General features: G+C 40.7%; 51 protein-coding genes and 1 tRNA gene (2 of these 52 only partly in view). 45 read left to right on the top strand and 7 right to left on the bottom strand.

The window, feature by feature from the left end:
- Positions 1–354 carry the end of a DMT family transporter gene (locus tag ACOYVE_RS07785; RefSeq protein ID WP_014855027.1) on the top strand. Its footprint begins 522 nt before the window's first position, so the window shows 354 of its 876 coding nt (coding positions 523–876); its start codon lies off the left edge, out of view; its stop codon occupies positions 352–354.
- On the opposite strand, the gene ACOYVE_RS07780 is transcribed toward ACOYVE_RS07785, so the two are convergent.
- Entirely contained in the window at positions 340–861 is a 522-nt protein-coding gene (locus tag ACOYVE_RS07780) for an O-acetyl-ADP-ribose deacetylase (protein ID WP_014855026.1), read from the bottom strand. The two genes, ACOYVE_RS07785 and ACOYVE_RS07780, sit on opposite strands and share 15 nt — an antisense overlap.
- Before the next feature lie 220 nt (positions 862–1,081).
- On the opposite strand from ACOYVE_RS07780, the gene sufB reads away from it, so the two are divergent.
- From sufB to ACOYVE_RS07705, 15 genes are all read left to right on the top strand, one after another.
- Positions 1,082–2,515 (top strand): Fe-S cluster assembly protein SufB, encoded by a 1,434-nt coding sequence (gene sufB / locus ACOYVE_RS07775; RefSeq protein WP_408606240.1) that lies wholly within the window; start codon positions 1,082–1,084, stop codon positions 2,513–2,515.
- Positions 2,516–2,554: 39 nt separating this feature from the next.
- The gene (gene sufC, locus ACOYVE_RS07770) at positions 2,555–3,319 is read left to right on the top strand and encodes a Fe-S cluster assembly ATPase SufC (protein ID WP_014855024.1); all 765 of its coding nucleotides are present in this window, start codon (positions 2,555–2,557) and stop codon (positions 3,317–3,319) included.
- 19 nt (positions 3,320–3,338) lie between these two features.
- Positions 3,339–4,682: a Fe-S cluster assembly protein SufD gene (gene sufD, locus ACOYVE_RS07765; protein ID WP_422881459.1), complete on the top strand. Its 1,344-nt coding sequence runs from the start codon at positions 3,339–3,341 to the stop codon at positions 4,680–4,682.
- A gap of 27 nt (positions 4,683–4,709) precedes the next feature.
- The gene (locus ACOYVE_RS07760; protein ID WP_014855022.1) at positions 4,710–5,960 is read left to right on the top strand and encodes an aminotransferase class V-fold PLP-dependent enzyme; all 1,251 of its coding nucleotides are present in this window, start codon (positions 4,710–4,712) and stop codon (positions 5,958–5,960) included.
- A 3-nt stretch (positions 5,961–5,963) separates the two neighbouring features.
- On the top strand, positions 5,964–6,278 hold the full coding sequence (locus tag ACOYVE_RS07755; protein WP_422881457.1) for an SUF system Fe-S cluster assembly protein: 315 nt from the start codon (positions 5,964–5,966) through the stop codon (positions 6,276–6,278).
- Positions 6,279–6,298: 20 nt separating this feature from the next.
- The gene (locus ACOYVE_RS07750; RefSeq protein ID WP_422881456.1) at positions 6,299–6,829 is read left to right on the top strand and encodes a BrxA/BrxB family bacilliredoxin; all 531 of its coding nucleotides are present in this window, start codon (positions 6,299–6,301) and stop codon (positions 6,827–6,829) included.
- 11 nt (positions 6,830–6,840) lie between these two features.
- Entirely contained in the window at positions 6,841–7,296 is a 456-nt protein-coding gene (locus ACOYVE_RS07745) for an Rrf2 family transcriptional regulator (protein WP_014855019.1), read from the top strand.
- Between the two features lie 170 nt (positions 7,297–7,466).
- Entirely contained in the window at positions 7,467–8,018 is a 552-nt protein-coding gene (pyrR, locus tag ACOYVE_RS07740) for a bifunctional pyr operon transcriptional regulator/uracil phosphoribosyltransferase PyrR (RefSeq protein WP_014855018.1), read from the top strand.
- 7 nt (positions 8,019–8,025) lie between these two features.
- A complete protein-coding gene (locus ACOYVE_RS07735; RefSeq protein WP_014855017.1) occupies positions 8,026–8,946 on the top strand; it encodes an aspartate carbamoyltransferase catalytic subunit in 921 nt (306 codons plus the stop codon).
- 12 nt (positions 8,947–8,958) lie between these two features.
- Entirely contained in the window at positions 8,959–10,248 is a 1,290-nt protein-coding gene (locus tag ACOYVE_RS07730; protein WP_014855016.1) for a dihydroorotase, read from the top strand.
- A 133-nt stretch (positions 10,249–10,381) separates the two neighbouring features.
- The gene (locus ACOYVE_RS07725; RefSeq protein ID WP_422881453.1) at positions 10,382–11,200 is read left to right on the top strand and encodes a hypothetical protein; all 819 of its coding nucleotides are present in this window, start codon (positions 10,382–10,384) and stop codon (positions 11,198–11,200) included.
- Positions 11,201–11,338: 138 nt separating this feature from the next.
- A complete protein-coding gene (locus ACOYVE_RS07720) occupies positions 11,339–11,749 on the top strand; it encodes a DUF4783 domain-containing protein (protein WP_422881452.1) in 411 nt (136 codons plus the stop codon).
- 5 nt (positions 11,750–11,754) lie between these two features.
- Positions 11,755–15,483 (top strand): ATP-binding protein, encoded by a 3,729-nt coding sequence (locus ACOYVE_RS07715; protein ID WP_422881451.1) that lies wholly within the window; start codon positions 11,755–11,757, stop codon positions 15,481–15,483.
- On the top strand, positions 15,480–19,004 hold the full coding sequence (locus ACOYVE_RS07710; RefSeq protein ID WP_422881450.1) for a UvrD-helicase domain-containing protein: 3,525 nt from the start codon (positions 15,480–15,482) through the stop codon (positions 19,002–19,004). The genes ACOYVE_RS07715 and ACOYVE_RS07710 overlap by 4 nt, the downstream gene beginning before the upstream one ends.
- Positions 18,977–20,035 (top strand): N-acetylmuramoyl-L-alanine amidase family protein, encoded by a 1,059-nt coding sequence (locus ACOYVE_RS07705; protein WP_014855010.1) that lies wholly within the window; start codon positions 18,977–18,979, stop codon positions 20,033–20,035. The genes ACOYVE_RS07710 and ACOYVE_RS07705 overlap by 28 nt, the downstream gene beginning before the upstream one ends.
- Here the strand turns inward: ACOYVE_RS07705 and ACOYVE_RS07700 are convergent.
- From ACOYVE_RS07700 to ACOYVE_RS07680, 5 genes are all read right to left on the bottom strand, one after another.
- Positions 20,025–21,380: an MFS transporter gene (locus ACOYVE_RS07700; RefSeq protein ID WP_014855009.1), complete on the bottom strand. Its 1,356-nt coding sequence runs from the start codon at positions 21,378–21,380 to the stop codon at positions 20,025–20,027. The two genes, ACOYVE_RS07705 and ACOYVE_RS07700, sit on opposite strands and share 11 nt — an antisense overlap.
- A 101-nt stretch (positions 21,381–21,481) precedes the next feature.
- Positions 21,482–23,692, bottom strand: a complete 2,211-nt coding sequence (locus ACOYVE_RS07695) for a heavy metal translocating P-type ATPase (protein ID WP_014855008.1) — start codon at positions 23,690–23,692, stop codon at positions 21,482–21,484.
- Between the two features lie 2 nt (positions 23,693–23,694).
- Positions 23,695–23,898: a heavy-metal-associated domain-containing protein gene (locus tag ACOYVE_RS07690; RefSeq protein WP_041356182.1), complete on the bottom strand. Its 204-nt coding sequence runs from the start codon at positions 23,896–23,898 to the stop codon at positions 23,695–23,697.
- A gap of 90 nt (positions 23,899–23,988) precedes the next feature.
- Entirely contained in the window at positions 23,989–24,288 is a 300-nt protein-coding gene (locus tag ACOYVE_RS07685) for a hypothetical protein (protein ID WP_157867281.1), read from the bottom strand.
- Between the two features lie 51 nt (positions 24,289–24,339).
- Positions 24,340–24,714, bottom strand: coding sequence for a hypothetical protein (locus ACOYVE_RS07680; RefSeq protein WP_041355710.1), 375 nt, complete (start codon positions 24,712–24,714; stop codon positions 24,340–24,342).
- Between the two features lie 241 nt (positions 24,715–24,955).
- Here ACOYVE_RS07680 and ACOYVE_RS07675 point away from each other — a divergent pair, with 241 nt between their 5' ends.
- The 24 genes from ACOYVE_RS07675 (at position 24,956) to ACOYVE_RS07560 (ending at position 51,045) form a co-directional block, all read left to right on the top strand.
- Positions 24,956–25,270 carry an HU family DNA-binding protein gene (locus ACOYVE_RS07675; protein ID WP_014855005.1) on the top strand — a complete coding sequence of 105 codons (315 nt, stop codon included), beginning with the start codon at positions 24,956–24,958 and terminating at the stop codon, positions 25,268–25,270.
- Positions 25,260–25,952: a tetratricopeptide repeat protein gene (locus ACOYVE_RS07670; protein WP_422881446.1), complete on the top strand. Its 693-nt coding sequence runs from the start codon at positions 25,260–25,262 to the stop codon at positions 25,950–25,952. Before ACOYVE_RS07675 ends, ACOYVE_RS07670 begins: the two co-directional genes overlap by 11 nt.
- 130 nt (positions 25,953–26,082) lie before the next feature.
- Positions 26,083–26,155, top strand: a tRNA-Thr gene (locus ACOYVE_RS07665).
- 178 nt (positions 26,156–26,333) lie between these two features.
- Positions 26,334–26,783, top strand: a complete 450-nt coding sequence (gene mraZ, locus ACOYVE_RS07660) for a division/cell wall cluster transcriptional repressor MraZ (RefSeq protein ID WP_081489431.1) — start codon at positions 26,334–26,336, stop codon at positions 26,781–26,783.
- Positions 26,780–27,700 (top strand): 16S rRNA (cytosine(1402)-N(4))-methyltransferase RsmH, encoded by a 921-nt coding sequence (gene rsmH, locus ACOYVE_RS07655; protein WP_041355707.1) that lies wholly within the window; start codon positions 26,780–26,782, stop codon positions 27,698–27,700. The genes mraZ and rsmH overlap by 4 nt, the downstream gene beginning before the upstream one ends.
- 1 nt (position 27,701) lies before the next feature.
- Complete coding sequence (locus tag ACOYVE_RS07650; protein WP_014855001.1) at positions 27,702–28,022, top strand: septum formation initiator family protein; 321 nt, start codon at positions 27,702–27,704, stop codon at positions 28,020–28,022.
- Positions 28,015–30,036 carry a penicillin-binding protein gene (locus ACOYVE_RS07645; RefSeq protein WP_014855000.1) on the top strand — a complete coding sequence of 674 codons (2,022 nt, stop codon included), beginning with the start codon at positions 28,015–28,017 and terminating at the stop codon, positions 30,034–30,036. The genes ACOYVE_RS07650 and ACOYVE_RS07645 overlap by 8 nt, the downstream gene beginning before the upstream one ends.
- A gap of 1 nt (position 30,037) precedes the next feature.
- Positions 30,038–31,507 (top strand): UDP-N-acetylmuramoyl-L-alanyl-D-glutamate--2,6-diaminopimelate ligase, encoded by a 1,470-nt coding sequence (locus ACOYVE_RS07640; RefSeq protein ID WP_014854999.1) that lies wholly within the window; start codon positions 30,038–30,040, stop codon positions 31,505–31,507.
- Entirely contained in the window at positions 31,504–32,913 is a 1,410-nt protein-coding gene (locus ACOYVE_RS07635) for a UDP-N-acetylmuramoyl-tripeptide--D-alanyl-D-alanine ligase (protein ID WP_014854998.1), read from the top strand. The genes ACOYVE_RS07640 and ACOYVE_RS07635 overlap by 4 nt, the downstream gene beginning before the upstream one ends.
- Positions 32,913–34,022, top strand: a complete 1,110-nt coding sequence (gene mraY, locus ACOYVE_RS07630) for a phospho-N-acetylmuramoyl-pentapeptide-transferase (protein ID WP_014854997.1) — start codon at positions 32,913–32,915, stop codon at positions 34,020–34,022. The genes ACOYVE_RS07635 and mraY overlap by 1 nt, the downstream gene beginning before the upstream one ends.
- Complete coding sequence (gene murD / locus ACOYVE_RS07625; protein ID WP_422881443.1) at positions 34,022–35,368, top strand: UDP-N-acetylmuramoyl-L-alanine--D-glutamate ligase; 1,347 nt, start codon at positions 34,022–34,024, stop codon at positions 35,366–35,368. Before mraY ends, murD begins: the two co-directional genes overlap by 1 nt.
- Positions 35,369–36,481 carry an FtsW/RodA/SpoVE family cell cycle protein gene (locus tag ACOYVE_RS07620; RefSeq protein ID WP_014854995.1) on the top strand — a complete coding sequence of 371 codons (1,113 nt, stop codon included), beginning with the start codon at positions 35,369–35,371 and terminating at the stop codon, positions 36,479–36,481.
- Positions 36,478–37,581: an undecaprenyldiphospho-muramoylpentapeptide beta-N-acetylglucosaminyltransferase gene (gene murG, locus ACOYVE_RS07615; RefSeq protein WP_422881442.1), complete on the top strand. Its 1,104-nt coding sequence runs from the start codon at positions 36,478–36,480 to the stop codon at positions 37,579–37,581. Before ACOYVE_RS07620 ends, murG begins: the two co-directional genes overlap by 4 nt.
- Before the next feature lie 16 nt (positions 37,582–37,597).
- Positions 37,598–38,977, top strand: a complete 1,380-nt coding sequence (gene murC, locus ACOYVE_RS07610; RefSeq protein ID WP_041356180.1) for a UDP-N-acetylmuramate--L-alanine ligase — start codon at positions 37,598–37,600, stop codon at positions 38,975–38,977.
- Positions 38,974–39,747 (top strand): cell division protein FtsQ/DivIB, encoded by a 774-nt coding sequence (locus tag ACOYVE_RS07605; RefSeq protein WP_014854992.1) that lies wholly within the window; start codon positions 38,974–38,976, stop codon positions 39,745–39,747. The genes murC and ACOYVE_RS07605 overlap by 4 nt, the downstream gene beginning before the upstream one ends.
- Positions 39,744–40,985: a cell division protein FtsA gene (gene ftsA, locus ACOYVE_RS07600; protein ID WP_014854991.1), complete on the top strand. Its 1,242-nt coding sequence runs from the start codon at positions 39,744–39,746 to the stop codon at positions 40,983–40,985. The genes ACOYVE_RS07605 and ftsA overlap by 4 nt, the downstream gene beginning before the upstream one ends.
- 23 nt (positions 40,986–41,008) lie before the next feature.
- Positions 41,009–42,316 carry a cell division protein FtsZ gene (ftsZ, locus tag ACOYVE_RS07595; protein ID WP_014854990.1) on the top strand — a complete coding sequence of 436 codons (1,308 nt, stop codon included), beginning with the start codon at positions 41,009–41,011 and terminating at the stop codon, positions 42,314–42,316.
- A gap of 240 nt (positions 42,317–42,556) precedes the next feature.
- Positions 42,557–43,285, top strand: coding sequence for a hypothetical protein (locus ACOYVE_RS07590; protein WP_014854989.1), 729 nt, complete (start codon positions 42,557–42,559; stop codon positions 43,283–43,285).
- A 12-nt stretch (positions 43,286–43,297) separates the two neighbouring features.
- Complete coding sequence (gene rfbB / locus ACOYVE_RS07585; RefSeq protein ID WP_014854988.1) at positions 43,298–44,317, top strand: dTDP-glucose 4,6-dehydratase; 1,020 nt, start codon at positions 43,298–43,300, stop codon at positions 44,315–44,317.
- A 60-nt stretch (positions 44,318–44,377) separates the two neighbouring features.
- Entirely contained in the window at positions 44,378–45,532 is a 1,155-nt protein-coding gene (locus tag ACOYVE_RS07580) for a glycosyltransferase family 4 protein (protein WP_162098588.1), read from the top strand.
- Between the two features lie 87 nt (positions 45,533–45,619).
- Positions 45,620–47,083, top strand: coding sequence for an SLBB domain-containing protein (locus ACOYVE_RS07575; protein WP_014854986.1), 1,464 nt, complete (start codon positions 45,620–45,622; stop codon positions 47,081–47,083).
- A 14-nt stretch (positions 47,084–47,097) separates the two neighbouring features.
- Positions 47,098–48,354, top strand: coding sequence for a GumC family protein (locus ACOYVE_RS07570; protein ID WP_014854985.1), 1,257 nt, complete (start codon positions 47,098–47,100; stop codon positions 48,352–48,354).
- Entirely contained in the window at positions 48,347–49,777 is a 1,431-nt protein-coding gene (locus ACOYVE_RS07565) for a flippase (RefSeq protein WP_014854984.1), read from the top strand. Before ACOYVE_RS07570 ends, ACOYVE_RS07565 begins: the two co-directional genes overlap by 8 nt.
- A gap of 11 nt (positions 49,778–49,788) precedes the next feature.
- Entirely contained in the window at positions 49,789–51,045 is a 1,257-nt protein-coding gene (locus tag ACOYVE_RS07560) for an O-antigen polymerase (protein WP_014854983.1), read from the top strand.
- Here the strand turns inward: ACOYVE_RS07560 and ACOYVE_RS07555 are convergent.
- On the bottom strand, positions 51,034–52,257 hold the full coding sequence (locus ACOYVE_RS07555) for a glycosyltransferase (protein WP_422881438.1): 1,224 nt from the start codon (positions 52,255–52,257) through the stop codon (positions 51,034–51,036). The two genes, ACOYVE_RS07560 and ACOYVE_RS07555, sit on opposite strands and share 12 nt — an antisense overlap.
- Before the next feature lie 92 nt (positions 52,258–52,349).
- Between ACOYVE_RS07555 and ACOYVE_RS07550 the strand changes: the two genes are divergently transcribed.
- The 5 genes in view from ACOYVE_RS07550 to ACOYVE_RS07530 are tightly spaced (at most 42 nt apart) and all read left to right on the top strand, a layout consistent with a single transcriptional unit that may run on beyond the window.
- The gene (locus tag ACOYVE_RS07550) at positions 52,350–53,567 is read left to right on the top strand and encodes a glycosyltransferase (protein WP_014854981.1); all 1,218 of its coding nucleotides are present in this window, start codon (positions 52,350–52,352) and stop codon (positions 53,565–53,567) included.
- Positions 53,564–54,742: a glycosyltransferase gene (locus ACOYVE_RS07545; protein ID WP_014854980.1), complete on the top strand. Its 1,179-nt coding sequence runs from the start codon at positions 53,564–53,566 to the stop codon at positions 54,740–54,742. The genes ACOYVE_RS07550 and ACOYVE_RS07545 overlap by 4 nt, the downstream gene beginning before the upstream one ends.
- 42 nt (positions 54,743–54,784) lie before the next feature.
- Entirely contained in the window at positions 54,785–55,972 is a 1,188-nt protein-coding gene (lhgO, locus tag ACOYVE_RS07540; RefSeq protein WP_014854979.1) for an L-2-hydroxyglutarate oxidase, read from the top strand.
- Positions 55,973–55,990: 18 nt separating this feature from the next.
- A complete protein-coding gene (locus ACOYVE_RS07535; protein WP_014854978.1) occupies positions 55,991–57,394 on the top strand; it encodes a sugar transferase in 1,404 nt (467 codons plus the stop codon).
- 16 nt (positions 57,395–57,410) lie between these two features.
- Positions 57,411–57,671, top strand: the beginning of a protein-coding gene (locus ACOYVE_RS07530; RefSeq protein ID WP_014854977.1) for a polyprenol monophosphomannose synthase. It continues 456 nt past the right edge of the window; the window shows 261 of its 717 coding nt (coding positions 1–261); its start codon is at positions 57,411–57,413; its stop codon lies off the right edge, out of view.

Raw genomic sequence — 57,671 nt, 5'->3', positions numbered from 1 at the left:
GACGTCAACGGTTTTGTGGCTGCTTCCGTGCGTATTGCCGTTTCGATTGTTTTTATCTATCCGGTGTTCGTTATAGTCAACAGGAACCCCAATCCGTTTTATAAATTTGCCGGCGATAAAAAGGCTCTGCTTTATATGCTTACAGGTTCTGTAATCGGTCCTTATCTCGGAATTACGTTCAGTTTGATTGCAATTTCGTATACTCAGGTCGGAATCGCTTCCACACTGATGGCAACTCCTCCGATTATTATGCTGCCGATGGTTAGGTACTATTATAAAGAACGGATACCGCCTCTCTCGACGCTCGGAGCGTTTATTGCCGTATCCGGAGTCGCTCTTTTATTCCTTGTATAATTCGTCGAATATTTTCAAATATGTATCGTAAGCCTCTCTGCCGAAACAGCAAAATATCACTTTTTCCGGCATCGGATTTTTACTCAAAAAATCGAGCGTCGTTTGAACGGCTATTCTTGCGGCTCTTTCGAACGGAAATCGGTACGCGCCTGTGCTGATCGACGGGAATGCAATTGTCCGTACTTTATTTTCCGCCGCCAGTTTTAAAGAATTCCGATAACAGTCGCTCAGGAGTTTGTCTTCGTTTCGATTGCCGCCCGACCAAACCGGTCCGACTGTGTGAATTACGAATTTAGCCGGCAGATTGTAGCCCTTAGTAATCTTGGCTTGTCCGGTTTCGCATCCGCCCAGGGTTTTGCATTCTTCCAGCAGTCCGGGACCGGCGGCGCGGTGAATTGCGCCGTCGACTCCTCCGCCTCCCAGTAAACTCCTGTTTGCCGCGTTTACTATGGCGTCTACCCGGAGTTTTGTTATATCGCCTTCGATAATTTCGATTCGCTCCCTCATTTTAACACCATTTTTTTCGATTAAAAATTCATCCGCTAAAAATAAATCTTTTCGGGCAAATTTATGAACTTGTATAAGGGTAGGGATGTTCTTATAGTTGAATCTTGACAATTTTATCAAGATTCAATAAGTTTGGAATAATTTTTTAATAATAAAGGCAAAATTTATGAGCAATGAGGAAAAAAAGAATCTCGAATCGGGTGAAGAATTGTCGGAAGATATGAAGATAATCGAAGATCTTACTAATGAAGAATATAAGTGGGGATTTGTATCCGAAATAGAATCGGAAGTCGCTCCGAAAGGTCTGAACGAGGATGTAATTCGGATGATTTCCGAAAAAAAGGGCGAGCCCGAATGGATGACCGAATGGCGCCTCAAAGCGTATCGTTACTGGCTTAAAATGGAAGAACCGAAATGGGCAAACGTCAAATACGAGCCAGTTGACTTTCAGGATATAAGCTATTACGCGGCGCCCAAGAAAAAACCGCAATTAAACAGTCTGGACGAAGTCGACCCTGAACTGATCAAGACATTCGAAAAACTCGGAATTCCGCTCGAAGAGCAAAAGGCGCTTGCAGGCGTGGCCGTCGATGCGGTTTTCGACTCGGTTTCGGTAGCCACTACTTTCAAAGAAACCCTGAAAGAAAAAGGAATAATTTTTTGCTCAATTTCGGAAGCCATCAGAGAGCATCCCGACCTGGTAAAAAAATATCTCGGCTCGGTGGTTCCTTATACGGACAATTTTTATGCGGCGCTTAACTCGGCTGTTTTCAGCGACGGTTCGTTTGTCTATATTCCGAAAGGCGTGCGCTGTCCTATGGAATTGTCGACTTATTTCAGAATCAACGCTCAGGAGACGGGTCAGTTCGAACGCACTTTGATAATAGCGGACGAAGATTCGTACGTAAGTTACCTCGAAGGATGCACGGCTCCTATCAGGGACGACAATCAATTACACGCCGCAGTCGTAGAGCTGGTCGCGCTCGACAATGCAGAAATCAAATACTCGACGGTTCAAAACTGGTATCCCGGCGATAAACAAGGCAAGGGCGGCATCTACAATTTCGTTACAAAGCGGGGAGCCTGCCGCGGCGTAAACTCGAAAATTTCGTGGACTCAGGTTGAAACCGGTTCTGCTATTACGTGGAAATATCCCGGATGTATTCTCCAGGGCGACAACTCGATAGGCGAATTTTATTCTGTCGCCGTAACGAATAATTTTCAACAGGCGGACACCGGCACCAAGATGATTCATCTTGGTAAAAATACGCGCAGCACTATCATTTCGAAAGGTATATCGGCAGGAAGAAGCAACAACTCTTACAGAGGTTTGGTGAAAGTAGGAAAGAAAGCGACCAATGCCCGCAATTTTACGCAATGCGATTCGATGCTGATGGGCGACAGGTGCGGCGCGCATACATTCCCGTATATCGAAGTTGAAAACGACACGGCGCGCGTAGAACACGAAGCCACGACTTCCAAAGTGGGCGAAGACCAGATTTTTTATCTCAATCAGAGAGGTATTCCAACCGAAGACGCAATCAATATGATTGTAAACGGTTTCTGTAAAGAAGTGTTTAACGAGTTGCCGATGGAATTTGCCGTCGAAGCTCAAAAACTGCTCGCCATTTCATTGGAAGGCAGCGTAGGATAAAATCAGTATTTAACGTAAACAGGAAACAAAGGATATAAAATGCTAACAATTAAAAACTTACACGCTACAGTTGAAGGAAAAGAAATTCTGAGAGGAATCGATCTCGAAATCAAAGCCGGCGAAGTTCATGCGATAATGGGACCAAACGGCTCGGGTAAAAGCACGCTTGCCAATATTCTGGCCGGCAATCCCAATTACGAGGTAACGGAAGGCGAGATAATTTTCGAAGGCAAAAACCTGCTCGAAATGGAACCCGACGAAAGAGCCAAAGAAGGCGTATTTCTCGCTTTTCAATACCCAATTGAAATTCCGGGCGTTTCGAACGCAACATTTCTCAAAACGGCAATCAATGAAAAAAGAAAGCATATGGGATTGCCCGAACTTACGCCTAAGGAATTTCTCGATTTGATGAAAGAGAAATCGAAAATACTCGGTATGGACGAAAATTTAATCGGTCGTTCGGTAAATGTCGGATTTTCCGGCGGCGAAAAAAAACGCAACGAAATATTTCAGCTCCTGATGCTCGATCCCAAACTTGCCGTTCTCGACGAAACCGATTCCGGGCTCGACATCGACGCTCTTAAAATTGTTTCGAACGGCGTAAATGTTTTTCATAACGACAAAAACGCCGTAATTGTGGTTACTCACTATCAAAGGCTTCTTGACTATATCGTTCCGGACTACGTGCACGTTCTTTATAAAGGGAAGATTATTAAGTCGGGCGGAAAAGAACTCGCCCTGTTGCTCGAAGAAAAAGGCTACGACTGGATCAAACCCGAAGAAGTCGAACTCGAATCCAATTAATCGAAGGAGTTGAATTTTAATGAAAGAATTAACAAAAAACGAAAATATAAAAGACTGGTACCTGAAGAACTTCGAATTGTTTGAAAAGCAGATGAACGGTCATAACCACGAATTGCTGAAAAAAATGCGCGAGACGTCTTTGGCTAAATTTTCCGAGTTCGATTTTCCCACCAACAAGAATGAGGAATGGAAATATACCGACGTTTCGTTTGCCAGAAAAAATAAATTCAATCCGTTGCCGTCGGAAAGAAAAACCGGCTATACAAAAGACGAAATCAAAAAGTTAGTCTTCGGCGGATTCGATTATAATCTTATAACGTTTGTAAACGGCAGATACTCGGCGGAATTGTCCGATATTTCCGAAGACGGCGATAAAATTATAATCGGCAACCTGAACGGTTTTATCGAATCGCACGGGGAAATTGCCGGGAATTATCTCGGAAAAATTTCTTCCGAAGATAATCTTTTTAACGCGCTCAACGGCGTTTACATGCAGGACGGCGTGGTTGTCGTTCTGAAAGAAAACAGCGAATTGAGCAAGCCTTTGCAGGCGCTTTTTATCAACGGCGATCCGGAAGAAAATCTTTTGATCGCTCCAAGGAATTTGATCGTAGCGGGCAAAAACTCGCGCGCGTCTGTTATATTCAATTACTACGGCGGTTCGAAAGAGTCTTACTTTACCGACGGAATTACCGAAATAATGCTCGAAGAAGACAGTTTGATAGACGTTTATAAAATTCAGAGAGAGAATCCGTCGTCTTATCATATCGAGAAGCTGCAGGCAATTCAAAAAGACGGGAGCGTATTGAATCATTACAATCTGAATTTCGGCGGAAGACTTATACGCAATGACATCAACTCGAAACTCGACGGCGAAAATATCGAAACGCATTATTACGGGTTTTATCTGGGAAAAGAAAATCAGCATATCGACAACCATACGTTCGTAGACCACGCAAAACCGAATTCGATGAGCAACGAGTTGTATAAAGGAATTCTCGACGACAGTGCGCGAGGCGTTTTCAACGGCAAGATAATCGTCAGACAGGACGCTCAGAAAACAAACGCTTATCAGCAGAATAAAACCGTTCTGCTCTCGGCAGACGCTCGTGTGGACGCCAAACCGCAACTGGAAATATTTGCAGACGACGTTAAATGTACTCACGGCGCCACGGTGGGACATTTGGACGAGGAAGCCGAATTTTATATCCGTTCGAGAGGAGTCCCCTCAGATCTCGCAAAGTCGATTCTTATAAGAGCTTTTGCCGCCGACGTAATCGACGAAATTAAAATAGTCGAACTCAAAGAACAAATAAACCATTTGATTTTCGAGGAGTTGCACAGACAGGAAGTCTCTTTTTAACAATATTCTAATTTAATCGGGTGTACAGTGCAAAAAACAGATAAGCTCGTTAAAAAAAAGTTTGACGTCGACGAAGTCCGGAATGATTTTCCGATATTGAAAAGACTCGTTAACGACAAGCCTCTTGTCTATCTCGACAACGCGGCTACTACTCAAAAACCTCAAAGCGTTATCGACGCTCTTACGAATTATTACACTTACGACAACGCCAATATACACAGGGGTCTTTATTTTCTGAGCGAGCTAGCGACCGAGCAATACGAGAACGCGCGTCTGAAGGTCAAGGAATTTATAAACGCAATTAGCGCCTCGGAAATAATTTTCGTAAGGGGCACTACCGAAGCTATAAATTTGGTGGCTTCGAGTCTTTGCCGTTCGAAATATTTTTCCGAAGGGGACGAAGTTATTGTCTCCAATATGGAACACCATTCGAACATTGTTCCGTGGCAGTTAATAAGAGACCGCAAGAAAATAAATTTGAAAGTCATTCCGATTAATGACGCGGGCGAGTTAGACCTGGAAGCGTTCGAAAGCATGATATCCGATAAAACGCGCTTGGTCTCCGTGGTTCACATTTCAAATACGCTCGGCACGATAAACCCGATAAAAAAAATCGTAGAGATTGCGCATTCGAAAAACATTCCCGTACTGGTCGACGGCGCTCAGGCAATGTCGCATTTGAAAGTGGACGTCCAGGAACTCGACGCCGATTTTTATGCCTTCTCGGGTCATAAAGTTTTCGGACCTACGGGCATCGGAGTTCTCTACGGCAAGGCTGAATTTCTTGAAATGATGCCTCCGTATCAGGGCGGCGGCGATATGATCAGAACGGTGACGTTCGAAAAAACCACATTCGAGGATATTCCCAAAAAATTCGAAGCGGGCACTCCCAATATTGCAGGCGGTATCGGACTCGGCGCGGCAATCGATTATGTCAATCAATTCGACCGTGCGGAACTGTCGGACTACGAGGATATGCTTTTGAAATATGCCACCGAACGCCTTTCGGAAATCGACGGTCTGAAGATAATCGGCAATGCAGGCGAAAAAGCTTCGGTAATTTCGTTCGTCATCGACGGAATTCATCCTTACGATATCGGTACGATTATCGACACCGACGGAATTGCAATCAGAACGGGACATCACTGCACTCAGCCGATAATGAAACGGTTCGGCGTGCCGGCTACGGCGCGGGCTTCGTTCTCGTTTTACAATACTAAAGAAGAAATCGATAAACTTTACGAAGGTTTATTGAAAGTCAAAAAAATATTCGAGTAAACTATGACAGACAAAGGAAAATTGGAGCAGGAAATTATTGCCGTTCTTAAGACATGTTACGACCCGGAAATTCCGGTAGATATCTGGGAGCTGGGTTTGATTTACGATTTGCGCGTTGACGACGAAGGCAACACTTATATCAAGATGACGCTCACTTCGCCGAATTGCCCTGTGGCGGAAAGTCTTCCGATCGAAGTAAAAGAAAAAGTAAAGAAAGTCAAAGGCGTCAAAGACGTTTATCTCGATCTGGTTTGGGAGCCGCCGTGGAGTATGGATAAAATGAGCGAGGAAGCCAAACTAGAACTCGGATTTCTATAATCAAAAAAGAAAGGAAAGTTATGTTTAATATAAATCAAAAGCCGCCTATTTACGATCCCGAAGCGGTTCAACCGATGAGGGACGAACTTACTTACGTCGGCTTCGAAGAACTGCTTACTCCGGAAAAAGCGAAAGAGGTTTTCTCCGGAAATCAGGATAAAACGATTTTTCTGGTAATAAATTCCGTTTGCGGATGCGCCGCCGGCAGCGCGCGCCCTGCGGCTACTCTGGCGCTTCAGCATTCGGTAATCCCCGATAAATTTGTAACAGCATTTGCGGGGCAGGACAGAGACGCAGTCGATTTTATCCGGGAAAATATTTTGGGCGATTATCCGCCTTCTTCTCCTTCGATGGCTTTGATTAAAAACGGCAAAGTAATTTACTTCCTGCCGCGCCATCGTATCGAAGGCAGATATGCCGAGGAAATTGCCGAAGAATTGACTAAAGTTTTCGAGCAGCATTGCTCGAACAATGGTCCTTCGATACCGAAAGAAAAATACGATAAACTTGTAAACGCCAAATCATGCGGCTCTAAAATACCTCTTGCATAAGGAGGGATGATTTGAAATTCAGTTCACAAGAAGAATACGGTCTCAGGTTATTGCTCCGAATTGCAAAATTTTACCGCGCCGGTAAATCTTTGACTATTCCCGAAATAGCGGGCGCCGAAAAGATTTCACATCACAACGTCGGTAAAATTTTGCGTTTGTTGCGACTCGGAGGGTTTCTTGTTGCCGAACGGGGACAGACGGGCGGATATACATTGGCTCGTCCCCCGGAAGAAATTAAGGTTAAAGAAGTGCTCGAATCTTTGGGCGGACGGCTCTATGACGACTCGTTTTGCCAGTCGCATTCCGGCGCCGCCGATTTTTGCACTAATTCCATCGATTGCTCTCTCCGTTCGCTCTGGAAAATTATCCAGGATTCTATCGATACGGTCACCGAACGCCTGACGATTAAGGATTTAATGGGCTCGGAAAACTACATTTTCGAAATTATTACGGAATCCGAAAAATAATACGGACAAAATCCGATCTTTCGGTTTACTTTTTGTTCCAATTGTATTAAGTTTGCTTCTAAAATAATCCTTTAATTTTATCCGGCGAGATAAAAAGGAATGAAACCCGAAAACACTTATTAACCAAACAGAGGACCTCGGCGACGAAAGTCAACGAGGATTTTTTTTATATGGACATAAAAGCAAAAATAGTCGACGAAGAAGGGCTGCGCAGAACCATCACGCGTCTTGCGCACGAAATAATCGAAAAGAATAAAGGTTCGAAAAATATCGTTTTGATCGGCATGCGAACCAGAGGCGAATTTATAGCCGAAAGGATCAAAAATAAAATAAAAGAAATCGACAACTACGAACCTCCCTTCGGCGTTCTCGACGTCACGCTCTACAGAGACGATTTTCGTACGCGTTTGAAACAGCCCGAAGTATCCGTTACAAATATTACCTTCGATATAAACGAAAAAGACGTTATCCTTATCGACGACGTTCTTTACACGGGTCGAACTGCCCGCGCGGCTTTGGATGCCATTATGGACCTCGGCAGACCCAATACAATTCAATTGTGCGTCCTTGTCGACCGCGGTCACAGGGAAATGCCGATAAAAGCCGATTTCGTCGGAAAAAATATTCCCACGTCGATTAACGAAGAAATAAAAGTTAAACTGAAAGAAATTGACGGCGAAGATTCAATCTATTTAGTTAATGCTCCCAACAACAAAGAGTGAGTAATTTATGTCATTATCAAGCAGACACCTGCTCGGATTGTACGGCGTTCCGAAAGAAGATATCCAGTTGATTCTCGATACGGCAACCACTTTTCGGGAAGTATTGGAACGCCCGATAAAAAAAGTGCCCACACTCCAGGGTAAGACTATCGTTAATCTTTTTTACGAGAATTCAACCAGAACGCGAATATCATTTGAGCTGGCTCAGAAACGCCTCTCAGCGGACACCGTAAATTTTTCGACTTCCACAAGCAGCGCCAAAAAGGGAGAAAGTTTCAAGGATACCGTGCGCAATATCGAAGCGATGAAAGTCGATATGATTGTGGTAAGGCATCAATCAGCCGGCGTTCCGTATTTTCTTACCAGAATTTCGAAAGCCAATATTATCAACGCCGGCGACGGGCTTCACGAGCATCCTACGCAGGCTTTGCTCGATATGTATTCGATAAGAGAAAAGTTCGGAACATTGAAAGGCTTGAACGTTTGTATTGTCGGCGATATAGCTCACAGCCGCGTGGCAATGTCGAATATTTTCGGATTGAAAACAATGGGCGCAAATGTGTCCGTATGCGGTCCCTCGACGATGATTCCCTTCGGTATTGAAGACCTGGGCGTTAAAGTTTGCAAAAATATCGACGAGGCGATTAAAAACAACGACGTTCTCAACGTATTGAGAATTCAGCTCGAACGCGACGCAGGCAGCAGAATTCCTTCCGTGAGAGAATACCATAACTTTTTCGGTATTACTTCCGAAAGATTGGAAAAAAATAACAAGAATATTTTGATACTCCATCCCGGTCCTATTAATCGGGGCGTGGAGCTTTCTTCCGAAGTTGCCGACGGTCCCTATCAAATCATTCTGGACCAGGTAACCAACGGAGTTGCAGTGCGAATGGCGGTACTCTATTTACTCGGAACAATGAATTAATTCAGGTGAATAATGAAAATTATACTTAAAGATGTAACGCTTTTGAATCCGGAACAAAAATTGAACGAGAAGAAAGACCTTCTTATCGAAGACGGTATTATAAGTAAAGTTGGCGGAATGACGGAAGAGGATTACGAGAAATCGACGGTTTATGAATTTGCAGGTAAATATTGCGTCCCGGGATTGTTCGATATGCACGTTCATTTGAGGGAGCCGGGCAGGGAAGACGAAGAGACGATAGAAACTGGCTCGAACGCAGCCGCCGCCGGCGGTTTTACTGAAATTGCATGCATGCCGAATACTACTCCGGATATCGACAGCGCCGAGATCGTCCGTTATATCAAAGAGAAATCGAAAGACCACCTTGTGGAAGTCTATCCGATTGCGGCAGCCACAAAGAAGAGACAGGGCGAAGCAATTTCGCCTATGTTCGAGCTATATGAAGCCGGCGCTGTCGGATTCTCAGACGACGGCGTGGCGATTAAAACGGCCTCGGTACTCAAAAACGCTCTCGAGTATTCGAAAATGTTCGACGTACCGATTATCGAGCATTGCGAAGACGAAACGCTTGCCGACGGAGCAATGAACGAAGGCATAACATCCACTATACTCGGGCTTCCGCCGCTGCCTTCGGTATCCGAAGATATTATTGTCATCCGGGATATTCTGATGGCTGAATATACCGGCGGTAAAGTCCACATAGCTCATATCAGCACTAAAAAAGCGGTCGAACTGGTGCGCTGGGCAAAAGAAAGAAATATCAACGTAACCGCCGAAGTTACTCCGCACCATTTTACTCTTACCGACGAATCGCTTAAAACTTATGATACGAATTTCAAGATGAGCCCTCCGCTGAGATCTGCAGAAGACGTCGAAGCGATAATCGAAGGTTTGAAAGACGGCACAATTGACTGTATTGCAAGCGACCACGCTCCGCATTCGATCGAAGAAAAAGAGATGGAATTTATTTACGCGCCGAACGGCATCCTCGGTCTCGAAACCGAATTGGGACTGGCTATAAGCGAATTGGTGCACAAGAAACGGATTACGATGGAACAACTTGTCGAAAAATTGTCGATTAATCCGAGAAAAATTCTCAACCTGCCCGTGCCTAAATTCAAAACCGGCGAAAAAGCCAATCTTACAATTATCGACCCGGATTTGATCTGGACAGTCGATGTTTCCAAATTCAAATCGAAATCGAAAAATTCTCCGTTCGACAAAAAGTTGCTTACTGGAAAAGCCGTAGCGGTAATCAACAAACGCAAAATGTATTACGAAGATAAATTTATCGATATCTGATATCCTGTAATTTGTTCACAGGTGTCCATTTTTGAAAACAATCGAAAAGAGGGATTTCGTGAATTGAGCGAAATCCCTCTTTTTTTATTCTGGCATTCATATTGCATCAACCGACTCAAAACCGGAGGATGTGATGAAAAAGATGATATTGATTGTAGCGGCGATAATTTTCGCAGCCGGATGTCATAATGTTAACGACTGGGAATACGATTCGATACCGCCGATGCCGCCCCGTAATATCAATACAATCACTGGAGATAACAGGGTGGATATCTATTGGCAGCGCAACAAGGAACCCGACCTTGCCGGCTACAACGTCTATTTTAGCTATTCGTATGACGGAACGTACGAATTGATCGGTACGACTTACGACAATTATTTTGTGGACTACGGCGCCCGCAACGGCATAACATATTACTATGCCGTTACCGCATTCGATTATAACAACAATGAAAGCGAGCTGAGCTACGACGTTGTTTACGACACTCCACGCCCCGAAGGTTTCGACAGGGCGTTATTCGATTTGCACGTATCGCCATCGAATTCGGGATACGATTTCAGCGATTACTCGGTAGTTCCGTATGACGGCGAAGGAGCCGACTTCTTTTTCGAAAAATATGAAGGAATTTATTACCTGAACGTATGGGAGGATACCGACATTCAGGATATGGGACCTGCATATGACATCTATGACGTAAGCTTTGCTCCGACTGACGGATGGGTTCCGATTAACGACGGCGAAAATATTAAATATGTAGAAGCAATACCCGGTCATACGTATGTAATATGGACGTGGGATAACAGATATGCGAAAGTGAGAATAAGCGCCATTGCAGGCGACAGAATGATTTTTGACTGGGCATATCAAACCGTTGAAGGAAACAGACAATTGAAAATAAACAGGAAATCTATCGATCGAAAGAATCTTTCCCTTCAAAGAAAAGGACGGTAGTTATTTAAACGGGCTGTAATTTCCCAGGCTTTTTAGAGAGGGCGTAGAGAGCCGCGGGTAAATTATCGCCCGTGTTTTTTATTTTCTTTTGGTATATTTTGCAATGTGATTTGATATTTCACAAAACTTGGAAGACCCTTGAAACTACTGTTCCATACCGCAATATTATTTTTTATGACGGCGACGGTTTTGCCCCAAAACCGGGACGCCGATATCAACAGAATTTTTGCCAATATCGAAGAAGGTCTGCCTGCAGGCTCAATTGACCGATTCTCGAATTATTTTGCGGAAAAAACTTTTATCAGTCTTTTCAACGGCAAGAGCGGATATTTCAGCGCCAATCAGGCTTATTACGTTTTGAAAGATTTTTTCAGTATATACCGGCCGATTTCATTTAAGATCGATAACCTTGTTATAGACACTACGAATCCGTTTGCGTCGGGCGCTCTTAGAACAAGTTACCGGGGAATCAGAAAAAGCGCCATGGTTTTTATATCGCTTCAGAAATACGGAGACGAATGGCGCATTTCACAGATAACTATTAATTGACCTTTATGAAGGGCATTTTCAAAAAATCAAATCTAAAGTGGATTTCTCTTAGCGCTCTGCTGCTATTGCTGCTTATTTCGGCTTTTGCGGCTCCCGTATTAGTCGATAAGAAAATGTGGAGCGTCCGCCTTGAAGAAAAATTAAAAGAAACGGAAACTCTTGTAGCTGACGCCCTTGATAATAAAATATCCCGCCTCGCTTCTTTTAATGAAAAAATCAAAATAAAAATGCCGAGGCTCCCGGAAGACAATTCTTTCACCGAAAATTATTTTGTCTTTATTTTTAAAGAAGACAGTTTAATATACTGGAATAAAGAAGCCGATATTGAAAAGCCGGAATGCGGCAATTTGAAACTCCCTTATTTCTTTGACGAAGGGCTGCGCGTTTATCTGGTCTACGCCGACACGATCGTTTATAATAACAATAGATATTTCATACAGACTGCGGAAATATTCGAGCAAAAGTACGATTTGTACGGAGAAGAAAGCAGAGTGTCGTTTTCCGACTCGCTGTCGATCGAAGCGGGTACGAATATTACAATCGACTATAAGAATACTGACGTATCAGTAAAGGACGGCAGATACAGGTCGTTTATTTTCAAATCGAAAGACGGAAATTCATTATGCAAAATAATTATCGAAAATCCTTCGCTCGACAACGAAATAAATAATCTGAAGCGGACAATATCCACCGTCCAATCTCTTTTGATTGCGCTTTGCTTTTTTGTAAGCGCGCTTATTTTATACGTTTATGTCAGGCGTTCGAACCGGATTACAAGATTTGTTTTCTGGACTTTGGCTGTGGGAGGCGGCAGGATATTAATTTATCTGCTCGGTATTCCCTCGGCATATTTTCATAATGCATTGACCGACCCTTCGAATTTCTCATCTCCTTTTGCATTCGGACTCGTGAGATCGCCGGCGGAATTTCTTATAACAGCCATTGCGGGAACCGTAATAATTGTAATCGGTCACAAATACTTTGAGGAATATTATCGCAACGACGAGGGAGCGCCTAAAAGCCGATTATCGTTTATTGTCGCTCTTTTTGTGTTTACGGCGTTGTTTCTCCTTACGCTGAGAGGCGTCGGCGCATCGATAAGAAGCGTTGTTTTCGATTCCTCGATAAGATATTTCAGGGAGTTTAATTTAATACCCGAGCCTCATATACTCGTAATGAACCTCAATATTCTGACGCTCGGCTTTTCGGCGGTTCTCTTTTCGTTTGTGTTATTGCTGTCGCTCTATCGTTTATATCCTGGGAATATTAAAAAAGATCTTTACAAACTATTGGCGGGTTTATTCCTTTTTTTGCAGCTGGCGGGATTTTTATTCGATTACTTTCAGACTAATCCTCAGGGCACGCCTCAAATCAGGATCTCATACATTCTTCTTTTTGTAATTACTGCGTATGTAATATTGAAAAACAACCCGGGGCATACAACGCGATTTATGTTGTATTCCTTGGCAGCTTCGGTTTTGGTAGTAAATTTGTTGACGTATTATAATTCCGAACTCGAAAGAGAATCCCTGAAGACAACGTCCCTCGAGCTTACGCGCAACGATGAAAATATCTACTCGTTCATGGTAATGCAGACGTTAAATCAATTGACCGGGGACGAAGAACTTATTAACGAATTCGGCAAAAAGGCGAATGCCAAAGCTTTTCTTGCCTGGAACAGAAGTCTTCTTTATAACGAAAATGTTCAGTCCTTCATCCGCTTCTATTATTACGACGGGAAGCCTGCAGGAGGTTATTTAACGAATAAAAATCTCGAATCGCTTTTGCCTGACGTTTTGATTCAAACCGACACAGTTATGTTGATGCAATCCCCGAGCATATTCGGAGAATTCAGAATAATCAGGGGCATTGTTCCTTTAACGAAAGACAAATCCATAGTCGGGTATGCCGAAGCGGGCGTGGTCTATAACCGTGTAAATCTCGATTTTGCCTCGATGCCGGAATTTATTCTTAAAAAACGCATTCTTATTTCCGATGTCATCGATCCTAACAGGTTGGTAGTCTTTTATTTGAACGGGGATATATTCAAATCCTCGTCGGACAAAATAAAATTAGACGACGATTTCATTGATGAGCTGAAAGAAAATTTCGAAGCTAATCCCCGGGAAGAGTGGGCGGTTGCCGGTATCGACGGAGAAGAATACCTCTTTTACATTACCGAAATATCTGGATTGATTGTCGGAGTGGGTAAAGAAGAAAAAAATATTTCTTGGAAATTATCCGACTTTTTCAAAGTCTTTTTTATTCACGTGTTCATTATCTTTATTATAATTCTCATCCTCTCCGTTTTGAATTATAAAAGAACAATAAGGCTCTTCGAAAGTTATAAAGCGCGTCTGATCGCCGGCTTCATTGTGGTATCGGTTGTGCCGATGCTGATTACGAGCGTATATATCAAAAATTTGATCGAGACAAAGAACGATGAATTGATTAAGAAAAGACTCGAAGAATATTCGACCCAGATAAAAAATTATCTTGAAAATTATCCGGGACTGATTAAAAGCGAAGCTCTGTTCGAGAAGGCGGCACTCGATTTGTCGGTCGACTTTACGGTCTTTCAAAAAAACAAATATTTTTATTCCACACAGCCATATTATTATATGACCGGGTTAATGCCCGATCTGATTAACTATAAGGCATTTTCGGATATCGAAGGGAGGAATAAGAACATTATTTACCTGAGCGGTGTTTTTGAAGGGATTCCCTACTCTGCGCTCTATACAAAAATTGCAGCCGGCGGCGGCGAGTACATTCTTGAAATAAACGATTTCTTCAATTATATCTCTTTACCTTTATCGGACATCGAGCTCGACGTTTTCATGTTCGGTATACTGTCGCTAAGTTCGATCTTGCTCGTTTTGCTGAGCACGCTGCTTGCAAATCAAATATCGCAGCCGATAATTAAACTTACGAGCGCAACAAAATCATTGTCCGGAGGCGATCTCAGCATTAAAATAGAAGGGAAGTATACGGGTGAAATCGGCGAGTTGACAAAAGGATTTAATATGATGGTTCAGCGCCTGAAAGAAAATCAGGAGGAGCTAGCAATGATGGAAAGGGAAACGGCATGGAAAGAAATGGCCAGACAGGTGGCTCACGAAATAAAAAATCCTTTGACGCCTATTAAATTATCCGTTCAACAACTGATCGCCGCTTATAGGGACAAATCTCCCAAGTTCGACGCAATCTTCGATAAAGTTACAAATACGGTTATAAATCAAATAGAACTGCTTACTAACATCGCTTCGGAATTTTCCAACTTTGCAAGAATGCCCAAACTAAATATTACAAAAATCGACCTGACCAAAATAATCGAATCGGTGATCGACTTGTTCCAGTCGGAAAAAATCGACATTGAGTTCGGTAAACCGTCCGGACGGATTATCGTGGAAGGAGACGAACAACACTTCACGAGAACTTTTGTGAATCTGTTCCGTAATTCGGTTCAGGCAAACGCAAAAAATATTTATGTTGACATAAAAGAATTTGATGATTATTTCGAAGTAACTGTTAAAGACGACGGCGAGGGAATAAAAGAAGAATTCAAAGACAAAATATTCGAGGAAAAGTTTACTACGAAAAAGCAGGGGATGGGATTGGGGCTAAAGCTTTCCCGCCGTTTTATCGAAAGCATTGGCGGTGAAATCGAGTTGGCGGAAACTTCGAAAGAAGGCGCCGTATTTAAAATAAAATTACCTAAAATAAAAACATGAAAAAGTTAACGCCATATCAGGATAAAGCGCTAAGGTACGACAAAGACATATTATTGACGGCAAACGCCGGAGCCGGAAAAACATTTGTCTTCGCCAGGCGGTACGTGGATATTCTCCTGAACGAATCCCGCGACAATAATATCGATATTGAAAACATTGTCGCAATTACTTTTACCGACAAGGCGGCGGGCGAACTTCAAAAAAGAATAGCTCTCGAAATTGAAGAGAGAATTAACAACGAAACCGATTTTTCCAAAAGGAGAGCTATCGAATCTATCAGGAGACAATTAGTAAACGCCAATATCTCAACTATCCATTCGTTCTGTTTGAATATATTGCATGAATTCGCCCCCGAAGCGAATCTCGATGCGAATTTCATTCCCGTCGAACAATCCGAAGCGGAAGATCTGCTCGAAATCAGTATCGACGATACTTTGAAAAATCTGATTGAAACGCCCGAAGAATCCGAGAACTTAAAATTCCTTGTCAGGTTCTTCGGCGGAAAGCATCAACTGATTAAAAATATTAAACAGGCGGTTTCAAACAGAAAAACGCTCGATACTCTCTGCGAGTTTTACGCAAGATCCGGCGATGATATCCTGGAAACTTTGAAACGGCGATACGAGCATGTGCTGGAATTAATTTTTGCTAAAGAGCTGCCCCGGTTGTTAAACGCTGTAAAAACCGTCAACGAAAAAGTCCGGGAAGTAAATCCTTCGTCCGGCTTAATATCGTCTGTGGATGTAATTGTCAATCGGGAATTAACGATAGAGAATTTACCAGAGCGGTTGGCGGATCTGAAAAAACTGAGAGAACTTATCACATTAAGCGATAAAGAGAGCTTGGCAAAGAGGGGTTATCTCAGCAAAGAGCGGGATGAAGTTCAATACGAAATTGATATTATTCAAAATTTTTTCGCCGATTTTAATACTGTAATTGACGCCGAATGGAAAGACGATGCTATAAAGAAATTAATTGAATTGGGCAAGGCGTTTATACGTGTAAGTGGAAAAGTTATCGAGTCTTACAACGCAAAGAAAAAAGCCAAAGGTTACGTCGACTTCGAGGATATTTTACTGCTTACGGAGAAGGTGGTGAAACTGGATTCGGCTATTGAATATCTCAAAACGCGCTACAAATACATAATGATTGACGAATATCAGGATACTAACGAACTGCAATATAATATCTTTATGCCGATACTCGATTATCTGAAGCACGGAAACTTGTTCGTCGTAGGCGACGAAAAACAAAGCATTTATATGTTCAGGAACGCCGAACTCGAAGTGTTCAACAAAACAAGAAAAGACATCGAGTCGAAAGGAGAGGAAGGAGCCATACTTACTTTGCCACACAGTTTCAGATTGTCTCCGCCAATTGTTTTGTTTGTAAACAAATTATTCAAAAATCTGTTTGACGTCGAAAGCGAAGATCTCAGAAATTTGTTCAATGAAGTCGATTACAATGAACTGGTCTGCGCAAAATCCGAAAATGAGGAAGGACGGGTGGAACTCCTCGTCGCCAACGGCGCTGAAATAAGCGAAGAAATGCTCGTGGCGGACAAAATTTATCAATTAATAGAAGAAGAAAATTTAAATCCCGGCGACATCGGTATCCTTTGCAGGAAGAGAAAACTTTTCGACAAAATAGAACGCGTATTTATTGAAAAGAACATTCCCTATTCGATCGTGGGAGGAAGAGGATTTTATCAACAGCAGGTGGTGGGGGACGTTTTCAACTATTTGTCTTTTCTGATTAACAACAGAAACGATGCTGCTCTGGTCGGAATTTTACGTTCGCCTTTCTATACGATTTCGGATTCCGAACTTCTAGAAATATCGATGGCGGAAGGCGATACGTTTTATGAAAAATTGAAAAACTCCGCAGTGACGGAAGAAAAATATAAACATACTGCGAAACAGTTGTCAGAACACATTAAACTGGCTGCTTATGAAAAACCGTATGCGCTCATCAGGAGAATACTTGTCGATACGGGTTATTGGGCCGTTATTTCGTCCAAACGGGACGCGGAACAACAACTGGCTAACCTGAATAAACTTTTGGCAATCGCCAGGAATTTCACAACGAAAAACTTTGCCAATCTTTACGATTTCAGAGAAGCGCTGCGCGACTATATCGAAAATTATGAAGACGAAAGCCAGGCTGCTATCTCGAAAAATCAAAATGCCGTTAATTTGCTTACTATTCATCAGGCAAAGGGACTTGAATATAAAGCCGTGTTTATTTTTGGGGCTAACGAAACAGCGGGCGGAAAAAGCGGACTCGGAATAGACAAACATTTCGGCATTGTATCAAAAGTTTATCCGGATAATGATTTTACTCGAGAAAAGGAATCGAATCCGATTGATGCGATTTACAATTTGATTGTACGAAAGAAAGAACTGGCGGAAATGAAAAGATTGTTTTATGTGGCGCTGACCAGAGCGGAGAAATATCTGTTTATTACCTCCGCAAAAAATAAGCCCGAAAAAAATACTTTTATGAAGCTTCTGTTCAAAGGACTCCGGATTGAGAATTTGGAGAACGTCGATGAAAAAAAATTGAGCGACGATGTTAAATTTATGGATGTGAATTCCGGAGACAATAGGGTTTACGAAAAAAAAATGGAAATTACCATTCCTGTTCAGAGGGAATTGTTCTACACGGATAAGTATTATGAAAAATCTGATGATAAAAATGATGTTAAGAAATCCCTGATAGGCGATATCGAAGACGAACCGGAGAAGGAAATCATTTCCGCTACGAAAATTGCCATATTTAATCAATGTCCGGTAAAGTATCAGTTAATTTATGAACTCGGTTACTCGCTTGCTTTTGATATTGTAAAAGAAAGAGAATTCAATTATGATTTCAAAACGCGAGAAGACGATGAATTGTCGGGTTACGCAGACGTCAAAGGCAGAATAATTCATGCGATTCTTGAAAAAGAAACAGAATACGAAAACATCGAAAAAGCCGTATCGGAATTGTTGGAAAGGGAAACTGTCCCGGATAGTATGAAAGAAAATTTACTCTCCGATCTCCGAAAATATTACGCATCGAACACATACAAAGAATTGAAGAGTTTTAAAACATATCTCAACGAAGCCGAGTTTTATACGCAGGAGGGGAATAATTATCTCTACGGCATTATAGATAAATTGATAATCGACAACGATAAATTGATAATCGTCGATTATAAAACCGATAACGTCGGAAAGGCGGATGTATACTCCAAAGCGGAAAATTATTTGCCGCAGTTGAAATTCTATGCTTATATTCTCGGTAAAGTCTACGCAAACGCAGAGCGTTTTATCGTAAGACTTGTATTTATCAAACATCCCGACATACCGGTAACTAAAGAATTAACGAAAGATGAAGTTGAAAAATTCGGCGGAGAAATTAGAGGCACAATCGAAAAGATAAATAAAGCCGAATATCAACCGAACTTGAATCACTGCATTAAATGTCATTATGCTATCAAAGGTGAAAAATGTATAAAATCCTTTTCGCAGCGATAATTGCGGTTTATCTGGCGGGATGTTCCGCCGGCGAATTCCCGCTTTACGAATTGCCGCCCGACTGGAAGGAAGATTCCGTTAGAATAAAAACAATCGACAGATATACAGAATTTCTTGAAGGCAGGAGAATTTTTATAGACCCGGGACACGGCGGAGAAGACAGAAGAAACAAAAGCCGGGACGGAAAAATAATCGAGGCGGACGTTAATCTGAAAGTTGCGCTTTATCTCAAGGAATATCTGGAAATGGCGGGCGCAAAAGTTTATATGTCGAGAACGGAAGATATAACTGTGCCTCTGCAGCTGAGACCTAAAATGGCTGATTCCGTCGTGGCTGAATTGTTCGTCAGTATTCATCACAATGCGTCTTCAAAAGAAGAAGACAATTATACAAATTACACTTCCACGTTTTATCATGCCCGGCGGGGAAATTACGAATATGAACCGTGCAACAACGACCTCGCAAAATATATCCAGAGAGATTTATCGTATGTAATGGGGAATCCGGGCGGACTCGGCTCATTCGACGGCACATATTCCGATTATATTATTTATCCCGGCGAAGGTTTTTATGTCCTGAGAAATTCAAAAATTCCCGCAGTTCTTGTTGAATGCGGATTTCACACGAGCAGACTCGAAATTCTGAGACTGAACGACGATACTTTCAATAAAATTCAGGCGTGGGGTATTTTCCGCGGTATTGCAAAATATTTTATGGCGGGAATTCCTCAGATTACTTTCTTGCCGGAAAGCCTGAATTATGAAAACGATACGGTTACGGTTTCGTTTAAGCTGTCGGATAAATATGGAATCGATATAGAACGGACCGAGGTCTATTTGAATAAATCTAAAAAAAATTTTTATTACGACACTCTGAACAGTGTATTAACGATAAAGGAACGAACGGAGCCTTGCGGCGAAATTCCCTTGAGAATTATTTGCGCAAATAAAAGAGGCAATCATTCGTTCCCTTACCGTAAAAAAATAGTTATCTATTGCGGCGAAAAAAGATATCTTTTTTTCAGTGATTGACGGCGGCTTTCTTTGCGTCGATTCTTTCTGTTGCAATTTTAAATACAAACAGCGCAATTGCCGCAACAAATCCGATTGCTACGAAATAATACCAGATAACGTGAGCGTCCTGATAATAGACGGCTTTTTCGGCGGCGCTTAAACCTGCCGGCAGAGTATTGGGGTCGGGGCAGTAAGCGTCCAGCAGAAAACCCGACATCGTAAATCCGGCCAGAGCCGATAAAAAAGAATGCAAATGGCTGAATCCTAGATAAACTCCTTCTTCGCCTTTGGGCGCCTGCAGAGAAAAATATTCCAAAAATCTGGGCGAGATGAAACATTCAGCCAGTCCTTGAATCGCTATTCCGATTATCATCATTACCGTAAGAGGATGCAACGTGAAAAAGCCCAGAATCGAAACCGAAGAGCCTGTTATTCCTCCCAGCCATTGACTGCCCGACATCGCCAGAGCGGAAAAGGGCATCAAAAGCATTCCTACCAGCATCGATGTAACCGCTTTCTGTTTTTTCATTAAATTTGTAACGAGCACTACAAACAATACAACGACTGCGGGATTCACGTTTGCAAGCCATTCCGGTCGCGCGTCTTCGCCCAACAGTCTAATTACATACTTCGGCATTGTAGCGTAAAGCTGGTGCTGAATAGTCCAGAATCCGCTGACTATTAATATCAATAACAATAACCTTGGAGAAGTCATTATCTTTTTTAACGATTTTACGACGTCTTCGATTGTCTTAGTTGTATACGAATTATCGTTTTGGTTATAAAAGAAGATGGCGAAGAGCATTGCCAGGAATGCCATCCCCGCAGAGAAAAAATTCACGTATTCGAGTCCGATACCCTGCCTAACATAAGGCACAAAAGTTTTGCCGCTGAAGGCTCCGATATTTACAACCCAGTAGAAAAGCGCGTAACCGCGCGCTCTGTTTTCTTCCGTGGTTGTTTTGGCTACCGTGCCGGTTATCAATGGTTTGATGAAAGAGCCGCCTACGAGCACAATGAACAGAAAAAAGAGCACCGGAATTTTTTCGTGAAATACTCCTAAAAAAAAGTATCCGATTGTAAGGAGAGCAAAAGCGAGAATTAAACCTTTCTTAAATCCGATTTTGTCGGAAATGGCTCCCACGAAAGGAGGCAGAAAATAGAGCAATGCATAAAATACTCCCGCCACTATTCCCGTTTCGGTGTCGGTAAAACCTACTATGTCTGTAAGGTAGAGAGTAAGAACTATGAAAAAACCGTAGTAAGCGGCGCGCTCGCATAATTCCATAAAGTTGGCAAGCCAGAATTCTTTTGAAAATTTCCAGCCTTGCCCGGAAGCGACTGTATTGGTTTCTTTTGCCATCAGTATTCCTCAATTGATTATATGAAAATACCTAAGTTATGGAATTTGAACTTTTTTTGGAATACAATTCCGACAATTTGGATTTTTTTTTCGGTTGTATATTAATCCAATTTGCGGTTTTTCAAACGGAGTGAATTCGTGACTACTGATACGGAACTGAAAGACATTGCCAGAGCCGCAATCATCGGATTAAGCATGCCCAGCGCAGCCAGCGGGATCAGTACCGTATTGTAAATAAACGCCCAGAAGAGATTTTGTTTAATTGTTTTTATCGTGGATTTGGACAGATTGATTGCTTTTATAACGCCTGTTAATTTTCCGCCCGTGAGCGTTATTTGCGCCGTCTCGATGGCAACATCGGCGCCCGTTCCTATGGCAATGCTTAAATCCGCCTGTGCAAGGGCGGGCGCGTCGTTAATTCCGTCGCCGACCATAGCCACTATTTTACTTTCGCCGATACTTTGATATTTTTTTACCGTTTCTACCTTTTGATCGGGTAAAACTTCCGCATTTATCTCGTCGAATCCGGCCACGGCTCCGATATTTTCCGCAGTGGATTTGTTGTCGCCCGTAAGTAAGACCGTTTTTATATTCATTTTTTTCAAACGGGCTATAACTTCGGGAGCCTCCGGCTTGATTTTGTCTTCGATTATAATAAATCCGGCAAGCTTTCCTTCGATGGCTGTGCATATAATAGTATTTCCTTTTGTCGATAGTTCATCGAAGATTTTTTCTGCCTCGTCCGTAGCTACGGAAAATTCTTTCATGAGATTAAGATTTCCCACTATTACCGTTTTGTTGTTGACAATCCCCGTTATACCGAATCCGGTAAGACTTTGGAATGTCTCCGGTTCAAACAGATTGCCGTTAGTCGAATAATCCGTGATTGCTTTTGCAAGCGGATGTTCCGATTTCTTTTCGAGCGACGCAGTATAAATAAGGAGTTTATCCTTGTCGAAATTATTAAGAGTAACAATATCCTTAACTGAGGGTTTGCCTTCCGTAATCGTGCCTGTTTTGTCGAAAATAATTACAGATATTTTATGCGCCAGTTCGATGCTTTCGCTGTCTTTGATTAAGATACCATTCGAAGCGCCTTTGCCCAGTCCGACAATAATAGCGGTTGGAGTTGCCAATCCGAGCGCGCACGGACAGGCAACGATCAAAACTGCGACGAAATTTATCAATGCTCGGCCGACAGAATGGTCGCTCGAAAAAATATACCAGCCGAAAAATGTCAGTAGAGCCGCGATTATTACCGCCGGCACAAACACAGCGGCAATCTTATCGACGAGTTTTTGTATCGGCGGTTTGCTCGCCTGAGCGTTTTCCACTAATTGTATTATTTGTCCGAGAACGCTTTTTTCCCCCGTTTGAGTAACTTTAAAATTGAACGTTCCGTATTTATTGATTGTGCCTCCGACAACCTTAGAACCAGTCGTTTTATCCACAGGAATGCTTTCGCCTGTAATCATCGATTCGTCGACCGAAGAAGCGCCGTTTACAATGACGCCGTCGGCGGGAATTTTTTCTCCCGGACGTATAACGACGATATCTCCCGGTTTCAAATCGGAAATATTGACTTCCTGTTCCTGACCGTCAATCAATATCCTTGCCGTCTTTGGCTGCAGCTCGAGCAATTTGCGGACAGCCGTATTTGTTTTTCGTTTGGATGAATGTTCGAGCAGTTTTCCCATAAGAATCAACGTAATGATTACAACCGACGTGTCGAAATAGACGTGCGGCTGAACGTCGAAGAATTCGGGGAATAATATTGCAATCGTACTGTAACCGTAAGCGGCTCCCGTACCTATTGCGACTAGCGAATTCATATCGAATGCAAAATGTTTTATATTATTCCAGAACGACGTATAAAAGCGTTTACCCGAAATGAAAATTACCGGAGTGGTCAGCAGAAAAAGAACCTTTTCAATTTGCGTTTGGGTCAGTGGAAATAAAGTCTGAAAAAAATCATACCCCATTAACATGCTGATGATGAAAACAGGAATTGTAAAAGCGAGCGCAAAATAGAACTCTTTTTTGAGTTCGGAATAATAGCTGTCGGTTTCCTCTTCTTTGGAGGCGTCCTCTTTGTTTTGAAGAACGTCGGTGCGTAGTTGGTAACCGTATTCTTTAACGGCTTCCGCAATTTTATTTATATCGATGTCTTTCTCGGTTTCGAAAGAAACCGATTCGGTCGCAAGATTGACGTTGACATTTTTGACGCCGTCGAATTTCCCTATAATTTTTTCCACGCGTGTAACGCAGCTTGCGCACGTCATCCCTTCCACGGGGAGTTTATAATTTTTCATTTTCAGCTTTCAACAACTTTATAACCGGCTTCTTCGATTGCGCTTTTAATCTGCTCTTCTGTAACTTTTGATTCGTCGTAAGAAACTACGGCTTTGCCTATTTCTACTTCCGCCGATTCCAGATCAAGAGAAGAGAGTTCTTTTTTAACCGCCATAACGCAATGATGACAGCTCATACCTTCAATCTTAAATTCCTTGTTCTGCATAATTCCTCCGTTTTTATATGCCTTATAACATTTTCGAATATAAATTTGTTCTTGATTGTATTGGATAAATAAAAGTCCGGACGGATTCAACTATTTCTTCCCTTTGGATTTTAAGTCTTTGATAATTTCGATGCGGGGATTGTCGCTGTTCTTTCCCTTGACGCCCGAATTGGTAACCACAGGTTTATAGAATTTTTCTTCTTTCGGCTCGGGTTCTTTTCGAGGCTTCTGCGGGGGAGTATTTGGAGCGAAACTTTTTTTGACTGCGGGAGTAGTTGTCTTTTGAGTTTCCCCGTTTATCTTTTTCCTGTTCTTGACGTATGATATGCCGATGCTTAAAAGGAAGAGAAACAATACTACCAGGAGTATTTTGTATATAATAGGTATCAATTCCATAACCTAAAATATACAAATTACTCCTTAAATTAAAGTAGTTCGGAATTAGTCCGCGTAGTTGTTTATGAATACGCTATTATATGAAGAGCTTTGTCCGGTATATTTTTCGTTGATAATCTCGATTCGTTTTCTACCGGTCGTAGTTTGATGACGACGATAAGAGCTTGACTTCCGTTGCGGCTTTTTCACTTCGACCGGACGGATCTCGTTGCGGGGTTTTTCATAATATTGGTAATACGGTTTTACTGTCGCCGGATTAGGATAGTTGTACTGGTTCTGGATTACTTTATTTCTTTCTTCGACGATCGCGGGGTTCTCTTGCTTTCTCAGTTTGAAGGTGATATAAGAAACCAAAAGAACCAATACCATCAAACTGAAAAAGAAAATCAAGCTTGTATATATAATTGGCAACAGTGTCATTTCGAACTCCTTTCGTTCTCCGATTATGTTTATTACTACTCTCTCAATTCCCGTGCCATGCGAAAAGAGAGTAAAAATGCAGCTTTTTGCGGAAAAATCAGACTTAAATTTAGATTTGTGTATCACTATGAAACATTTTGTTCGATTGATCTATCTGTAAGTCATTTTATTATTGGAATTTATCGGAATATTTAATATTTTTCTGTGCTATAAAATTTAAAATAGCGTTAAAGGTGCCGAGATGACTAAAGCAGACATTGTAGAAAGGGTTGCAAACGGAACAGGACTGACGAAACTTGAAACCGAAGCAATTATTGAAGGTTTTCTGAATACGGTAATTCAGGCGCTTCAGGAAGGAAACGGTATTGAAATAAGAGGATTTGGAAGTTATAAGGTTAAAAAGAAGAAAGCCCGCTATGCTCGCAATCCCAGAACGGGCGAACAGGTATTCGTAGACGAACATTATGTGCCGGTATTCAAATTCTCGAAAGATTTTAAGGAAGCGGTCGACAGAGGAATGAAAGAAAAAGAAAAAGCCGAATCAAATGAGCAATGAAACGAAAAATTGTATCGTATGCGGCGAAAAGCTCGAAAAAGAGTTCGTCTATTGTCCTTATTGCGGCGCCAAAACGGGGAAAACTAAAAAAGTAAAAAAATCCGAAAACAATTCCCCGGGTGATAAAGAACTTAGCTTTAATAAAATTATTTATATTGTTCTTTTACTGATTGTTATCGGAGGAGTTATTCTTTATTCTTCCGGAATATTCGACGAACCGGAAATCGCTCAAAGTACGAACCAGAGCTTTGAGGACGTTCACAAAGGCGTAGACCTGTCGAATCTTCAACAAATCAACGCTCTTGAGAATGAACTCAAAACAAATCCGACTGATAAAGAAAAAATTCTAACTCTGGCTCATATGTTGAACGATTCGGGATTCAAGCAAAAAGCAATCGACCGGTACAAAGAATATCTGAAATTCGATCCTGAGAATCCCGATGTGCTCGTGGACATGGGAGTTTGCTATTATGACCTGCAGAATTATGCCGAAGCCGAAAAATGGATGAAAGAAGCTCTCAAGTACGAACCAAAACATCAGATAGCGCATCTCAATCTGGGAATCGTTAGTTTGACTTCGGGCAAACACGACGAGGCGATCGAGTGGTGGCGAAAAGCGGTCGAAATTAATCCGAATAACAATATCGGTAAAAAAGCTCAGGAATTGATTAATTCACATTAAAAGGAGAAAATAAATGCCTTGCGGTAGAAAAAGAAAACGTCATAAAATGGCGACGCACAAACGGAAAAAAAGACTTCGTAAGAATCGTCACAAAAAGAAATTAAGATAAGATTTATATAAGTTAAAATAAGCCATCTTAGCTCAGTTGGTAGAGCAGCGCATTCGTAATGCGCGGGTCGGGGGTTCAAGTCCCCCAGATGGCTCAAGTTTTTACCCTCCAATCTTTCTAGTCAATCCGCTCGACGCTAAATTTTTCCCTGAATATCCGCATCACGCAAATGCGGATATTTTTTTATTTTTTTGGAAAAATGTCTTGACAATCCCATAGAAAAACAGTTATTTTGCACCCAAGTGGTAAAAAGTGTGTAAAAGTGGAGAAATATGTTTATAGGTAGCTTCACATATTCGATGGATGCAAAGGGGAGGGTAAGTATACCATCCAAGTTCAGGAAGTATATTAACGAAGCTGCCAACGAGACGTTTGTGATGACAAGGGGAATTGTGCAATGCATCGATTTATATCCGCTCGACTTATGGCGCGAAGAAGTGCTGCCGCGCATCAATCAACTCGACGATTTCGACCCGGAAGAATCGATATTCAAAAGGCTCCTGTTCGAATATGCATCTGAAGACAAATTGGATTCTCAATCGCGGTTGCTTATTCCGAAAAAGTTGATCGAGTTTGCCGAAATCGAAAAGGATGTGCTCATCCTGGGACAAAACAAGAAAATCGAAATCTGGAATCCCGCTATTTACGAAGCGCATAAGAAAGAAAATACATTATCGTTTGCTGAAATAGCCAAACAGGTAATGTCGAATAAGAAAAAATGAGTCGACACGAACCGGTTCTCCTGAGGGAGAGCGTGGAGTTATTGGTATGGAACAGAGACGGCGCTTACTTTGAAGGTACGGCAGGCTACGGCGGGCATGCCGGGGAAATTCTGAATTCTTTGAGCGATAAAGGTAAGCTCGTCGCTACGGATAAAGATTTCGAAGCATTCAGCTACTGCAAAAAAAAATTTGAAAACGAATCCAGATATATCGTCTATAATACATCTTTTACGAATATAGACGTTATTGCAAAAATCGAGTTCATTGAAATGTTTGACGGCATCTTTTTAGATCTCGGGGTGTCTTCTCTGCAACTCGACGACCCTGAAAAAGGTTTTACTTTCAGAGAGGATTCGCCCCTTGATCTGAGGATGAATAAATCGGAAGGCATATCAGCGGCCGACCTGCTGAACACCGCTTCGGAAGAAGAATTGGCGGATATTATTTTCAGGTACGGCGAAGAAAAAAAATCGAGACAGATTGCCAGGAAAATTGCAGAATACAGAAAGACCAATAAGTTTGAAACCTCAAGCCAGTTAAAAAGCATTATCGCCGAATTGACGCCGCCCAAATTTCTCAATAAATCCCTTGCGCGAGTATTTCAGGCTCTCAGAATTTATGTGAATAATGAACTGGAAGAACTCGAAATTTTCCTCGACAAGTCGATCGACTTGCTCAAAAAAGGGGGCAGAATCGCAATTATTACTTTCCATTCGCTCGAGGACAGAATCGTTAAAGAAAAGTTTAAATATGAAACTCTCGAGTGTATATGTCCGCCGCAGAGTCCGATTTGCGTCTGCGATAAAGAAGCCCGACTCAAATTGATCAATACCAAACCGATTGCGCCGACTGAAGAGGAAATCGCAAAAAACCGCCGCTCGAGAAGCGCAAAGTTAAGAGCAGCCGAGAGGATTTAATATGAGCAAATCGTCCACCATACGTTTTATCTTTATTGTTTTTGCTTTTGCTTTTTTGATTTTTTTGCACGTCGCCACGGTCAACGAAATCAAAAATATGACGCGCGAAAAAATTACAAAAACAGAATTGCTCAACGAAAAACTGAACCGTATCGAAATGAAGACGGTCGAAATTCAAAAATTGAGTTCAGAGGAGAGAATTGTCAAAATTGCAAAAGATACGCTCGGGATGTTAAGCCCGATTGAAAATCTCAAAACGATCCGTGTGGATAAATTTCAAATAGAACAGCTCGAAAAATTATTGCAAGAAAAATATGATTAATTCGAGAGCTTTGATTATAACCGGATTTGTTTTCCTCTTTTTTTTGCTTTTGCTGGCAAAACTTTTTTCTATTCAAATACTCAAAAACGAATACTATACTTTGATTGCGGAACGCCAGCAGAACAAACCCAAAATCATCAAAGCCGAAAGAGGAATTATTAAAGACCGAAACGGCGAAGTGTTGTCGTTTACGCGAGACAACGTATCGTTCTTCGTCGATACGAGGATGATGAACGAATCCAAAATAGATACTATATCGAAAGTGTTTTCGAAAACGTTAGGCAAGCCGGTTTCTTATTATAAAAGAATTATTCGCAACGGCAAGCGCAACGTTTGTATTGCAAAGAAAGTGCCCATGTCGAAGGCGTTCGAGCTGAAAAAACTGATTGTGGACGGATACTTTTACGAGGAAGATTTTACGCGCGTCTACCCGTACGGAAATTTAGCGGCTCATATTATCGGTTACGTTAACAGAGAACTGAAAGGCATAGAAGGCATCGAAAAAGTTTATGACGAGATTCTAACGGGAAAAGACGGAATGTATCTTTTCGAAAGAGACGTTTTGGGAAAAGTTATTTCCGTTGACGAAAAACATTCTGTTCCGCCGGCGCCCGGGAATAATGTGGTTCTGACAATCAATAAAACTTATCAGAAAATATTGCAGGAAGAACTTGCCGCCGGAGTTAAGAAATACAACGGCAATTCGGGCGTGGGTATAATAATGGATCCTAATAGCGGCGCCATACTTGCGCTGGCTAACATACCGGACTTCGATCCCGCCAATTACAATCTTTTTACCGCTTCGGAAAGGAGAAACCGGGCGCTCACAGATACTTACGAACCGGGATCGACGATAAAGCCTTTTATTCTTTCGATGTTGTTTAATGAAAAGCTTGCTGAAGAAAACGAACCGATCGACGTAGAAGGGGGAAAGATTATTTTTCACAAAACGAGAATAACCGACACCCATCCTCACGATATCCTCACAGTGAGAGAAGTGCTCGAACAATCGAGCAATGTCGCTATGGCTAAATTATCCACACGAATATCGGACGAACTGTTTTACAGGTATCTGCGAAATTTCGGATTCGGCAATCCGACGCACATCGAAATTTCGGGCGAAGCCGAAGGTTATTTGAAAAAACCGAAAAATTTTTCGAAACTCTCAAAAGCTTTTATGTCGTTCGGATATGAATTTTCCGTAACTCCATTGCAAATGATTACCGCTTTCAGCGCTCTTGTAAACGGCGGGATTCTATACAAACCTTATGTGGTCGAAAAGATTACGGATGCAAATGGCGAAATCCTCAGCTCCGCCGACCCGAAAAGAATCAGAAGAGTGATTGATAAAGAAGTGTCCGATAAAATAAAGAAAATGATGGTGGGCGTAGTGGAAAACGGCACTGCTACGGCGGCTCAGCTCGATTATGTTCATGCGGGCGGCAAAACGGGCACGTCGCAAAAATTGGTCGAAGGCAGGTACGTTAAAGGCAAATACAATTCGTCGTTCATCGGTTATTTGCCCGCGGATAATCCTCAGATTGTATGCCTGATCTTGATCGACTCGCCGGAGATTGCCAGATACGGCGGTTTGGTTGCCGCTCCGGTATTTAAAAACGTCGCCCAACGGTTGATTGAGTACGATTTGAATCTGGCTCCCGTAAGAAAGAAAATCGTAAGGAAAAAGAAATTGATAGAAGAACTGATTGCCGAAGATATCAACGCCAAAGAAAATAATTATGATAAGTTTTTTAATCCGACTAACGAGAAAAAGATGCTTCCCGAAAAGCCGGTCAAACAGAACGTTCAAAAAGGCGTTATGCCCGATTTAAGAAATATGAATTTACGCGATGCAATCGTAATATTAAACGAACTCAGCGTCAAATATAAAATTAGCGGCAGCGGAAAAGTAGTGTCGCAAAGTATAGAACCCGGCGTTAAACTTACCGCCGGCACAATTTGCACCGTCAAATGTCAATTGAACATTAATAAGAAAGTATTGAATCTCAACTGAAATGAAATTAAACGAACTGTTAAATAACGTGCGTGTGAAGCAGGTGACGGGAAACGCCGAAGAAAAAGAAATAACGAATATTTCGATCGATTCCCGGAATGTGAATGAAAATTCTCTCTTCTTTGCAATCGAAGGCTTTAAAACCGACGGTCATAAATTTATTCAGGACGCATTGAATAAAGGCGTCAGGGCTGTGGTTCTCCAAAATCCCGCCGCATTGCCCGATCAAATTTTCGAGCATTACTCTGCCGTCAAAATAGTGGTTGAAGACAGCAGAAAAGCTCTGGCTGAATTTTCCGACAGATTTTTCGGCAGCCCTTCCAAAAAAATTAAATTGGTCGGAGTAACGGGCACCAAAGGAAAAACCACGACGGCTTTTTTTCTTAAATCGCTTTTTGAATATACAGGGCGCAAAGCAGGCTTGATCGGAACCATTGCGAATTATATCGGAGACGAAGAGTTGAAGACTATGCTCACCACTCCGCAGTCTCATGAAATTAATTTTCTCCTCGACAGGATGGTAAAAGCCGGCTGTCGTTATTGTTCGATGGAAGTTTCGTCGCATGCTTTGGATCTGCATCGCGCCGATTATCTCGATTTCGATTACGCCATATTTACGAATATTACTTCGGATCATATGGACTATCATCTGACCTTTGATAACTATCTCAAAGCGAAAAAAATATTGTTCGACATGCTGCCCGAAAATGCAGCCGCTGTAATAAACGCGGACGACCCGAATGCAAATGAATTAGTTCGAGGCACAAAAGCAAAAGTGGTAAAATACGGCGCGTCGGAAAAAGCCGATTTCAGAATAAAGGAAATAACCTATTCGCTCGAAGGGACCGATTTCGTCGTCGTATATAAAAACAAAGAGTACAAGTTACACACAAAATTAATCGGTCATTTTAACGCTTATAATGCAACGGCAGCTTTTGCCGTGGGTCTGCTGGAATCGATCGACGCAGACGAGGTTATAAGAGCCATCAAAAATTCGCCGCAGGTTCCGGGAAGGTTCGAAGTTGTTTCCGGAGGCGAAAAGAAAATTATAATCGACTACGCGCACACCGCCGATTCACTTATGCAGGCGTTAAAAGCCGTTAGAAATATCGTCGGCAATTCACGTCCGGTCTATACGGTGTTCGGATGCGGAGGCGACCGCGACAGATCCAAGCGACCGATAATGGGCAGAATTGCTTCCGAAATGAGCGACAAGGTTTTTGTTACTTCGGATAATCCCCGTACCGAAAATCCTTCCGCCATTATTGACGAAATTGTTCAAGGCATTAAAAAAGACAATTATACGGTCATTGAAAACCGCGAAGAAGCAATTAAGAAAGCAATACAAATGTCCGAAAAGGATGCCGTAATTCTGATTGCAGGAAAAGGTCACGAGAATTATCAGGAAATAAACGGAGTAAGAACACATTTCTCCGATAAAGAAACTGCTGTTAAATACTTAAATCTATGAGCGGAAAAATAAAAATATCGTTGGAGGATTTGTTCGAGCTTAACGGCGCGGAAATCTATAATCCGGACTATTATAAACCGGAAAATGCCGTTTCGATCGACACCAGGAAAATTAAGGGCAGGTGCGTTTACGTCGCTATTCAAGGCGAGAAATTCGACGGGCACGATTTTATCGGAGAAGCAGTTAAAAAAGGAGCAGACGCGCTCGTCGTAAACAAAAGAAAACTGAAAAAGATATTCGAATCGAAAGACTTCGATACTTATCGCATCGCGATAATCGCGGTTCCTGATACCGTAAAAGCCTTGGGCGAAATTGCGCATATATGGCGGAAAAAACTCAATGCGCGGATAATTTCGATTACGGGCAGTAACGGAAAAACTACGACCAAAGATATTCTGGCTTCGATTCTTTCCGAGAAATTTGTAATCGTTAAAACCGAAGCAAACAATAACAATCATATCGGCGTGCCGCTTACTCTTTTGTCGGCCGACGAAAAGACCGAATTCGTCGTATTGGAACACGGCACAAATCATTTCGGAGAAATCGAATATACGGCTAATATTGCCGAACCCGATTTTGCATTGATAACGAACATAGGCGATTCGCATATCGAATTCTTGAAAAGCAGGGAGATGGTCTTCCGGGAAAAATCGGCTCTTTTGAATGCCGCCGATCGAAAAGGCGGAACCGTTTTTATCAACTACGACGATCCGATACTAAAAAAGTATAAAGAAAATTTCAGGAATGTGATTACGTACGGATTTAGAAACAGACCGACGGTTAAAGGAAAGATTACGGGATATGAAGAAGACGGCAGGACCCGACTTAGAATTAGTTACAAAAAGACAGACCGGGAGTTTGTTCTGTCGTTATACGGCGAAGCTAATGCGATTAATTTCCTTTCGGCCGCCGCAGTCGCATTGAATGCGGGCGTCGGTGCGAGAGAGCTCGATAAAGCGTCGAAAAATCTTATCGCAGCTAAAGGGAGACTAAACGCGATTAAATTACCCGGCGTGTTTCTGATAGACGACACTTACAATTCGAGTCCCGCTTCGGTCGACGCAGCTTATAAACTCGTAAAGAAAATCAAGGGATACAAGAAAAAAATATTTATACTCGGCGACATTTATGAACTCGGAAAACAATCGGCTAAAATACACAAAGAACTTGCGGAAATATTCAAACCCGACAAAAATCTTTATGTGTTAACGATCGGCAACTACATGAAATACGCAGGCAACGAATTGAAGAAGAAAGGAATTAAAACCATACACTTCAAAAATCGGGAAGAATTGTCGCTTTACCTTAAGTACGAAGAACTAAAAAACTCTGTAATCCTCGTAAAAGGCTCGAGGGGTATGGCGATGGAAGAATTTGTGAAAATCATAAAAGAGAGATTTGAATAATGTTTTATTATTTATTCGATTACATAAACGAAATTTTTAATCCGCCGGGCTTCGACGTCTTCCGGTTTTTATCGTTCAGATCCGCCTTGTCGGCAATTACGGCTCTTGTTATGTCGTTTATGATAGCCCCGAAAATTATTAGAAAATTAAAAGAGAGTCAGATCGATCAGCCGATAAGAGACGACGGTCCGAAGACTCATAAAAAGAAAGCGGGCACGCCGACGATGGGCGGAATAATTATTCTGCTATCGGTAATTGTGCCGGTTTTATTATGGAGCGATATCAAAAGCAGGTTTATACTGCTCGTACTATTTGCGACTATTGTTCTCGGTTTTATCGGTTTTCTTGACGATTATCTGAAGGTTGTAAGAAAATTGCCGACCGGTCTGATTGCGCGGTACAAATTAATGGGACAAATTTTTGTCGGCTTGGTGGTGGGGACGGCGGTCTATTACCTGCCGGAATTTGCGCAGTATAATACTCAAACTACTTTGCCGTTTTTTAAAAATCTGAATTGGGATTTTTCCTATCTCTACATTCCGTGGGTCGTTTTTATAATAACGGCAACTTCAAATGCGGTGAATTTAACGGACGGACTCGACGGACTGGCAATCGGCACGATGATTATTGTAATGCTTGCGCTTGCAATACTCGCTTACGTGACGGGCAATGTTATTTATGCGGATTATCTCAATATAATGTACCTGCCCGGCAGCGGAGAATTAACAGTATTTATCGCCGCTCTAATAGGCGCGGGACTCGGGTTCTTATGGTATAATTTTTATCCGGCCGACGTATTTATGGGAGACACCGGTTCGCTCGCTCTGGGCGGCGCTTTCGGTGTGATGATGATTGTAATTAAGAAAGATTTGTTGATACCGATTCTCGGAGGTATCTATTTTGCCGAAACACTGTCGGTAATTATTCAAAGGCTTTATTTCAAGTACACTAAAAGAAAATACGGCGAAGGAAGACGCGTTTTCAAAATGGCTCCTATCCATCATCATTTCGAGCAATTGAATTGGGCGGAACCCAAAATAGTAGTTCGTTTCTATATAATAACGATCATACTGGCTATTATAAGTTTAACTTCGTTCAAGATAAGGTAATGGATATTAAAGGGAAAAAAATATCGATAATCGGCGCGGCAGACAGCGGAATTGCTGCGGCAAAGCTTGCAAAAAAAATGGGCGCTTTGCCTTTCGTTAGCGATTCCGCAAGCAGGCAGTCGGTTTTTAAATGGATTTCCGTTCTGGAAAATGAAAATATTCCTTATGAAACCGACAAACATTCCGAAAAGGTATTCGACTGCGATTTTATTGTAACGAGTCCCGGAGTCCCGTCGTTTTCGGGTATTCTGGCAGAAGCAAAAGATAAAGGCATTGAAATATACAGCGAATTCGAATTTGCAAGCTGGTTCAATAAAGGTAAAACAATTGCAATTACCGGAACCAACGGAAAAACCACTACGACTTCGTTAATGAACTTTACATTGAAACAGAGCGGCTTCAATACATTCTCCGCCGGCAATATAGGAACTCCTTTTTCCGATGTCGTTACTGAGATAGGGGAAAACGATTACGTAGTTCTGGAGGCGTCGAGTTTCCAACTCGATTTTATTAAATATTTCAAGCCCGATTTCGCAGTTGTCTTGAATATTACTCCCGATCATCTGGACAGATATAACAACGACTTTGCGCTCTACGCCCGCTCGAAAATGAATATTCTCAAAAATCAAACTGCCAACGATGTTTTGATTTACAACTCCGACGATCGGAATGTTATCGATTTTATGCCTGCTGCGGATGTAAATAAATACGGGTTCTCGCTTCAAAAAGAAATGCTCAAAGGTTCTTATGTAAAAGAAGGAAATATGATTTTTTCGGATCAGACCAAGGAGACGGTTTGCGCCGTCTCGGATTTGTTTATTAAAGGTCCCCACAACGTTTCGAATGCGCTCGCTGTTTTGACCGTGGCAAAAAAACTCGGTATACCTAACAAGAAAATTAAAAGCGCGTTTTCGTCGTTTCGCGGCGTGGAACACCGTATCGAATTTGTCCGTGAACTTGCCGGCGTTGAATATTACAACGATTCGAAAGCTACTAATGTCGATTCTGTCTGGTATGCGCTCAACAGTTTTGAAAAACCGATTTATTTGATTCTGGGGGGCAAGGACAAAGGCAACGATTACAATAAAATCAAAGAGCTCGTAGCTCGAAAAGTTAAAAAAATATATGCTATCGGTTCTTCGGCAAACAAAGTTTATGATTTTTTCAAGGATATTGTTCCTACCGAATATAAACAATCATTGGAAAGCTGCGTTCTTTCGGCAAGAAAAGAAGCCAAACCGGGGTCGGTAGTCCTTTTGTCGCCGGCGTGCGCCAGCTTCGATATGTTCGACAATTACGGACACAGAGGAAAAGTTTTTAAAGAAGCGGTTAATAACTTAAAATAAATGAAGACACTCTTAAAAATATTGATCATTCTTGTTATAGCTCTCGTACTGCTGGGAGCCATTATGGTATTTACCGCCAGCGGCACATACAGCATGACCAGATATAACGATTACTACTCGATGTTCAAGTCGCACATCTTAAAAGTTGTTCTGGCTCTGTTCGCTATTGCGGCGTTTGCATTAACTCCGTATGACCTTTTTCGTAAATACAGTAAATATATGATGATATCGGGTCTCGTTCTGCTGATTGCCACTTTGATTTTTGCCCCTAAAGTAAAAGGAGCCGCAAGGTGGCTCGACCTGGGACTGCTTAGTTTTCAACCTTCCGAAGCGGTTAAGATTCTTTTGATAATTCATTTGTCTGCTCTGATCGAAAGGAAAGGAGAATTGATTGCCGACTTCAAGAAAGGTTTTGCATATGCCCTTGTTTGGATCGGTCTCGTATGCGGATTGATCATTCTTCAGCCGAACGTAAGCACAAGTTTGATAATTGCTTTTACTTCGTTCGTACTGCTTTACGTGGGAGGAGCGAGTCTCAGACATATTTCCGGAATTCTGTCCGTCGGAATTTTCTTTGTGGGTTCGGCTGTAATGCTCTATAAACATTCACGCGAGCGACTTTTTGACTATATAAACAGTCTTATGACCGGAAGCGATATTAATATTCAGGTAACTCAGGCAAAAATCGCTCTGGGCAGCGGAGGTTTGAAAGGATTGGGCTTCGGACACAGCAGGCAGAGCGACCTCTTTTTGCCGGAATCGTACGGCGATTTTATCTTTTCGATTATCGGCGAGGAAACCGGTTTTATCGGCACCGCGTTAATTTTATTCACTTATCTCGCGCTTTTTGTCATTTGTCTTATTATTGCGAAAAAAGCTCAGGATAAATTCGGTCAGCTGCTCGTCTTCGGACTCGGTTTCAATATTCTGGTAAGCGCATTCATTAACGCCGCCGTCGTAACGGGACTCTTTCCCACTACCGGTATTACGCTTCCTTTCATCAGCTTCGGCGGTACGTCGGTGGTTTTTATGGGCGTGTCGATAGGAATTATAATTAATGTGGCATATCAAACTATGCAGACGGAAAAATTAAAACTGGCTCAGGTAGGATGAAGAATTCGAATCCATATCGCTTTGTATTTGCCGCCGGCGGCACTGGCGGTCATCTTTATCCTGCTATTGCCGTAGCTCAGTATATTAAGAAATTACATCCCGAATCCGAAATTGTCTTTTTCGGAAACAAAGATAAAATCGAATCGCGCGTGGTTCCGCAATACGGGTTTGAATTCAAAAATATATGGATAAGCGGATTCTATCGGAAGTTCGATTTAAGAAATCTGTTGTTCCCGGTTAAACTTATTGCCTCCGCATTTCAGTCTCTGTTCTTTATGATGCGGTTTAAACCCCGCGTCGCCGTCGGATGCGGCGCTTATGTATCGGGTCCCGTAGTATGGGCCGCTTCGGTAATCGGCTCAAAAATTATATTGCTCGAACAGAACAGCTATCCGGGAATCGCTAATAGACTGCTAGAAAGAAAGGCAAACGAAATTCACGTAGCGTTTGAGGAAAGTAAGAAGTATTTCCGTTTTAAGGACAAAATTTATGTTACGGGAAATCCCGTGCGGATTGATTTGTCGCTAATAGATAAAAATGAAGCCGCTAAAAAATTCGGACTGGACCCGGCTAAAAAAACCGTACTGATTTTGGGAGGCAGCCTGGGAGCCAGATCTTTAAACGAATCGGCGGCTCGAATTGTGGATTTGTTTGAAAAGGAAGACTTGCAGTTAATATGGCAGACGGGAAAGCTCTACTATGACGCGTACAAAAAATATGATACGGAAAAAATAAAAACAATGCCGTTTATCGAGGATATGCGGGCGGCATATTCGGCTTCCGATCTTGTAATTGCAAGAGCCGGAGCTACAACCATTGCCGAAATTTCCGCTCTCGGTAAAGCGGCTGTACTGGTGCCGTCTCCGAATGTTGCCGCCAATCATCAGTATTTCAACGCTCTTGCCCTGGCTGAGTCGAATGCGGCGGTTTTAATCGAAGACAAAAATTTGTCGTCGGAATTGAAAAACAAATTAATCGAATTAATCAACGACGACGAAAAGCTTAAAAAATTATCCGATGCGATAAAAACATTCTCAAAACCGGAAGCCGCCTCCGTTATTGCTCAAAAGGCAATCGGCATGGCGGAACAAATCAATTAAGGAGTCGATTTTTATGATGATGAAAACTGTAAAAAACGTTCACTTCGTGGGCATAGGCGGAATCGGCATGAGCGGAATTGCGGAAATCTTATTGAATCAAGGGTTCAATATTACGGGTTCCGACTTGAACAAGACGGAAATTACGGATAGACTTGAATCTCTCGGAATAAAAATTTACGAAGGCCACGATCCGGCTAATATCGAAGGAGCCGACGTAGTGGTTTATTCTTCGGCTGTGAATAAAGATAATCCGGAAGTAAGCGCCGCTATCGAAAAAAAGATTCCAGTGATAAAACGTTCGGAAATGCTTGCCGAATGTATGAGAATGAAATACGGTATCGGTATTGCGGGCACTCACGGTAAAACGACTACTACGTCAATGGTGGGACTGGTATTGACTGAAGCGGGCATCGATCCCACAATAATCGTAGGCGGAAAGTTGAGCGGGCTGGGCGGCACGAACGCTCGTCTGGGAAACGGCGATTACATTGTAGTCGAAGCCGACGAATTCGACAGAACTTTTTTGATGTTGACTCCTGTCATTGCGGCAATTACCACGCTCGAAAAGGAACACCTCGATACTTATAAAGACCTGGACGACATTAAATCGGCGTTTGTAGAATTTGCCAACAAAGTGCCGTTCTTCGGCTTTGTCGTGCTTTGCCTCGACGAACCGGCGCTGCAGGACATTATACCTTTGATTAAAAAGAAAATTTTTACGTACGGACTCTCGCCTCAAGCCGACGTGCAAGCGGTCGATATTACTCATAAAGAAAATTCGTCAGAATATACGGTCGTTTATAAAGAAGAAATACTCGGAAGGATTAAACTTAACGTGCCGGGCGTCCACAACATAAAAAATTCGCTTGTGGCAGTTACGATTGCAAAGGAACTCGGAGTGCCGTTTGATACGATTAAAAAAGCTCTGGGCGAGTTTACAGGTGTATACCGCCGCTTCGAGAAAAAGTACGACAACGATGTTATGGTTATAGACGATTACGGACATCATCCGACGGAAATAAACGTAACTCTGGACGGCATCCGCAAAGGTTGGAAAAGAAGACTGATAGCAGTGTTTCAGCCGCACCTTTATTCGAGAACGCGCGATTTTTATCTGGAATTCGGACGCTCGTTTCTTAATTCCGACGTTTTTATTTGCACCGACGTTTACCCGGCAAGAGAAAAACCGATCGAAGGAGTCTCCGGACAGATGATTGCCGAGGCAGCCAAAAAATTCGGCCATAAAAACGTGATTTACGAACCCGATAAAAATAAGATACCCGAACTGCTCAAATCGATTTATAAAAAAGGCGACATAATAATTACACTCGGCGCGGGCGACATCTGGAAATACGGAGAAAAGTTTGTCGACTACTTAAAATCTGAAAATAAATGAAAAACAAAGGATACATAGCGGGTATAGTATTCTTGGCGCTGCTGATTTCGATTATCGGATATTTCGCGGCTACTCTAGAAAAAGAAAATTACAAAATTGATTTGATTACGCTGGAAGGCAACAATCATCTTTCAAAAGAAAAGTACTTGGACTTTGCAAATTTGCTGGAGAGAAAAAATTACGGAAAACTGACTCTGCAGGTTATCAAAGACCGGATGGAAAAGCATCCATACGTAAAATATGCGGATGTAAGTTTTGCAAATAACGGGAAAGTTACGGTTATACTGCATGAAAAAAAATTCGACGCCGTATTAATCGATAATCAAAAGCATTTCCTGATTACCGACAATCTTGAACCGGTGCCGTTATTGGAAGGAACGGAACGCGTCGATTATCCTGTTATTACAAATCCTTATCTGGATGGAGAAATTAAACCGTTTATAAGTTTGAAGAAAAATAACGACATAGCGACCGCCTCAAAAATTTTGAGCGGGATAAAACTCGTCAACCCCGAGTTATACAGCAACATTTCGGTTATCGATATGAGAAACGGGGGAGATGTGGTAATGACTTTTTCTCTGTTCGATTATCCTGTCGTTTTTGGCAGGCGCGACGAAGCGAGAAAAATAGTTTATTTCAATGCGCTTTGGAATTATCTGAAAGGGAAAGAAGCTAATAATTTAATTGAGTATGTCGATTTGAGGTATAACAAACATATTTATTTCGGCTTTGCCGCAGATAGTTTAATATCGGGAGAAGATCAAACATGAAAAGAAATATTATAGCCGGACTCGATCTGGGGACTACGAAAGTTTGCGCAGTAATTGCCGAACACGCGGAGGACAATATTAACATACTAGGATTCGGCGTGGCTCCCTCGGAAGGATTGAATCGCGGTCTCGTTGCGAATATATCCAAGACTGCCGAGGCAATAAGCGAGGCAATGAACATCGCAATAAACAGAGCCGGTTTGAGCGTCGAAGAAATTAATGTGGGCGTCGCAGGCGAGCATGTGACGAGTCTGAGACACCGAAACTATGTAACGATCAACAATCCCGAAAGGGAAATTACCGAAGAAGACCTGAACCGTCTCAAGTCGGACGTACATACAATAAGAATTCCGTCCGACAGACAAATACTTCACATTATACCGGAAGAATTTTTTGTCGACTATCAGGGAGGCATCGAAGACCCGATCGGAATGTGCGGCGCGAGGCTCGAAGCGGTTAATCATGTGGTCTTGGCTTCGGTACCGGCTATTCAAAACATTAAAAAATCGGTAGAACGAGCCGGTTATAAGATTAAAGAACTGATTCTTCAGCCGATTGCTTCGAGTTTGTCGGTGCTGGAGGAAAACGAAAAAGACCTCGGCGTTCTGTTAATCGATATCGGCGGCGGCACAACCGACATCGCAGTTTTTCATCACAAATCGATAAAACATACGAAAGTAATCGGAGTGGCGGGCAACCAGGTTACCAACGACATTCGGGAAACTCTCGGCATTGTTACTGCCGACGCCGAAAAATTGAAAAAAGAATACGGCTATGCCCTGGAAAGCGCAATTATTAAAGACGAGGATATTTATATAAAAGGCGTAGGAGCGCGGGGCAATATTAAAATTCCTTTGACGCTGTTGACCCAAATAATAAGCGTAAGAATGCGCGAACTTTTTATGCTTATCGATAATGAATTGCGCCAGGCTGGATTGAAAAATAAAATTAAGGCGGGCGTCGTGCTTACAGGCGGAGGTTCGCTTTTGAGAGGATGCACTGAACTGGCTGAAGAAGTTTTCGGGCTGCCCGCCAGAATCGGAGTGCCGCTCGAATTGGGCACGGGACTCTCCGGTGAAATCGAAAGCCCCGAATTTGCAACTGCGGCGGGATTAATTAAAGGAATGCCGGGCAAATCGGTTACCGAATTTTCCGACGCAAAAGATATTAAAAAAGAAAAGAAACCGATTAAAATAAATCTGTTCAAAAAAATACAAGAGTTTTTTGAGAATTTATAAATCTACCACAACAAGGAGGAAATATGACTGACTATACCGACGGAAGAAAAGAAAGACTCAAATTTGTAACTCTCGACAGGGAAGATACACAGAATTTATCGGCTGTTCTGAAAGTAGTCGGAATCGGCGGCGGCGGCTGCAATGCAATCGACAGTATGATTCACCGCGGTTTGACCGGAGTCGAATTCGTGGCAATTAATACCGACGCTCAGGTTCTTCAGAACAGTTCCGCTCATCATAAAATTCAAATCGGCACAAACGTAACGCGCGGACTCGGCGCCGGAGCCGATCCCAACGTTGGCAAAAAAGCCGCCGAAGAAGATCGGGAAAAAATTACGCGCATTCTCGACGGAAGCGATATGGTATTCGTAACGGCGGGAATGGGCGGCGGCACAGGCACAGGCGGAGCTCCCATTGTGGCTTCGATAGCCAAAAGTCTCGGCGCTCTCGTCGTTGGCATTGTAACGAAACCTTTCAGCTGGGAAGGCAAAAAGAGGATGAAAAACGCCGAAGAAGGCATTAAAGAATTGAAACAATACGTTGACAGTCTCATTGTTATTCCCAATAGCAGAATACTCAGTATTATCGACACAGCCACAGCGGCTCGCGCCGCGTTCGATAAACCCAATGAAATTCTCTACGAAGCCACGCGCGGCATTGCCGACATTATTACAATGACCGGAATTATCAATGTCGACTTTGCCGACGTAAGAACCGTTATGCGCGACAGCGGTCATGCATTGATGGGATGCGGAATTGCAAGCGGCGAAAATCGCGCGGTCGAAGCGGCTCAAAAAGCAATTTCGTCGCCGCTCCTGGAAGGCGTTTCCATAAAAGGCGCAAAAAATATTCTGCTTAATGTGTCGGGCTCGTCGAATATGACAATGCAGGAAGTCGAAGCCGGAAATAATATTATCTTCGAAGCAGCCGGCGAAGAAGCCAACGTAATTTTCGGCATTGTCAACAAAGAAGATATGAACGACTATATTTCATATACGGTTATTGCCACCGGCTTCGGCGACGACCTCGATACTAACGGGATTGGCAGTTTTAGAAAGGAAGGTAAAAGCTCGGGCAAAGACAAAAAGTCCGTGCCTTCGTTCGGCGGATTTTCAAAAGAAAAAATAATTTTGAACGAAACAAATATTGACGAGCAGGATCTGAACATACCGACAATTTCCCGTGTCCGCGGAGATATGAAACTCTTTCCCGAAACGGAAATGGAAGAAATTCAATCCGGATTCAAAACAAAAAACAAAAACGACTACAAAGATAACAATAGCAACGACGATGAAGACTCGTCTTCGTTCTTAAGAAAAATAATGGACTAAAATAAAAACGGGCCGGATTTGATTATCCTTGTTGTGGTGACGAGAGAATCTATTAAAATCAGTCCGGCCTTTTTTATATAATGTATTTATAAAAATCATCTTATATTATTCAATAATATTACCGCCGGCTATTAATAAATTCTGTATCAATCCATAGCCGTAAAAAATATTAGTATCCCGCCGCTTTTAAGTTTATTCGATAATTTCTTATTTTGCCACAAACAATTCGGAAAGAATAATATGAAAAGACTATTGGTTTTAATGATTGTGTCGATCTCCGTAATATATGCCCAGGAGAATGCCGAGGTAGGATGGGTCGCCCGTTTCGGATTAGCCGGCGGCGTTAATCCGGTCTATTTATTCCCCAACGTCGATCCCGTTAACGAACAAATAAAGAACGCCGGATTGAGCGGCTTATCCGAAAACGGAATGATTGCCTGGGGCGGAAGCGGCTATGCTTATATTATGTTTGTCGAAAATCTGCGAATCGGCGGTATCGGACTGAGCGGATCTATCAGCTCTTCCGGAAGAGTAGGCGAATTCGATAAGGAAGTTAAATACGGCTACGGCTTGGGAGGATTGACGGTTGAATATACGCTTCCCTCAATTCACCGGGTTGCTGTTTCTTTCGGAGGTATTATCGGAATAGCGTCGAGTGAAATAGAAATTTACCAGTCGAGCATGAATTATACGTGGGAAAATTTGTGGCAAAAAACCTCAAGCAATGTCATGACTCGCGAGGTAAGCGATAAATTGACCAAAACTTCTTATCTGTTTGCCCCCACAGTCAATTTCGATATTCCTCTCAATCGGTTTATTGCCTTCAGAATAGGCGGGGGATATTCCTTTACTTTCGGAGGCGATTGGGAAATTAACAACGGAAAAAAAATCGAAGGCGCGCCTTCGGACTTAAATTCAAACACATTCTTTATTCAAACGGGAATTTATCTCGGCTTTTTTTCTTATTGAGAGGGTAAAATTATGAGTCAAAAATCAATTCTTATTACGGGCGGCGCGGGATTTATCGGAAGCAATTTCATCAACAACCTGCTGCCGCAACACGACGACTGGTTCGTCGTAAATCTCGATAAATTGACTTATGCCGGCAATCTGGAAAATCTGAAACCGGTAGAAAGCTATAAGAATTATTCATTCGTTAAAGGCGATATCGCTAACAGGGAACTGGTCGATTATCTGTTTGCCAAATACAATATAAAGTATGTTATCAATTTTGCCGCCGAATCGCACGTCGACAGAAGCATACTGGGTTCGGAAGTTTTTTTCAGAACAAACGTTATTGGCGCGAACGTATTGCTCGAAGCGGCGCGGCGGCACGGAGCGGAAAAATTTTTGCAGGTCTCGACGGACGAAGTTTACGGCAGTCTGGGACCCGAGGGATTGTTTACCGAATCGACGCCTCTGTCGCCCAACAGTCCGTACTCGTCGAGTAAAGCCGCTGCGGATATGATGGCTCTCGCATTTCATCATACTTACGGACTTCCTGTGGTAATTACAAGATGTTCGAATAATTACGGACCCTACCAATTTCCGGAAAAGTTGATACCGTTAATGATTATCAACGCGCTCAACAATAAAAAACTTCCCGTTTACGGCGACGGCTTAAACGTGCGGGACTGGATTCATGTGGCTGACCATAACAGAGCGGTGGAATTGGTTTTTGAAAAAGGCAAGCCGGGAGAAGTATATAATATCGGCGCTAGCAGGGAAATGAAGAATATCGAAATAGTAAAACTTATACTGAAAAAATTGAATAAGTCCGAAGACCTGATTGAATATGTGAAAGACAGACCTGGCCACGACCGCCGTTATGCTATCGACTCGTCAAAAATTCAAAACGAGCTCGGCTGGAAACCTGAAATCGAGTTCGAAACGGCGCTCGATAACACTATCGATTGGTACGTGGAAAATAAATCGTGGTGGGAACGCGTGATTTCCGGCGAGTATCAAAAGTATTATAAAACGCAGTACGGATCGGATTAATTTATTTCTTAATAGATGAAAATTTTACTCTGCAATAAAAACTATTACCATTGCGGAGGAGTGGAAACCCTGTTCTTGTCCACTGAAAAATTACTTGCAGAATATGGTCATACCGTAATACCCTTCGGTTTGAAATCGCCTGAAAATTACGAATCGGAATACTTAAAATATTTCCCGTCTCGTCCCGGAAAAAGATTATTAAAAACGCTCGACTCTTTTTATTCAATTAAATCGGCTTCCGCGCTGCAACGGGTAATCGAAAAAATCAAACCCGATATAGCCCACATTCATAATATCAACGGCGGACTTACATTCTCGATATTGCCAGTATTAAAGAAAAACAAAATTCCAATAGTAGCAACAATACACGGTTTCAAATATTTATGTCCGGTATGGGAATTTTATAACAGGAAACACGGCGTATGCGAAAAATGCGCCGGGGGCAAATATTATAACTGCATATTGTACAACTGCTCGGCAAGAGGTCTGTTCAGGAGTATTTTGCTGGCAGTTGACGGTTACTTCAGAGACGCGTTTCTTAATTTCAGAAAATATTTCGATTATTTTCTTTTTGTAAGCTTTTTTACAAGAAAGAAATTTCTAAACATATTTCCCGAAATAGAAAACAGGGCGGATGTTTTATACAATTTTACGGATAACATTGAAAACAGAATTACAAAACCTTCGAAAAAAAATTTTTTGTATGTCGGAAGAATCGAATATGCCAAAGGAACGGACGTTTTGGTCGAGGCGTTTGGCGAAATGGGTAGGCTAAAACTGGAAATCGCAGGCGAAGGAAGTTTATATATCCTTCTTAAAAATTCAGCTAAAAGCAACGTTAAATTTTTGGGAAGAATCGGCAGAGGCGAAATAAGAGAAAAAATTATTCAATCGTATTTTGTAATAATCGCGTCGAGAGTTTATGAAAACAATCCGTACGCTGTAATTGAAGCTTTTGCCTCAGGCAGACCCGTAATAGCGCCGGATGCGGGTGGCATTCCCGAAATCGTTGAAAACGGAAAAAACGGTTTTTTATATAAAGCAAACGACATCAACGCACTGACCGATTCGATATATAAGGCTTATGCTCTCGAAGAAAGGGAATATGAGAAGATGTGCGAACGGGCGCTTCAAACGGCAAAAAATAAATTTAACCGGACTTTTCATTATGAAAAGTTGATAAGCGTTTACGAAAAAATATTAAAGGCGAATTAGGTTTGAAAATATTTGTTTGGGTGCGGTAAATGTTCTATTTTTTGGGTCGATATCCAAAAATATTTTAAAATTAACCGGCATTGGAAAATGAGAATACAAAAGAGATTTCTCTTCCTTCTGATATTTTTTATATCTACTGTAACATCCGCGCAACTAAACGATTTCAATACTACGAAAAACGACAAGTCACCGTTATTGACGCAGCCGATTACAGTTACCGTCGGCGGTAATTTTATTGTTACGGGTTCTTTTACTGCATTTCCGGTTCAAAGGCTCGATCATTTCGTTACTTCGCTTTTTATCGAAGCGCAGCAGCAAGCGCTTACGTCGTTAACCCAACTCGAAACTATCAACGTTGTTAAGAAACAGTTGGAAAGTTATCCTCTGCGAGGAATAAGACTTTTGCGCTCTGACGGAACTAACTTGAATATCGATTTGCTGAAATTCAGGCTGACGGGCGACTTTAGATACAATCCGTATCTGAGAAACGACGACGTTATAATTTTTCCGGATTACGACGAAGAGAAAGATTTTATCGACATATCCGGCGCGGTCAACAAACCGACAAAATTTCAATTCGTGGAAGGCGACAGATTGTCCGACGCTCTATTGTTCGCCGGAGGCGTTAGCAAGGCATATGAAAATGTAGAAAAAGCGGAAATCTATCGGCTCTCTGAAAACGGTTTGTCGGAAGAAATTATTCGGACCGCTATTTTCGAAAACATTGAACTAAAAAGAGGCGACAGGATAAGAATAGTTGCCGGGGAAAATAAACGCCACGATTATAAAACTCTCGTGCTTGGCGAAGTGAAAAATCCGGGCTATGTCTATTTAACCGCCGAAGGTTTGCCCGTTAGCGAAGTTATCCGAAGAGCGGGAGGATTTACTCCAAACGCCGATTTATACAGAGCCGAAGTATTGAGGAATTATACTGCCGATAATATTTTGAGGAAGGATAAACTCGCCCCGGAATTCGTTGAAAACCGTAACGATTTACTGCAGCCGGAAACGCAACTGCGTCTGCATCAGCAAAAAGAACTGTTGGAAATGCTGCGCCTTGCAAATATTACGGAAGAAGATTCTCTCTTCTTTAATATCGACAATCAATTGAGAATACTGGGAGCCGAATCGCTTGTCGATTTCACAAAAATCAGCGATCCGGATTCCGACGAAGGTAAGTTTTTAATAAAAGACGGGGACGTTATTCTGATACCGTCCAAATTCGAATATGTATACGTTTTCGGGCAGGTGCCCCGAGCGGGTTATTTTAAGTATGCGCCCGATATGAATTATAAATATTACATCGAAAAAGCCGGGGGACTTGCAGAGACTGCAAAAGACGAAGATGAGATAGTAGTTATAAAAGGGAAAGAGAAAAATTGGGTTACAAAAGAAATCGACAAACTGAAAATAGAACCGGGCGATTATATCTATGTGCCGAAAGAAATTCCGAGAACTACCTGGTTTTACGTGGAAAGAACCGGCAATGTGCTGAGCATAATCGGCAGCATAGCGACAATCGTAATATTAATTATGCAGGTAACTAAATAATTAACGGAAGAATTATGAATCAAGAAAATCAACCAACCGAACAAAAAACGGAAGTAGTGGGCGCTACGTTTATAGAATTTTTAACGGTGCTGGTAAAATACAGAAAATTTTTATTCTGGTTTGTCTTTACGATAACAGTAGGAGCAACGGTTTATGCTTTGCTCGCTCCAAAATGGTATAAATCGACAGCTTCGGTATTAGCGGCGGACAGAAACGATTTGTTGTCTACGTTATCCGGATTGTCGAGTTTGGCAAAAGGCTTTTCAGCCAGTAAAGGCTTGGCGGCATTGACCGGCGGCAACACTGAAACGGATCGGTATATAGCGATTCTCAAAAGCGCTACTTTAACAGATGATATAATAAAAAAATTCAAGCTCCGCGAAGAATACGACATGGAAGACGACTACTACGAAAAAGTAGTCAAAGAATGGCAGTCGAATCTCGATCTGGAAATCCAGGACGAAGGCAATCTTACGATTACAGTGTACGACAAGGATCCGCAAAAAGCCGCGGATATTGCTAATTATATGGTTGAAAAGCTTAATGAAATCAATACGCAACTGAGCGTTACGAATGCAAAAGCAAACAGGGAGTTTATTGAAAAAAGATATTTGCAAAACCTGGAGGATATTAAAAACCTCGAAACGGAGATGCAGAAATTCCAAGAAAAATACGGAGTAATTGCGGTACCCGAACAGCTTGAAGCCACAGTAAAGTCAATGTCGAGTATTTATCTTGATATGTATCGAAAGGAAGTGGAATATAATGTCGTAAAGCAAATGTACGGCGTCGACCATCCTCTTGCGCATACTACTCAAATTGAATTGAACGAGCTTAAAAAGAAGATCGACTTGCTCAATACGGGTAAGGACGAGTCTCAGCAGGATGTAAAATTATTAATTCCGTTCAAGGAAGCGCCGGAACTGGGCAATGAATATCTTAAAATTTACAGGAATTTGGAAATTCAATACAAAATATTAGAATTTATTCAACCGCTGTACGAGCAGGCTAAAGTTGAAGAAGTGCGAAATACGCCAAGCGTGCTTGTGCTCGACAAAGCCGGTCCTGCAGACAGGAAAGCAAAACCGAAGGGAAGTATCTATGCGGCGGTAAGTTTTGTATCTTCATTAATGTTAGGGCTTTTCATTGTTTTTCTCATAGAATTTTTTGCTAAGATGAAAATTTATGCACCGCAGAAGTATGACTTTATTAGGGCAGCTATCAGTGCCGACTTGGGAATGATAATGAAAAATAGGAAAAAGAATGCATGAGATAGTTAGAGTTCGGAGAAACTCAGTATTCTCTACAATAACAATTCTTTCTCGATTAACGGTAAATGTTTTTATTTTTTGGATAATCGCACGGTATTATGGCCCTAAAATATTTGGACAATTTACCTCTGCCCAGGTATTAGCCGCAAATTTTATTATTATAGCGGATTTTGGACTCGATATTTTACTTACAACAGAGATAGCGCGCAACAGAAACAATGCCTTAAAGCTATTTCGACAAATATTCTCGATAAAATCTATTTTCTCAGTAACGGCTTTGTTATTAATGTGGCTCGTTATGATATTGGGTAGTTTCAGTTACGAAACTAAACTGCTGATATTTATTCTAAGTTTTTATACTTTTTTCTCCGCATTGTCTAACTATATCTCCGCTTTATATAAAGGATTTGAGCTTCTTGAATACGAAACCAAGATAAATTTGGCGATGAATTTAGTGCTAATTTCTTTGGTGTTGCCTTTAGTTCTTCTAAAAATTAATATAGTAATAATTGCTTGTATATTTGCTTTTTCACGAATGATAGGTTTTTTCGTAGGAATTTTGTATAGCAAAAAAATTCTGCAAGATGTATCATTTAAGTTTTATTTTAATGGGATTCAAGAGATCAAGAGCAAAATTGTAGTTTTTGGTGTATTTCTAATATTTAATAACTTGTTCTTTCAATTGGATACAATACTTCTGGCAATATGGAAAGGGGATGAGTCGGTTGGAATATATCAAGCGGCATATAAATTAATTATGCTGCCTTTGGTAATACCTGATATTATTGTAAATACTTTAATGCCAATGTTATCAAGGCTAAATGGGGAAAATTATACTTTGTGGAAGAAGATAGGGAAAATGATGAATAAGGTGTTGATTGCAGTAGTCGTTCCCATATCAATTTTAATTTTTGTATATGCAGAGCAAATAATTTTATTTATCTATGGTAGTGAAAATTATGAAAATTCAATATTTGTGCTAAGAATTTTTGCTTTTGTACTTTTAATAAGGTTCTCTATAGAAACATATGCCTTATTACTAACTACTTCAAATAAACAAAAAATTAGAATGTATACAGTTCTTATAGCTACGCTGCTAAATTTTTTGTTAAATTATTTTGTTATACCAAAATATGGAGTTTGGGGCGCTGCTTCTGTTTCACTTGTTACAAATTTATTTGTCGGCGTAATCTATTATTTAAACTGCTTTGAAAATGCTAAAGAATACTTTAAGGATAAACAAATTTTATATTTTATGTCGATTTCAATTATAATTGCGTATTTATGTTGGTTTTTCAGAGATGTTAGTATGTTTGTTGCAGTTCCAATTGTAATATTATTATTCTGGGTAATTATTTTTTACTTTTTTCTGTCTGAAGAAGAAAAAAAAGTATTATTACATAGAGATTATAGAATACCATAAATTAAAATAGTATGCCTCTAGTATCAATTATATGTTTCGGAATAACCATAATCTTATTTTTATCATTGTTTAAAAAAAATACTGATGTATTTGCGCCAGCGCGTTTATTTATAATTATATGGCTCCTGTCAATAGGGTTAACGGAACTTAAATTTAGTCGATATCAAAATGATTGGACTTTATTTAGTTGGTTAATGTTGCTTATTGCAATAGCTTCTTTTTTGCTTGGTTTTTTTATCGTGTATACAATTAATGTAGGTAAGCCCATTTCTAATATTATGACATTAAGGCAATTTATTAGCAGAAATTCATTTAATACAGATCTTCTTTTTAAATATATTTTACTGCTGTTCACAGCTTATATTATATCTTACATTATATCCGCATTGGTAATAGGGTATATACCATTATTTACAAAATATCCAGGTGTAGCCCGAAATGATTGGGGCATTTTTGGATTCGGGTTATTTGTCCAATCATTTCCTTCAATAATTTATTTTATCTATTTATATTTTATAATAACAAGGAAGGAAAGAAACAAAAAGTTGATCTTATTAGTGGTTTTTCTTATTACTTTTTTAACATATGCATTTTTATTGCAACGCTACTATATCGCTTTTGCAATTATTATGATTATGGCCACAATGTATTATTTTACTAACATGCTACGGTTTCGCAATGTGTTATTAATAACAATAGTCGGTTTTAGTATTATGTTTGGCATGACGTTTATTAGGTTGACAGGAACAATCGCTAATTATTTGTATTATTTGAGCGATATGAAATTCAGTGTAAAGTACGCATTTTTTACTGAACCATACATGTATGTTGTTATGAATTTGGAAAATTTTTCACACGCAGTAAATAAAATTGAAAACTTTGCATATGGTTTATTATCCTTTGATTTTATATTTGCAATTTCTGGATTGAAACATATTATTGCTGAATACCTAAGGCTCCCAGAATTTCCGCATCTGATAACTAACAATTATAATACATACACTATGTTCTTTGTATATTATTGGGATTACGGAGTCTTTGGTTTGTTTTTATTTCCATTATTTATAGGAATTCTTTTTACGCATTTTTATTACAAAATGAGAAAAACCCCTTCCTTAAATACTGTGGCAATGTATTCGATTTTTACTTTTGTGATTTTATTTTCTTTTTTTGTGCCGGTTATGACATTCCTTCATTTTGTTTTTAATACTTTTTTAATTTACTCGATAACAATACATATCGAAGCTCAGCAAAAATCAAGTCATTAGAGAATAATACAAATTACTAATTTTGTTCAAGTAATTCTGAACGCTAAGCTTATTTAATATTTCGTTTTTATTTTCTGAAAGTTCAGACATTTTATGGGTATAATTAGTCTCTAAATTATTAATAGCAGAGATCCATGAGTCTTTATTTCCAGCTTCGTATACCGCTCCAATATTATTAATTAATTCAATGCTTTCTTTCATGCCACCTATATTGGGTACAATAGGTAAGATATTTATGGAGAGAGCTTCAATAACGGACATCGGTGCTACTTCATAGCATTTTGAAGTTAAAGCAAAATATTTAACATCAATTAGCTTTTTCAGTAGTTCATTAAAAGGCATATAACTGAAAAAAAATATTTCTTCTTTACAATTACTCTTATTTCTAATATTTAATAAATTTTCTCTTTCTTCGCCGCTACCGATTATGAATAATTTGAAATTGTTGGAGGTAATTTGTTTCCAGTAAGAAAATGTATTGATTAGAAAATCAAGATTCTTTTCTTTAGAGAGTCTGCCGAAATAGCATATTATATTGTCTTTTGTACCTTGCGGTTTGGTTTCGGTGATTATAACAGGATTTCTTATTAACTCTAATTTATTCGGGTCAACACCAGATTCAATTAATTTATTTTGAATAAACTTACTGGGACATATAAATTTATCGACTATCTTTTCATGATGTAATAAGTTGTTACTTATTAAGCTTCTAAAGCCTTTGATAGTAGAATAAATTAATCCTCTTCTGTCGCAGTTGTTAAAAAAAATACTGTATTTAACTTTTTTGTTAATGCATTTTTCGCATATAATATTTTTATTAAAATTGTATAGACCTCCATTTGGACATAAAAGATGGAAATCATGAAGAGTCTGAACTACTTTAATATTTTTTCTTTTTTTGTGATGCTTAATAGTCGATAAAATAGAGGGAGATATGGATGAAAAGAATCCATGAAGATGAATTATATGAATATCATTTGCAGATAAAAACTTATCTAGGTTATTTTTATTTTGAATGGAATAAATATAATTTATTGCTCCTATTAAAGGATTATCTGTTTCCCAAGATAAAAAATTAATATCCGGTTTTTCTTTTCCAGCCGTTCTAACAAAACCACTATAATTGACTACTTTTTCGTTCTTTCTTGTTATATTAAATACAGTTTCTGCTCCCCCTTTTATATTGTAACTATTGATATGTAAAACGTTCATAATTCCTAACTAGTAAAAAATTAATACGCAATATTACATAAATTATTATGTAAATAAATTTTTTTTATATTTCCTTTACAAAAAAAAATAAAATGAAGATATTAATCGTAACACCCAGCATACCGTACCCACCATATCGGGGGGATAAATTAAGACTTTATAACATAATAAATATTTTATCCAGAAATAATGATATTACTGTTGTTACATTTATAAAAGATAAAAATGATTATACTTTTGCAGAGGAACTGGACAAAAAGGGAATTAAAATACACTTTGTAAAAATATCTATAATAAAATCTTTAATAAAGTACGTGAAATTCTTTTTTTCTAATTTACCGTTGCAAGTGTTGTCACGTCAAAATAAAAAAATGAAAGAAAAAATTAATTTTTTAACAAAAGAAAATAATTATGATATAGTATATTTTCATATTTTCACAACGGCTCAATATTATTCCGCCATATCTAGCCCTCATACGCTTAAAGTGCTCGATCTTACAGATGCAGTTTCATTGTATTTAACTCGTTTTTTAGAATTTGTGGAGAATCCATTGAAAAAGATATATTTTAATATTGAAAAAAAAAGAGTGTCAAAATACGAGAATATTGCTAGTAAATTTGATGTTACTTTTGTTTGCTCGCACGTGGATAAAGAATATTTAGAAAGAAAAAAGATAGACTCTAATTTTAAGTTATTCGTAAATGGAATAGATAAAGATGAATTTAATTATAGTTATGCGAAACCAGAAAAATATAGAATTATTTTTACTGGTAACATGCCTTATTTCCCCAATCGAGATGCTGTGATATTTTTTATTAACGAAATATTTCCAAAAGTATTAAAAAAGTGTCCAGAAGCAAAATTATATATAGTTGGGAAAGACCCGACGGAAGACGTTAAAAAAATGGCAAGCGAAAATGTGATTATTAAAGGGTTTGTGGAAGATTTAAGAACTGAGTATTTAATAAGTGAAGTAAATATAGCGCCAATTAGATTTGGAGCGGGAACTCCGAATAAAATTATTGAGGCTTTAGCTCTTGGTGTTCCTACTGTGGCAACTAGTTTGGCGGTAAAAGGATTTAACGAGGAAATAAAAAAATATATTTTTATAGCAGACTCACCTGCGGAGTTTGCCGATAAAATAATTAACATATTTAATAACACTAATATTCGCACAACATATATGAGAGATGTTAGTTCAAGAATTGTAGATGCCTTAAATACAGAGACCATTATAAGCGATATTGAGGCTTATTTATTAGAAAAAGTTAATATGAAACGGGAACAATATTTTAAATCACAATTATGAAAATCTTTTTCCTTACCGCCAGAGTACCCTATCCAATCGATAAGGGAGATAAACTGCGTGCTTTCTATCAAATTAAACACTTGTCAGAAAAACATGATGTTTTTTTATTTGCAATAGATGAAGATATAAATTTTAATCCTCAGGATAATCCTTTAATGAGATTATGCGCAGGCATTGAAGTAGTCCCTCTTCCTAAACAGAAAATTGCCTTAAATCTAATTAGTAAATTATTCTCCAAGCTCCCTTTTCAAGTGGCCTTTTATTATAATCAAAGGATTAAAAAAAGAATTAATAAGGCTATTAAAAGCTTTAAACCGGATGTTATTTTTTGTCAGTTAATACGCCCCGCCGAATACCTCTCTGAGATAACAAATATCCCTAAAATTATCGATTATGTGGATATTATTTCTAAAGGTATTGAGAGACGAATTAGTAAATCGAATTTATTTTTTAAATGGCTGCTGAATATTGAATATAAAAGAGTGATAGAATACGAGAAGTCAGTATTCGAAAATTTTAATAAACATATCATTATTTCATACGAAGATCGCAATTATCTTCCTTTTGAAGGCAGAGAAAAAGTAAAGGTAATTCCTAATGGAATCGATCTGAATTTCTTTACCCACATTGAGGCTGAAAAGACTTATGACCTTTTCTTTTCGGGTAATTTAAGTTATCCCCCGAATATTGATGCCTCGTTTTTTATCGCTAAAAAAATCTTGCCGAAATTATTGGCGCAGAAGAATGATGTAAAGGTACTTATTGCCGGCGCTTCGCCTTCACGTAAAGTTTTATCTCTTTCATCTGACTATATTACTATTAAAGGTTGGACGGATGATGTTCGCGACTATTATAAGTCGGCTAAATTGTTTATCGCGCCAATGCAAATTGGCACGGGATTGCAGAATAAAATATTACAAGCATTAGCTATGAAAATACCATGTGTTGCCTCCGAATTAACAATTAAAGGGCTTGCTGACGGCGCAGATGAAGTGATTATGGTTGCAAAAACACCGGAAGATTATGTGGAACTGATTGTTAAGCTTTTGAATGATGATAAATTATGCAAAGATATTGCTGAAAAAGGATACGAATATGTAAAGGCGTACTATGATTGGGAAAATATTGCTAACCAGTTTAATGAAATTCTTATGAATATATCTTTTGAAAAATGAATCCAAATATAAAATTTATTTAATAAGACCACATTGGATACCATGCACGACATCATCATCATAGGCGCGGGGATTGTAGGACTTGCTACCGGATTGAAATTGCTGGAAACTAATCCGAAGCTGAGAATCCTTTTAATCGAAAAAGAAGCCCGTATTGCCGCGCATCAAACGGGCAATAACAGCGGCGTTATTCATTCCGGAATTTATTATAAACCCGGCAGTCTAAAAGCCCTGAATTGCAGACGAGGCTACCAAATGCTCCTCGAATTTTGCGAGGAAAGAAATATCGAGTATAAACTGACGGGTAAAATAATCACTGCGGTATCGAAGGATCAAATTCCTCTGCTCGAGAATATCTACAACCGCGGCATAGAAAACGGGCTGACTGGACTCAAAATTATCGGCCCGGATGAAATTAAAAAGATAGAGCCGAACGCCGCGGGTATCAAAGCCATTTATGTGCCTCAAACCGGAATCGTCGACTTTAAAAAAGTAGCCGCCGCTTATCTCGAAAGAATACTCGAACTCGACGGTAAAATAGAATTAAAAGCAAGCGTGAAGGACATTAAAATTAAGACGGACAATTGCGAAGTAATCACCGATAAAGGAACGTTCGTTTCGAAATGGGTGGCGTCGTGCGCGGGGTTGCATTCGGACAGAATTGCCAAAATGACTCATCCAAACCTGGATATACGTATAATTCCTTTTCGCGGCGAGTATTATAAAGTCAAAAATCAATCGGTCGTTAACGGGCTTGTCTATCCGGTGCCGAATCCCGCATTCCCGTTTCTGGGAGTCCATTTCACGCGTATGATCGGCGGCGAATTGGAAGCCGGTCCGAATGCTGTGCTCAGCTTCAAAAGGGAAGGTTATTCGAAATTCGATTTTAATCTTAAAGATAGTTTTGATATTTTTTCATGGCCCGGATTTTATAAAGTTGCATTTAAGTATTGGAAAGTGGGACTTGGCGAATTTTACCGCTCTTTTAGCAAAAGAGCGTTTGTGAAAGAATTGAAGAGATTAATGCCGTCAATTGAGGAGGATGACTTAATTCCGGGCGGAGCCGGCGTTAGAGCCCAGGCGTGCAGCCGAAACGGAGGTCTGCTCGACGATTTTTATATCCTGGAAGACGAGAGAGTCGTACATGTCTGCAACGCGCCTTCGCCTGCCGCAACGGCGTCTCTGGCTATCGGCGAACAAATTTCGAAAACCGTGTTGAACAAGTTATAGTTACTTTCGGAGAAAAGTTTGAATAAAAAGACAGAAAAAATTCTTCTTCTCGTTACCGATTTTGTTACGATTAATATTACCTGGTTCCTTTTCTTTTACTTGCGGGTTAATACGGGGTGGTTCGAACTGATTTCGCAACCGGACTTCTTCTTGCCCATGATTGCGGTTTATATCTATTGGCTGCTTATCTTTATTTTCGTCGGAATGTACAGAACATGGTTTGCGCTTTCGCGCTTCGACGAAATCTCCACTCTTTTCAAAGCTTCGTTTGTCGGTATTTTTATTCTTTTCTTCCTTATCGTTATGGACGACTATTCCACAAACGGTCAAATGTCGTTCCGTCTGTTCATTCTTCTTTATTGGGGAATTTTCCTCTTCTTTGTCGGTTCCGGAAGATTGTTAGTACGGAGTTTGCAACGCCGGTTGCTGATTAACGGCATCGGTCGCAGGAAAGCTCTCATTGTCGGGTTTAACGATAAAGCAAAAGAAATTCTGCATTCGATTAAGCGTCATCCCGAGTTCGGATTGGACGTCGTAGCCTTCATAGCCACTCACAAAGGGCACGTAGGCAAATCTCACGATAGTATTGAAGTTAAAGGCGTTATCGACGAACTCGAAAAAATTATCGAACAAAACGACATTCGTAACGTAATCATTGCGCTGGACAGACACGACGAGGAATTGATAATTAAGGTAATTGACAAGTGCGACAGCACAAGGGTGGAAATTAAGATGATTGCCGACCTTTACGATATTATTAGCGGACAAGCACGGATTTTGCAACTCTACGGTTCGCCGCTTATCGACGTTATGCCTGAACTGATGCCCGAATGGGAAAAGAAAATAAAACGGATTATGGATATAGTATTCTCTCTGTTGTTGTTGATTGTTACTTCGCCCGCCACAATATTAGCCGCCATTGCTATAAAACTCGAAAGCGAAGGACCGGTTTTCTATAAACAGGAGCGCGTCGGAATGAACGGAAAAATTTTTAAGATTATTAAATTCCGTACGATGATAAAAGACGCCGAAAAACATACCGGGCCCGTATGGTCGTCCAAAGGAGACCCGCGAATTACAAAAGTTGGAAAATTTCTGCGCAAAGTTCGATTGGACGAAATACCGCAGGCTATCAACGTATTGAAAGGCGACATGAGCTTTGTGGGACCCCGTCCCGAAAGACCTTACTTTGTTGAGAAACTTTCCAAAGAAATTCCGTTGTATAAGAGAAGACTTAAAGTGCGCCCCGGTTTAACGGGCTGGGCGCAGGTAAAACATAAATACGACGAGTCGATAGAAGACGTCAAAATCAAATTGCGCTACGATTTGTTCTATATCGAAAACATGAGTCTTCGGCTCGACTTCAAGATAATTTTACGGACAGTCTTTGTAGTATTGTTCGGCAAAGGTCATTACGAATAACCATTGAAGATTAATTATGAAAACTCTTGTAATCATACCGACTTATAATGAGCTCGATAATGTCAGGAAGCTAATTCCTTATATTCTCGAAAAATATCCCGAATTGAATGTCTTGGTTGTCGACGATAATTCGCCCGACGGAACTTCGGACTACGTAAAGGAACTTTCCGATAAAGACAGCAGGGTTTTTCTTATTAAAAGAGAAAAAAAATCGGGACTCGGCACGGCATACGTCGAAGGTTTTAAGTTTATGCTTAAAAACGGATACGACGCAGTA

Origin of the sequence: Melioribacter sp. (assembly GCF_049325435.1) — a bacterium.
Lineage (GTDB): Bacteria > Bacteroidota > Ignavibacteria > Ignavibacteriales > Melioribacteraceae > Melioribacter > Melioribacter roseus.
The sequence above is the reverse complement of the archived record's forward strand: the minus strand, read 5'-3'. Positions and strand labels throughout refer to the sequence as shown.

What these genes read in the sequence shown, in the direction of transcription:
- ACOYVE_RS07780 (WP_014855026.1), bottom strand. Translation starts at nt 861, where the DNA reads ATGAGGGAGCGAATCGAAATTATCGAAGGCGATATAACAAAACTCCGG.
- sufB (WP_408606240.1), top strand. Translation starts at nt 1,082, where the DNA reads ATGAAGATAATCGAAGATCTTACTAATGAAGAATATAAGTGGGGATTT.
- sufC (WP_014855024.1), top strand. Translation starts at nt 2,555, where the DNA reads ATGCTAACAATTAAAAACTTACACGCTACAGTTGAAGGAAAAGAAATT.
- sufD (WP_422881459.1), top strand. Translation starts at nt 3,339, where the DNA reads ATGAAAGAATTAACAAAAAACGAAAATATAAAAGACTGGTACCTGAAG.
- ACOYVE_RS07755 (WP_422881457.1), top strand. Translation starts at nt 5,964, where the DNA reads ATGACAGACAAAGGAAAATTGGAGCAGGAAATTATTGCCGTTCTTAAG.
- ACOYVE_RS07750 (WP_422881456.1), top strand. Translation starts at nt 6,299, where the DNA reads ATGTTTAATATAAATCAAAAGCCGCCTATTTACGATCCCGAAGCGGTT.
- pyrR (WP_014855018.1), top strand. Translation starts at nt 7,467, where the DNA reads ATGGACATAAAAGCAAAAATAGTCGACGAAGAAGGGCTGCGCAGAACC.
- ACOYVE_RS07735 (WP_014855017.1), top strand. Translation starts at nt 8,026, where the DNA reads ATGTCATTATCAAGCAGACACCTGCTCGGATTGTACGGCGTTCCGAAA.
- ACOYVE_RS07730 (WP_014855016.1), top strand. Translation starts at nt 8,959, where the DNA reads ATGAAAATTATACTTAAAGATGTAACGCTTTTGAATCCGGAACAAAAA.
- ACOYVE_RS07725 (WP_422881453.1), top strand. Translation starts at nt 10,382, where the DNA reads ATGAAAAAGATGATATTGATTGTAGCGGCGATAATTTTCGCAGCCGGA.
- ACOYVE_RS07715 (WP_422881451.1), top strand. Translation starts at nt 11,755, where the DNA reads ATGAAGGGCATTTTCAAAAAATCAAATCTAAAGTGGATTTCTCTTAGC.
- ACOYVE_RS07710 (WP_422881450.1), top strand. Translation starts at nt 15,480, where the DNA reads ATGAAAAAGTTAACGCCATATCAGGATAAAGCGCTAAGGTACGACAAA.
- ACOYVE_RS07705 (WP_014855010.1), top strand. Translation starts at nt 18,977, where the DNA reads ATGTATAAAATCCTTTTCGCAGCGATAATTGCGGTTTATCTGGCGGGA.
- ACOYVE_RS07700 (WP_014855009.1), bottom strand. Translation starts at nt 21,380, where the DNA reads ATGGCAAAAGAAACCAATACAGTCGCTTCCGGGCAAGGCTGGAAATTT.
- ACOYVE_RS07695 (WP_014855008.1), bottom strand. Translation starts at nt 23,692, where the DNA reads ATGAAAAATTATAAACTCCCCGTGGAAGGGATGACGTGCGCAAGCTGC.
- ACOYVE_RS07690 (WP_041356182.1), bottom strand. Translation starts at nt 23,898, where the DNA reads ATGCAGAACAAGGAATTTAAGATTGAAGGTATGAGCTGTCATCATTGC.
- ACOYVE_RS07680 (WP_041355710.1), bottom strand. Translation starts at nt 24,714, where the DNA reads ATGACACTGTTGCCAATTATATATACAAGCTTGATTTTCTTTTTCAGT.
- ACOYVE_RS07675 (WP_014855005.1), top strand. Translation starts at nt 24,956, where the DNA reads ATGACTAAAGCAGACATTGTAGAAAGGGTTGCAAACGGAACAGGACTG.
- ACOYVE_RS07670 (WP_422881446.1), top strand. Translation starts at nt 25,260, where the DNA reads ATGAGCAATGAAACGAAAAATTGTATCGTATGCGGCGAAAAGCTCGAA.
- mraZ (WP_081489431.1), top strand. Translation starts at nt 26,334, where the DNA reads ATGTTTATAGGTAGCTTCACATATTCGATGGATGCAAAGGGGAGGGTA.
- rsmH (WP_041355707.1), top strand. Translation starts at nt 26,780, where the DNA reads ATGAGTCGACACGAACCGGTTCTCCTGAGGGAGAGCGTGGAGTTATTG.
- ACOYVE_RS07650 (WP_014855001.1), top strand. Translation starts at nt 27,702, where the DNA reads ATGAGCAAATCGTCCACCATACGTTTTATCTTTATTGTTTTTGCTTTT.
- ACOYVE_RS07645 (WP_014855000.1), top strand. Translation starts at nt 28,015, where the DNA reads ATGATTAATTCGAGAGCTTTGATTATAACCGGATTTGTTTTCCTCTTT.
- ACOYVE_RS07640 (WP_014854999.1), top strand. Translation starts at nt 30,038, where the DNA reads ATGAAATTAAACGAACTGTTAAATAACGTGCGTGTGAAGCAGGTGACG.
- ACOYVE_RS07635 (WP_014854998.1), top strand. Translation starts at nt 31,504, where the DNA reads ATGAGCGGAAAAATAAAAATATCGTTGGAGGATTTGTTCGAGCTTAAC.
- mraY (WP_014854997.1), top strand. Translation starts at nt 32,913, where the DNA reads ATGTTTTATTATTTATTCGATTACATAAACGAAATTTTTAATCCGCCG.
- murD (WP_422881443.1), top strand. Translation starts at nt 34,022, where the DNA reads ATGGATATTAAAGGGAAAAAAATATCGATAATCGGCGCGGCAGACAGC.
- ACOYVE_RS07620 (WP_014854995.1), top strand. Translation starts at nt 35,369, where the DNA reads ATGAAGACACTCTTAAAAATATTGATCATTCTTGTTATAGCTCTCGTA.
- murG (WP_422881442.1), top strand. Translation starts at nt 36,478, where the DNA reads ATGAAGAATTCGAATCCATATCGCTTTGTATTTGCCGCCGGCGGCACT.
- murC (WP_041356180.1), top strand. Translation starts at nt 37,598, where the DNA reads ATGATGAAAACTGTAAAAAACGTTCACTTCGTGGGCATAGGCGGAATC.
- ACOYVE_RS07605 (WP_014854992.1), top strand. Translation starts at nt 38,974, where the DNA reads ATGAAAAACAAAGGATACATAGCGGGTATAGTATTCTTGGCGCTGCTG.
- ftsA (WP_014854991.1), top strand. Translation starts at nt 39,744, where the DNA reads ATGAAAAGAAATATTATAGCCGGACTCGATCTGGGGACTACGAAAGTT.
- ftsZ (WP_014854990.1), top strand. Translation starts at nt 41,009, where the DNA reads ATGACTGACTATACCGACGGAAGAAAAGAAAGACTCAAATTTGTAACT.
- ACOYVE_RS07590 (WP_014854989.1), top strand. Translation starts at nt 42,557, where the DNA reads ATGAAAAGACTATTGGTTTTAATGATTGTGTCGATCTCCGTAATATAT.
- rfbB (WP_014854988.1), top strand. Translation starts at nt 43,298, where the DNA reads ATGAGTCAAAAATCAATTCTTATTACGGGCGGCGCGGGATTTATCGGA.
- ACOYVE_RS07575 (WP_014854986.1), top strand. Translation starts at nt 45,620, where the DNA reads ATGAGAATACAAAAGAGATTTCTCTTCCTTCTGATATTTTTTATATCT.
- ACOYVE_RS07570 (WP_014854985.1), top strand. Translation starts at nt 47,098, where the DNA reads ATGAATCAAGAAAATCAACCAACCGAACAAAAAACGGAAGTAGTGGGC.
- ACOYVE_RS07565 (WP_014854984.1), top strand. Translation starts at nt 48,347, where the DNA reads ATGCATGAGATAGTTAGAGTTCGGAGAAACTCAGTATTCTCTACAATA.
- ACOYVE_RS07560 (WP_014854983.1), top strand. Translation starts at nt 49,789, where the DNA reads ATGCCTCTAGTATCAATTATATGTTTCGGAATAACCATAATCTTATTT.
- ACOYVE_RS07555 (WP_422881438.1), bottom strand. Translation starts at nt 52,257, where the DNA reads ATGAACGTTTTACATATCAATAGTTACAATATAAAAGGGGGAGCAGAA.
- ACOYVE_RS07550 (WP_014854981.1), top strand. Translation starts at nt 52,350, where the DNA reads ATGAAGATATTAATCGTAACACCCAGCATACCGTACCCACCATATCGG.
- ACOYVE_RS07545 (WP_014854980.1), top strand. Translation starts at nt 53,564, where the DNA reads ATGAAAATCTTTTTCCTTACCGCCAGAGTACCCTATCCAATCGATAAG.
- lhgO (WP_014854979.1), top strand. Translation starts at nt 54,785, where the DNA reads ATGCACGACATCATCATCATAGGCGCGGGGATTGTAGGACTTGCTACC.